Origin of the sequence: Actinomycetospora cinnamomea (assembly GCF_003096675.1) — a bacterium.
GTDB lineage: Bacteria > Actinomycetota > Actinomycetes > Mycobacteriales > Pseudonocardiaceae > Actinomycetospora > Actinomycetospora cinnamomea.
This window is the reverse complement of sequence record NZ_QEKW01000003.1, coordinates 341,384-397,565: the sequence shown is the minus strand read 5'-3', so window position 1 is coordinate 397,565 and position 56,182 is coordinate 341,384. Positions and strand designations below refer to the sequence as shown.

Here is a 56,182-nt window from a genome sequence, read left to right as displayed (position 1 = left end):
ACTCGCCGGCGAGCTGGGCGCTGTCGGCGGCCCGGCGCAGCAGCACCCCCGCGTCGCGGTCGGCGGGGGGCAGGGCCCGGGGCACGTGGCCGGGCAGCAGGGACGCGGTGGGGGAGCCCCGGTCGGTCGCGAGGTCGAGGGCGGCCATCCAGTGCCGGTGCGCGGTACCGAACTCGTGCATCCGCTCGGCGAGGTCGGCGGCGTGCACCACCGCGGGCAGCGCGCGCTCGGGGTCGTCGGCGCGCGCCCAGTGGTGGGCCCGCCGCAGCGTCACCGCCGGGTCCGGGTCGCCGCCGTCGGTCGCCTCCTCCAGCGCCAGCGCGTACCGGCGGTGCAGGCTGCGGCGCTCGCCGGGCATCAGCTCGGCGGCGACCACGTCGCGCAGGAGCCCGTGGCGCAACGCGTACGCCTCGCCGTGGTCGACGACGACCATCGCCGCCTCCGCGGCCTCGCGCAGCGCGGCGAGCAGGTCGTCCTCCGGTAACGCCACGACGGCGGCCAGCAGGCGGTGGGCCACCGGCTCCTCGCCGAGCGAGAGCGCGGCCACGACCGTCTGCGCGGGGCGGGACAACCCCGCGAGCCTGCCGAGCACCAGCCCGCGCAGGCCGGGGGACAGGCCGTCGGCGGCGCCCTCGGACACCGCGGCCATCGTCTCGGCGACGATGAACGCGTTGCCCCCGGAGCGGTGCCACACCAGGGCGGCGAGGTCGTCGTCGCCGCCCTCGTCGCGCACGATCTCCTCGACGGCGTCGCGGGGCAGCGGGGCGAGCTCGAGCATCCGCACGGCGCGGTCGCGGGCGAGCTCGGGCAGCATCCGGCGCAGCGGGTGGGCGGGGTCGAGGGCGTCGGAGCGCGCGGTGGCCACGACGAGGACGGGCTCGTCGGCGAGGTGGGCGACCAGGGAGACCAGCAGCTCGCGGGTGGTGCGGTCGGCCCAGTGCAGGTCGTCGACCACGAGCAGGACCGGTGCGGCGGCGGCGAGGTCGACCAGCACGCGCCGTACGAGCTCGAGCAGGTGGCCGCCGGACACCGCCGTCGCCGGCCCGGGCTCGAGCAGCGCGGCCAGCTCCTCGCGCGACTGCTCCAGCGCGGCGCCGGCGGCGCGGACGGCGGGCGGCGCGTCGTCGGGCGCGCGCAGCAGGCGGCGCAGGCCTGTCGCGACGGGCCAGAGCGGCAGCTGCTCGCCGACGTCGACGGCCGCGCCGCTGACGACGACGCCCCCGTCGTCCTCGACACGTGCGGCCAGCCCCCGCACGAGCCTGCTCTTGCCGGCGCCGGCGTCGCCGGTGACCACCACGGTCAGCGCGCCCGCACCGCGGGCGCGGTCCCAGGCGCGGGCCAGCACCGCGGCGTCGGCGGCGCGCCAGGCGGCACCGACCGCCGCGTCCGCTCCGCCCGCCGTCACCGTGGTCCCCCCGGCCCGTCGCGGCGGCAGGCCGGGTCCCGGGGCCGCCGACGTGGCACCTCGGCGACGCTAGAGCGGTCCGCGCCACCCCGTCCAGACGTCTACGCACGGGCCGCGGGGCCTAGTCATTTCTGCTGATGTGGCGTCGCCGGGCGATGGGCGAGGGTGGGCCGCGAGGGCGGGACGACGGTTGTCGGGGCTGGAGAAGTGTCCGTCGCTCCGGCGTCCTCGCTCGCCCAGGGCTGCGGCCGGGCGCGCGACGGGAGGGGGAGGCGGGGCTTCGAGCCCGGCTCCGGGGGGATGTCGGCTCGCCCCGTCTCCCCTTTCCCCGCGCGAGCGTCAGCTCCAGAGGCGTCCGGTGGCGATGGCCGCGCCGGCCGACAGCGCCCGGAACTTCTCCCACACCACGCTCGGGTGCACCTCGGGGGAGTAGCTCGCGCGCGAGGAGAACCCGCAGTCCGCGCCGGCGATGACGTTCTCCCGGCCGACGCACGAGGCGTACCAGCCGATCATGTCGGCGATCAGCTCCGGGTGCTCCACGTAGTTCTGCGCGTGGCCCAGCAGCCCGGGGACGAGCACCGCGCCCTCGGGCAGCGGGATGTCCTGCCAGATCTTCCACTCGTGCATGTGGCGGGGGTTGGCCACCTCGAACGAGTACGCGCCGGCGCGGATCGCCAGCATGTGCGGCGCGACCTCGGCCATGCCGATGTCGTGGACCCGCGGCCCGTGGTTGAGCCCGTAGCAGGTGTGCAGGCGGATGCGGTCGGTCGGGATGCCGCGCAGCGCGTGGTTGACGATCTCGGCGTGCTCGCGGGCGGTCCGCTCGCGCTCCGCGGGCTCCAGCGACGGGTCCGAGAGGATCTCGATGAGCCACGGGTCGTCGATCTGCAGCAGCAGTCCCGCGTCGACGATCGCCAGGTACTCCTCGCGCAGCGCCTCCCCGACGGCCTCGTAGTACTCGTGGTCGGACGCGTAGAACTCGTTGCGCCCGAACCCGCGCGGCGACGTCGACGGCATGAACGCCTCGACCACGCCGCTGACCCCGGCCAGGGCCTTGTGCAGGTTGGCGATGTCGGTCTGCAGCTCCTCGTGGCCGGTGTAGGACACGGGCCCGACGCACGCGACGGTCTGCATCGGGGCGACGGTCTTGGTGTACTTGCCGAGGTAGTCCGCGTAGTACTCGGGGAAGGCGTCGATCTCGACCTGCCACGACGGCGGGAGCAGCCGCTCGCCCGAGTCGGGGGAGAAGCCGTCGAGCCGGCGCTGGACGTAGGTCGCGAAACTGACCTTGCCCATCTCGCCGTCGGTGACGACGTCGATGCCGGCCTCGCGCTGGCGGGCGACGACGTCGGCGACGGCGTCGGTCACCTGGCGGGCGAAGAGGTCGGCGTCGTAGGGCCGCCCGTGCTCCTTCTCCCGCATGGTGTCCAGCAGGGGCTCGGGCCGGGCGAGGCTGCCGACGTGGGTCGTCAGGACGCGGTCGCTGCTGCGCTGCATGTCCACGGACGCTAGGAGGGCCGCGACCCGGGGGCACGGGACCGTTCCGCGAGGGCGAACGCGGGTCAGTGGTGCGGGTGGCCGAGCGCGACCGCGGCGAGGGGCAGGTTTGACGAGGAAGGCCCAGCGCCATCCCTCGGAGGGCCCGCCGAGCGCGACCAGCACGCGCTCGCGGCCCCGCCCGTCGCCGAGCCGGCCGCCGGGCACGAGCGCGAGCCCGAACGTCAGCGTGCAGCCGGCGACGATCCACGACAGGTCCGCCGGCCCGGCGCCGAGGCCCTCTCGCGGAACGCGGGGAGCGCGACGTTCGCGATGCTGACGTCGACGAAGATCATGACCCCGGCGAGCATGCAGACCGCGAGTGCCTTCCACCGGCCGAGGTCGGGGCCTCGGCGGGGTGATCGCTCGCGGGCACGAGGACGTGGCTACCCGTGCCCGCGACGCCTCATGTCCTCGTCTCGTGGCCTCGCCCCTGTCCTCGGCGTGTCGCGGCACCGAGCATGTGGCGATCCTGGCGTCCAGTGCGAGCAACGCCGCATTGCTGGTACGCCCCGCTCAGCTCCGGGCGCGCTCGAGGTCCGCGGAGACCCGCGCCGCGGCCCGGCGCACGCCCTGGACGACGGCGGGCTTGCGAGGCCCGAGCACGCGGGAGGTCACACCCACGATCGACAGGGCCGCGACCGGGTGCGGGCGTCCCCCGCGGGTCAGGGTGATCGGCGCGGCGATGGACGACCAGCCGGGCTCGAACTCCTCGCGCGAGGTGGCGTATCCCTGCTCGCGGGTCTGGGCGAGGATCTGCCGGTAGCGCTGCGGGTCGACCACCGTGAACGGCGTGTACCGCCGCAGGCCGCGCTCGAGGATCGCAGTGACCAGCGCCGGGTCCGCGGCGGCCAGCACGCGCCCGGTGCTCGACGAGTGGGCCGGGTTGCGGCGGTGCTCGCTGCGGAAGCGCACGTTCATGCCGGCGGCCTCGGTGCGCTCGACGTAGAGCACGTCGGTGCCCACGACGACCCCGAGCTGCACCGTCTCGCGCACGAGCTCGCGCAGCTCGCCCATCGCGGGCAGGGCCACGTCGCGCAGCATGAGCCGGTCGACGGCGAGCTGGCCGTACTCGAACAGGCGCAGGCCCAGCCGGTAGCGGCCCGAGCCGGTGCGCTCGAGCAGCCCGCCGGTGGCCAGCGCCGCGAGCATCCGGCACGCCGTGCTCTTGGCGATGCCGAGCCGGGCGGCCACCCGCGTGGCGCCGAGCTCGGCCTCGTCGGCGAAGCAGTCGAGCACCGCGACGGCGGTGGACACCGACCGCAGCGGGGAGTCGTCCTCACCCGTCGTCGCCGTCGCGTCGAGGTCCAGCGGGGGCAGTGACAGGACGGTCATCTCAGGCCTCCCCGGTGTCTTCCCACTGGGGGAACTCGTCGGGCGGCGGGACGTTCACCTCGGTGACCCGGTTGCGGTAGGAGACGAACGCGCTCTGCGCGCCCTCGCGCACCTTGACCCGGATCTCCTCGGTGTTCAACGGCTCGCCCGGGTCGTAGCCGTGCGCCCAGGTGGCGAACGCGCGCATCGGCCCCGAGTGGGTGGCGGCGAGGATGCGCCGGTGGGTGAGGGTGCCGTCGGCCTGCGTCGAGGAGGTGATCAGCCGGTGGAACCCGCGCCAGAACCGGCGCACGCACATGGCCGGCGGCTCGAAGTACATCATCGGGATCGTCAGCCACTCCTGGATCGGGTCCGCCCCGCCCAGCTGCGTGCGGTAGAAGCGGTCGATCTCGACGAGCCAGCGCGGGCGGTCGCCGACGGCGAGGCGCTCGAGGGTCTCGTTGGTGGCCTGGTACTGGCGGAACGCCGAGGTCACGTCGCGCAGGCCGTCCGGGGTCCAGACGCCGAAGTTGCGCAGCTCCGGGATCGGCTCGGGAAGGGTGATCTCGGCCTCGATACCCCACATCGCGAGCCCGTCGGTGACCCCGCGGTAGAGCTGGTCGGCGGTCTGGCGCGCCCGGTTCGTGTCGGCGCAGACCAGGCGCACGCGGTCGCCGTGGTCGAAGCGGCGGGCCAGCTCGTGGCCGCGGCGGTGGGCCTGCCAGCCACCCATGGGTGTCAGCCCCGCGTCGGTGGAGTAGCCCTGGGTGATCCCGTGCCTGATGATCGAGATCTCGCAGACGATCCTCTCCGACGCCCGCCGCTCGATCGGCGCCGCGATCTCCTTGCCGCGGCTCGCCTCGGCCAGGGCGGGCGTGAACTCCCGGCCCTCGTAGGTGACGGTCGTCGTCTCGACCGGCGCCGACCCGCGCTCGCGGAACCGGCGCAGGTACAGCGGCGTGCCGCCCTGGTCGGTGTTCCGGCTGCCCTCGGGCAGCGCCTCCGGGGGGCTCGGCGCCGCGGCGGCACCCGCGCGGTCCGGCTGCGACGAACCCTCGGGGGATGCCTTCCCCCCACCGCGGCGCGAGCGGTAGCGGGACAGGTAGTCCGGGGCCTCGTAGCGGTGGACCGAGCGGGCGTCGGGCCGGTTCTCCACCCCGGTCACGAGTGCACCGTGAAGAAGCGCTCGTTGACCTGGCGGTGGTAGTAGAAGATGGCGCGCCCCATCTCCTCCTCGGTCCAGGTGATCGGCTCGAAGTCGGGGTCGACCCAGTAGCCGCCGGTGAAGAGCTCGTTGCGGTTGCCGGCGGGGTCGAAGAAGTAGGTCGTGTAGCCCCGGGTCACGCCGTGGCGTGTGGGGGCCACGTCGATGGTCACGCCGTGGTAGGCCAGCGCGTCGGCGGCCTCGCGGATGCCGTTCCAGTCGTCCATCCAGAACGCGAAGTGGTGCAGCGCCCCGTTCGGCCCGGTGATGACGGCGATGTCGTGCGGGGTGTGGGAGTGCTCGAGGAACGTCGCGAGCTGGTGGCCGTCGTTGGCGAGGATCTGCTCGGTGAGCCGGAACTCGAGCAGCTCGACGAAGAACGCGGTGAAGGCCTCGACGTCCTCGGCCATGACGAACAGGTGGTCCAGGCGCGGGGGCGCGATCCCGATGAGGTCCTGCGGCCGGGGCGGCGGGTTCGTCTTCGGCAGCATGTTGCCGATGCGCTCGGTGCCGTGCGTGAGCTCGACGAGGTGGCCCGACGGCGCCTCGAACCGGATCGCCTCACCCCAGCCCGGGCCGAGCTCGCGGGCGGCGAAGCGCTTGACCGGCACGCCGGCCGCCTCGAGCTTGGACGTGAAGTGGTCGAGGTCCTCGCGCTCGTTGAGCTTGAACGACATGTGGTCGAGGCCGTAGGTGGGGGCCTCGCGCAGGATCACCGAGTGGTGCTCGCGCTCGTCCCAGCACTTCAAGAAGACACGAGCAGACCCGTCCCTCTCGTCGCGTGCGGTCTCCACGAGGCCCAGGACCTCGGTGTAGTAGGCGGTCGCGAGCTCCAGGTCGGGGACGCGGACCTCGACGTGCTGGAGCCGGATGATCCGGTCGGAGGTGGTGGGCACGCGCTCTCTCCTTCGATGGTCGGACCCTGCAAGCAGGTCCTCTCGATGGTCGGACCCTGCAAGCAGGTCCTCCGTCACGTGTGCATCCGCAGGAAGCGCTGGCTGACGACGTTCTCGTAGTAGAAGAGGCCCTTGCCGAAGTTGTCCTCGGTCCACGTGAGGATCTCGGTGTCGGGGTCGACCCAGTAGCCGCCGGTGAAGACCTCGTTGCGGATGCCGAGCGGGTCGAAGAAGTAGATGGTGTTGCCGCGCGTCACGCCGTGACGCGTCGGGCCCTGGTCGATCTGCACGCCGTTGTAGGCGAGCGTGTCCGCGGCCTGGCGGATGTGGTCCCAGTCGTCGAGCCAGTACGCCCAGTGGTGCAGGGCGCCGTTGGGTCCGTTGACGATGGCGATGTCGTGCGGTGAGCGGGTGTTGCCCGCGAGCCACACGCCGAGCTGGTGGCCGTTGCCGTCGAGCACCTGCTCGGTCATCCGCATCCCGAGCACGTCGATGAAGAACGCCGCGGACTCGGCGACCTCCTCGGCGTTGACCAGCATGTGGTCCATGCGCGGCGGGGCGATACCGGGGAGGTCGGGGGGCGGGACCGGCGCCGGGTTGTGCTTGCCCAGGAGGTTGCCGGTCTTCTCGATGTCCCAGACCAGCTCCATGATCTGGCCGGACGGGACCTCGAACCGGATCGACTCGCCCTGGCCCACCGCCGCGCCGCGGCTGACCCGGCTCGTGGGGCAGCCGTAGGACTCGACCTTCTTCTCCAGCTCGTGGAGGTCGTCCTCCTCCTCGACGCGGAAGGTGAAGGAGTCCATCCCCGTGCGCGGGTGGTAGCGCATCCGCAGGGAGTGGTGGTCCTCCTCGTCCCAGCACTTGAGGTAGACGCAGTCGTCGGTGCGCGCCACCTGCTGCAGGCCCATCACCTCGGTGTAGTACGCGGCCGACAGATCGAGGTCGGGCGTGCGGACGTCGACGTGGGCCAGGCGCAGGATTCCCATGCCTCGGTTCCCTTCTGGGTCCCCTCCGGCTTCCTTGACGAGCCGACGCTAACCGCCCTAGCGTTCCGCAAGGAAGAAGCGTCGTTCCGTATATCGGAACGGCTGGGGTTGACGGGGGTGGGCACCGTGGCGGACCCGATGGCGATGCGCCGCGCGGTCGCCGGCTACGTCGAGGGCATCCACCGCGCCTACCTGACCCAGGCCGCGACGTTCCCGCCCGCCGTGCAGGGGCGCCTGCCGCTGCTGGCCGCCGGGCGCCTCACCGTTGCCGCCGTCGGCGCGCGCAACCTGCACGTCCTCGCGACCACCGAGCCGCTCGGGCCCCCGCGCGGGCAGGAGGTCGAGCTGCCCGGGTCGGTCGAGGGCCTCGAGTGGGTCGTGCGCTTCTACGACCCCGTCGTGGTGCCCGCACTGGGACTCATCGACGAGTCGGAGGGCCCGGCGTCCGAGAAGGTGCGTGCGGCGCTGGGCATCTCGACGGTCGTGTACCACGTCGTCACCCAGCCCGGCTCCGGGCTCTCGCCGCACCACGCGGGGCACGTGGGCTCGGGGCTCGCCAGCGCCCACTCGGCCGCCGCGCGCGACTTCGAGCGCCTGCGCGACCGGGCCCGGGGGCGCGAGGCGCTGGTCGACGAGATGGAGGGCGCGGCGGTCGCGGGGCTGCCGCGGGCCCAGGTGCTGCTGGCCCGAGCGATCCGCCCCTACGACGCCGCGGTCGGCGAGGCCGTCGACGCCTCGCTGCGCCCGGGCGCGACGCCCGACCCGGACGGGGTGCGCAAGGTGCTGCTGGAGTCGTTCACGCAGGAGCCGGCGTGACCGACGCACCGTTGCAGACGGTCACCAACGCCGCACGGCTCCTCAAGGCGTTCCTCACCCGGGAGGAGTCGCTGGGGGTCTCCGAGCTCTCGCGGCGCCTGGGGCTGGGCAAGAGCGCGGTGCACCGGCTGCTGACCACGCTCGCCGCCGAAGGGCTCGTCGAGCAGGACCTGCACACGGGTGGCTACCGGCTCGGCCTGGTCGTCTTCGAGCTCGGCGAGGCGGTGCGCGTGCACATGGACCTGCACGCCGCGGCCGGGTCGGTGCTCGCCCACCTGCGTGAGGAGACCGGCGAGTCCACGCAGGTCGGCATGCTCGACGGCCACGACGTCGTCTACGTCGACCGGCTCGAGTCGAGCCACGCGCTGCGGCTGTTCACCGAGACCGGCCGGCGGGTCCCGGTGCACTGCACCAGCTCGGGCAAGGTGCTCATGGCGTTCGCGCCCGAGCCGGTGCGCGAGCGCTACCTCGCGACGGCGACCCTGGCGCGGCACACCCCGCACACGCTCACCGACCCGGGCGAGCTGCGCCGGGCGCTGGCCACCGTGCGTGCCCGCGGGTGGGCCGACGCCGTCGACGAGCGCGAGATCGGCGTCGCGTCCCTCGCCGCCCCGATCCGCAACGCGCACGGGGTCGTCGTCGCCGCGATCGGCATCGGCGCCCCGGTCAGCCGGTTCCGCGCGATCCCCCGCAAGCGCCTCGCCCGCACGATCGTCGAGGCCGGCGAGGCCGTGTCCCGCCGGCTGGGCTGGTCCGAAGAGGCCCCGGTACTGGAGAAGGAGAGCTGAGTGGCCGTCACCGACGCCGCGGGAGATCCGGTCAAGGCGAAGGCGCGCGCGCTGTACGAGGCGCGGCGCACCCGCGTGCCGATCGCGCCGTTCACCGACAGCGAGCCCGACCTCGACATGGCCGACGGCTACGCGATCCAGCAGCAGCTCGTGCCGCTGCTGCTCGCCGACGGCGACCGGGTCGTCGGGCACAAGGTCGGCGTCACGTCGGCGGCGATGCAGAAGATGATCGGAATCGACACCCCGGACTACGGCCCGGTGCTGTCCTCCACGGTCTACCGCGACGGCGACGCGATCCCGCTGAGCCGCTTCATCCAGCCCAAGGTCGAGGCCGAGATCGTGTTCGTCCTCGGGTCGCGGCTGCAGGGACCGGGGGTGGCGCCCACCGACGTCGCGCCCGCGGTGGCCGGGGTCGCGGCGGCCATGGAGATCGTCGACTCCCGCATCGTCGACTGGCGCATCAAGCTCGCCGACACCGTCGCTGACATGGCCTCCAACGGCGCCGTGGCCGTGTCGTCGCGGCTCGTCCCGCTGGGCGGGCTCGACACCCGGCTGATCGGGATGACGTTCACCCGCAACGGCGAGCTCGTGGACACCGGGGCGGGCGCGGCCGCGCTCGGCGATCCGCTGGCCGTGGTCGCGTGGCTGGCCAACGTGCTCGGCGAGGTCGGCGTCGCCCTCGAGCCGGGCCACATGATCATGACGGGTGCGTTGCACGCCGCGGTGCCGCTGACCGCGGGCGACGTGTTCCGCGCCGAGTTCGACCGGCTGGGGCCGGTGACGATCCGGGTGGAGGGGTCCTGATGGCCGACGTGCACGAGCTCGCGGCGCGGCTGACCAAGGCGGTCACCGGGCGCACGGCGATCGAGCCGCTCAGCGACGACGTCGCCTTCTCCGATCCCCATCCGGCTCTCGACCTCGAGACCGGCTACGCCGTGCAGCGCGTGCTGCGCGAGCAGGCCGGGCCGCGGGTGGGCTGGAAGCTCGGCGTCACGTCGCGGGCCAAGCAGGCGCAGGTCGGGGTGTCCGACCCGGTGTACGGCTTCCTGCCCGGGTCGGCGGCCCTGGACCTCGGAGCGCCGTTGCGCACCGGCGAGCTGATCCAGCCGCGCGCCGAGCCCGAGATCGTCTTCATCCTGGGGCGCGACCTCGCGGGCGAGCACGTCACCGCCGCCGACGTGCTGTCCGCGACGTCGGGGCTCGCGGTCGGCATCGAGGTCCTCGACTCCCGGTTCCGCGACTACCGCTTCACGATGGCCGACGTCGTCGCCGACAACACCTCGGCGGGCCGCTTCGTCGTCGGCACGCCGGTGCCCGCCGCCGGCATCGACGTGCGGCTGGTGGGCGTGCTGCTGGAGAAGAACGGCGAGCTCGTGGCCACGGCCTCGGGCGCGGCGTCGCTGGGCCACCCGGCGGCGGCCGTCGCCTGGCTCGTGCGCCGCCTCGCGGCGTCGGGCGAGGGGCTCGCCACCGGCGAGGTCGTGCTGTCCGGCGGCCTCACCGCCGCCACCCCCGTCGCCGCCGGCGACGTCGTCACCGTCTCGATCGACCGCCTCGGGACGGTCGAGCTGGCCTGTACGTGAGCAATCTTCTGAGCTATAGCTCGGAAGATCACGCACATGCCGACGGAGGAGGCACACCCCATGCCGCTCGTGCAGATCACCCTCGCCCGGGGCCGCAGCCCCGAGCAGCTCGCCGCGCTGGGGGAGGAGGTCACTGCGGCGGTCTCGCGTGCGGTCGGGGCGCCCGCGGAGAACGTGCGGGTGGTCGTCACCGAGTGCGAGCCCGAGCACTGGTTCGTCGGCGGCGAGTCGCTCGCGTCGTTGCGGGCGTCCGGTCGGAGATAGGGCCGGGAAGCGGTGACCCTGATCCGGGTCGACGGGCCGGGCGTCGTCACCAGCGACGACGGCCGGCGCTTCGTCGTGCTCGCGCTCCCCGACGGCCTGCGCGTCGTCGACGCGGCGTGTCCGCACAACGGCGGGCCCCTCGAGCAGGGTTGGGTGCGCGACGGGCGGGCGCTGGTGTGCCCGTGGCACTGGTACCGCTTCGACCTCGACACCGGCGCCTGCGACACCTCGCCCCGGCACGTGCTGGGCGTATACCCGGTCCGCGAGATCGACGGCGTGCCCCACGCCGACGTCGGGGATCCGCCCCGGCCGCTGTCCTGGTCCGAACGGCTGCGCGCGCACGCCCGGGAGTAGCGCGGCCGACCGGAGCGCACGCCGCGGTCGACGATCGGGCGAGCCGGTCTCCGCATGTCTCGCGGACCGTATGCTCCCGCCCGTGTCCTCCCCCTTCGGCGGCTCCGGGTCCGGGGATCCCCACCGCTCCGAGTCGCTCGGGTCCCAGCCCACCGCCCACGGCCCGCAGGTCGATCCCTCGGCGTGGGACCCGCAGGGCCGGTACGGGCAGTCGGGGCCGCAGCCGTACTACGGGGGCCAGCCCTACGGTCAGCCCGGGCACGGCCAGTCCGGTCCCCAGCCGTACCACGGGGGCTATCAGCAGCCCTACGGCCAGCAGCCCTACGGCCCGCCGGGCTACGGGCCGCCGGCGTACGGAGCGCCCTGGGGTCAGCCGGGCTACGGGCAGCCCGGCCACGGGCCGTACGGCCAGCCCGGCCACGGCCCGCAGCCGCCGAGGAGGAACAAGCCGCTGCCCTGGATCCTCGGCGGCGCCGGGGTCCTCGTCGTCCTCGTCGCGGTGATCGTGCTCCTCGTGGCCCTCGGCGGCGGCACGCTCACCGGCGCGTCGTCGCGGTCGCTGCCGATCCCCGACGACGACCCGGCCGGCGCCACCGACACGATCACCCTCGACGGCTCGGGCTCGGTGTCCGCGCTCCGGGTCGGGGTGTCGGTCACCCACCCCTACACCTGCGACCTCACGGTGACCCTGCGCTCCCCCCAGGGCGCGTCGGCGACGCTCGCCGACGTGCCCACCTGCACCCGCGCGCAGCCGAACCTCGAGATCCGGGTCGACAGCCGCCAGGACCCGCGGCTCGCCGCCCTGGTCGGCCAGCCCGTCGAGGGTCCGTGGACGATCCAGGTCGTCGACGACCTCGCCGTCGACCGCGGCACGCTGAACAGTTGGGACCTCACCGTCGAGCGGTGACGCGCTAGTCCTGCGGCTCGTGGCCCCGGGCCGTCTCGCCGGTGGTCGTGATCTCGCCGGTCCAGCCGCAGGTGGCACACCAGCAGTAGAACCGGCGCTCGTCGCCCTCCCAGAACTCGGTGGCGAGGCCGAGGTCGCGGGCGCACGCCGGGCAGAACCGGGGCGCGTCGCGGCGGTGGGCCTCGACGTCGGCGGCGAAGCGGCGGTCGATGCGCGCGCCCGCCGATCCGTCGGGAGGTGTCGATGGCGGGCGGGTCACCGCGGGATCCGGCCCGAGTCCACCTGCGCGGACGTGTCGGGGGCGAGGGTCGCCGTGCCGATGCCGCCCGCCGGGAGGAACGACGTCCGCCCGGCCTCGTGGTCGGCCGCCACCCGGTCCGCGGCGGAGAGGTGGACCTGGCGGATGGTCTCGATGGCGGGGGAGTAGCGGGTCGAGCCCATCGCGCAGAAGTCGAGCGCGAACTGGGCGCCGCCGGCGTGGAACTTGTCCTTCTCGCACGGCAGGTCGATGCGCTCGTGCGGCTCGCGGATGGTGCCCAGCGGGTCCTCGCCCTTGGCCACGGCGGCCATCTGCTGGCGGAACATCTTGCGCAGCATCGCGACGCCGATGTCGGAGCGGCCCAGGTGCTCGGTGGTGCGGTCGGTGATCGGGCCCTGCGTCACCCAGGCCATGATGTCCTGGCCCTCGACGTAGTCGACGACGTGGTGGCCGCGCTCGTCGAACACCGGGATCTCGTAGTCCGGGACCGTCTGCTGCGCGACCGGCTCGTAGCCCTCGGGCGCGTGGACGGTGTAGAGCATGAACCGCGTGGTCGTACGGTTGATCGGCACGCGGATCTGCATCTGGTGGATGCCGCCGCCGCCGACGCGCATGTTGTAGGGGAAGACGAGCGGGTGCCCGACCTTCCAGTCGTCGTTGTCCTCCGACGCCCCGGCGAGCACCCGCCGCTTGATGATGCCCCACTGGAACGCGTCGAACCCGATGCGCTGGTGCTTCTTCCCGAACGACGCCGGCGCGGTGAAGCCCTCGTGACGCCCGATGAACTCGAAGTAGCGGCCGTGCAGGTGCTCGACGTGGTGCGGGTCGACCGCGTTCTCCATCACCTGCACGTAGTTGCAGGGGATGTCCGCCCAGCCGATGTCGCGGAACCCGTCCATCACGTAGACGTCGAAGCGCGGCAGCAGGGGTGCGGGGTCCGGGCCGACGTAGGCCCACACCAGCCCGCCGAGCTCCTCGACCTTCCCGGCGGTCGCGCGCACCCGCTCCTGGAAGTTGGTGTTGTCCTTCTCCGCGGGCTGGTCGGTGCACGCGCCGTCGACGTCGAACTTCCAGCCGTGGTACGGGCAGCGCAGCCCGTCGCCCTCGACGACGCCGTAGGCCATCGACGCCTTCCGGTGCGGGCAGGGCTCGGGGATGATCCCGTAGCGCCCGGACGGCGAGCGCCACAGCGCGAAGAAGTCGCCGAGCAGCTCCACACGCTTGACGGGGAACTCCTCGAGCTCGCGGGTGAAGGCGACCGGGTACCAGTAGCGGCGCAGGACCTCGCCCATCGGCGTGCCGGCCTCGACGGCGGTGAGTTCCTCGTTCTGCTCGGCGGTCAGCACGGTGCCCTCCCGGGTGTGTGGCGGTGCCCCGACGCTAGGGAGCCGCCTGAGCCCGGGAGAAGGGCGATGTCCCGCTATGCGGGATGGCTCGCCCCGCGGAACCGGCGCCGGTAGGCCAGCGGCGACAGGCCGACCTCCTCGGCGAGGTGGGCGCGCAGCGACGCCGCGGTGCCCAGCCCCGCGGCGGCGGCCACGCGCTCGACCGGCAGGTCGCTCTGCTCGAGCAGGCGGCGCGCGCGGGCGACGCGCTGGGCGACGACCCACGCGTGCGGGGACGTCCCGGTCTCGGCGCGGAAGCGGCGGGTGAAGGTGCGCACGCTCATCGACGCGCGTGCCGCGAGGGTCGCGACGTCGAGGTCGGCGTCGAGGTGCTCCACCGCCCAGGCCCGCACCGCCCCCGTCGCGCCCGCGCCCGCGGGCGGCACCGGGTGGTCGATGAACTGCGCCTGCCCGCCGTCGCGCCACGGCGCCACGACGAGGTGACGGGCGACGGCGTTGGCGACCTCCGCGCCGTGGTCGGCGCGCAGCACGTGCAGGCAGAGGTCCAGGCCCGCGGCGAGGCCCGCGGAGGTGGCGACGTCGCCGTCGTCGACGAAGAGCACCGACTCGTCGACGTCGAGATCGGGGTGCAGGCGGCGCAGGTCCGCGGCGTACGCCCAGTGCGTCGTCGCCCGCCGCCCGGCCAGGCGGCCGGCCGCGGCGAGCACGAACGCTCCCGTGCAGATCGACATCCAGCGGGCACCGGCCGGCACGGCCGCCAGCGCCTCGTGCACCTCGGGGGGCAGGACGCCGTCGCGCCGTGCCGGCGCGAACCGCGTGCCCGGCACGACGACGGTGTCCGCCGCCGCGAGCGCCTCCGGCCCGTGTTCGAGAGCCAGGGCGAAGCCCGCGGTGGTCGACACGCGCTCGGCGAGCCCGCACACGCGCACGTCGTAGAGCGGGCGGCCGGCCTGCTCGGCCGTGCCGAACACCAGCGGCGGGATCTGCAGGTCGAAGCCGATGACCTCGGGCAGCGCGAGCACCGCGACGACGTGGCGGTCGGTTCCGGGCATGGCCGGATTCTTGCACGAGTTGGCGTTCCGGCCACTGGCTCCGTCGTCGACGGCGATCCATGCTGGCTCCCCGTGACCGAAGCGCGGCCCGACACCCCGCCCGCCGCGAGCCCGCCCGCCCGTCCCTCGGCGTGGCCCTGGGCGGTGGCGGCGACGGCGTTCGTGACCCTGCTCGGGGCGTCGGGCTTCCGCTCGGCGCCCGGGGTGTTCGTCGACCCGTTGCACGCGGAGTTCGGGTGGTCCACGGCGGCGATCTCGTCGGCGGTATCGCTGAACCTGCTGCTCTACGGCGTCGTCTCCCCGTTCGCCGCGGCGCTGATGGAGCGCTTCGGGATGCGCCGGGTCGTCGCGGTCGCGCTCGTCGTCGTCGCCGCGGGCAGCTCGCTGACGGTGTTCATGGAGGAGGTCTGGCAGCTCGTCCTGCTCTGGGGCGTGCTCATCGGGGCGGGCACCGGGTCGATGGCGCTGGCCTTCGTCGCCGTCGTCACCGGCCGGTGGTTCGTGCGCCGCCGCGGCCTCGTCTCGGGCGTGCTCACCGCCGCGCAGGCCGCGGGCGGGCTGGTGTTCCTCCCGCTGATGGCCTCGCTCGCGGGGTCGGTGGGCTGGCGGGCGGCGTCGCTGGTGATCGCGGCGGGCGCCCTGCTCGTCGTGCCGCTGGTGCTGCTGTTCCTGCGCGACCGGCCCGCCGACGTCGGCACGGTGGCCCACGGCGCGGACCCCGGCGACGAGCAGCACGAGGAGGTCGTCACGGCCGGCGCGGCCCGGCGCACGCTCACGGTGCTGCGCGACGCGGCCCGCACCAGCACCTTCTGGCTCCTCGCGGGCGGGTTCGCGATCTGCGGCGCGACCACGGTCGGGCTGCTCAACACCCACTTCGTGCCCGCCGCCCACGACCACGGCATGCCCGCCACCACGGCGGCCGGGCTGCTCGCCGTCGTCGGGGTGTTCGACGTGCTGGGCACGATCGCCTCGGGCTACCTGACCGACCGCGTCGACCCGCGCAAGCTGCTCGCCGTCTACTACGTGCTGCGCGGCGCCTCCCTGGCGGTCCTGCCCTTCCTGCTGGCGCCCACCGCCGCCCCGCCGCTGTGGGCGTTCATCATCTTCTACGGCCTGGACTGGGTGGCCACGGTGCCGCCGACCGTCGCGCTGTGCCGGGAGCACTTCGGACCCCGGGCGCCGATCGTGTTCGGCTGGGTGTTCGCGTCCCACCAGGTCGGCTCGGCGCTGGCGGCCGTGGGTGCCGGCCTGGTCCGCGACCTGACCGGGGACTACGACGGCGCGTGGTGGGGCGCCGGCGCGCTGTGCGTCGTCGCCGCCGGGCTCTCGCTGGCCGTGCGCCGGCGCACGGCCGCGACCGTGTCCTGAGGACGCGGTCCGTCGTGCCGCCCTACCCTTTCCCGCATGACGGGACGTCCGAGCTGGGAGATCGGCTCGGTGCGCAACGCGGCGCGGCTGCTCAAGGAGTTCTCGGTCGCCGACCGCGAGCTGGGCGTGGCCGAGCTCGCGCGCCGGCTGGGCCTGGGCACGAGCACCGTGCACCGGCTGCTCGCGACGCTGGCCGACGAACGCCTGCTCGAACGTGCCCCCGGCGGGGTCTACCGCCTCGGGCTGGCCGTGCACGAGCTCGGCGCCAGCGTCGCGCCGCACGTCGGGCTGCACGAGGCCGCGATGCCCGCCATGGCGGGCCTGCGCCACGCCACCGGCGAGACCGTGCAGCTCGCGGTGCTCGACGGGCTCGACTCGGTGTACGTCGAGCGGCTGGAGAGCCCGCACACGGTGCGGATCTTCGCCCGGGTCGGGACACGGCTGCCGGCGACGACGACGAGCACCGGCAAGGTGCTGCTCGCCGCGCTGCCGCCCGGGGAGCTCGACGCCCGGCTGGACGGGTGGGTGCCCGAGCGCCCGACGCCGCACTCGATCGCCGACGAGGCGCTGCTGCGCCGCCGGCTCGCCGAGATCGCGGCGCGGGGCTGGGCGGAGAACCGCGAGGAGAGCCGCCTCGGCGTCGTCTCGGTCGGCGCGGTGATCCGCGACGGCGCGGGCGCGCCCGTCGCCGCGGTGAGCGTCGCGGTGCCGGTCTCCCGCGCCCCGGCGGCGACCATGCGCCGCTACACGACCCTCGTCACCGACACCGCCGACGTCATCACCCGCCGCCTGGCCCTGTCCTGACCCTACGTGCGTGATCTTCTGGGCTATAGCTCAGAAGATCACGCACATGGCTACCGGCCCGGGATCGGCTTGCCGGAGAAGAGGTACTTCTGGGCCAGGGCGACGGGGTCGTAGGCGGCCGGTGCGGCCTCCTCGGGCGCGGCGGTCACCGTCACCGGGCGGGTCTGGACGATGCAGACCGGGTCGCCCGGGCGCCGGTGCCGGCTGATCACCCACTCCACGTCCACCGGGTGCCCGTAGTGCTCCTCGATGGCCGTGACCGCCGACGCGATCGCGCCGATCTGCTCGGGGTCGAGCACCTGGCGGTCGGCCAGCTTGGCCGGCATGTCGATCTCGGTCACCGCGCCGACCGCGAAGTCGAACGCCGACACGACCCGCTTGTGCGCCACGTCGTAGCGCAGCACCCGACCGTCGGCCTTGCCGATCTCCACGTGGTCGGGGTCGACGAGGCCCTGGACGACGGCCTCGCCCCAGCCCCAGTTGGTCTCGATCACGATCCGGTCGGGCTTGCCCGTCACCGGGTGCACCGAGAACGCCACGCCCGAGCTGCGGGCGTGGATCAGCTCGATGACGCCCACCGCGATCGGCATGTCGTGGTGGCTGATGCCCTTGCGCAGCCGGTAGGCCAGCGCGCGGGTGGTGAAGAGCGAGCCCCAGCAGTTGCGCACCGCGTCCAGGACCCGGTCGATCCCCGAGACACCGAGGTAGGTGTCGAAGATGCCGGCGAACGAGGCGTCGGCGGCGTCCTCCCCGGTGGCCGACGAGCGCACCGCCACCGGGACGTTGACGTCGACCGCGCGCAGGCACAGTTCCTCGTAGGCCTCGGTGAGCCGCTCGGTGAGGTGGGCCCCGATCGGCGTCTCGCAGAACAGCCCGCGGATCGCCGCCGAGGCCGCCTCCACCTCCACGTCGCTCGGGGACGACCCGAGCCGCGCGATGACCGCGTCGATCCGGTCGTCGAGACCCGACTCGCGGCAGTGCCGCGCGTAGGCGTCGACGGTGACCGCGAAGCCCCGCGGGACCTCCACCCCCGACTGCTGGAGCTCGGCGAGCCGGCCCATCTTGGCGCCCCCCGTCGCGACGGCGCGCGCGGGATCGACCTCGTCGATCCAGACCACGGCCTCGCAGCTGTGGACGGCGGTGGTGCCGGCGGTCGTGGACGCGGCGGTGGTGGTCTCGTCGGGCTCGGCGAGCGTCACGGTTACCTCCGGGGCGGCGGTCACCCGGCGACCCCGACGGGGGCGTCGGCGGCGGTGTCCGCGGTGGTGTCGGCGGTGGTGCCGGCGGTGGTGGCCTTCTGCAGCACGGTGACGGTGCCGGTGGTCCCGTCGACCTCGATCTCGTCGCCGTCGCCGATGGAGAGGGTCGCGACACCGACCGCGGTCACCGTCGGGACGCCGTACTCCCGGCCGACGATGGCCGCGTGCGAGAGCATGCCGCCACCGTCGCACACGGCGCCCGCGATCTTGCCGAACGCGGGCGTCCAGTTCGGCGAGGTCGACTCGCAGACCAGGATCGAGCCGGGCTCGAGGCGGTGCAGTTCGTCGGAGGACTGGAGCACCCGGGCGGTGCCGCGGGCGGTGCCCTTGGCGGCGGCGACGCCCTTCATCACCGTCTGCTTCGCCGCGTCCGGGTTCTGCACGGCCTTGATCGACGCGGGGTTGAGCCCGAAGATCTCGATGAGGACCGGATCCTCGACGGCCTCGGGAATGGTGCCGAGCACCTTGGGCATCTCGCCGCGCCTGGCGTGCCAGTGGTCGAAGTACTGGCGGCGCTGCCCGACGAGGCTGCGCAGCTCGCCCGCGTAGGGGCGACGCCCGGACGCCACGTCCATCAGCTCGGGCCAGAACAGGTAGAGCATGTCGTCCTGGTGGTCCGCGCCCTCGCGTCGCGCCAGCTCCTGGCAGCCCCAGCGCAGCGGCAGCATGACCTTGAGGTCGATGTAGTAGTTGTGGTCGTCCTGCCACCACGGGAAGTTCGCCGCCTGGTTGGAGGCGAGGCCGGCGTCGAAGACGGCCTGCTCCTCCCGGGTCAGCCCGGCGCGGGCGTTCTCGATGGCCGCCTCGCGCTCGGCCACCGCGTTGCGGGCGGCGGCCTCGAAGTCGTGCGCGTCGTCCTTCTTGAGGAACGTCTTCACCAGCCCCAGCGGGATCGTGTTGTCCTCGATCCAGCTCGGGACGCCGACGTCGCACGTGGCCTCGGCACGCCAGCCGTAGATCTGCAGGAAGTCGTCGAACTCGGTGAGCCACACCGACGCCGCGCCGCCGTGACGGCCCAGCGCGGCGCGCATCTCGTGCGGCTCGTGGGTCTCGAAGACCTCCGCGAGACCGGCCGCGCGCGCCCGCATCGCGAGCTTGTACAGCTCGCGGTCGGTCTCCATGATCTTGGTGTCCTCGCCCTGGAGGAACTTGCCGATCTCGGCCGGGTCGATCCCCATGTCGGCGCAGGCTCCGTAGAAGCCGAGGAAGTTCGCCAGCATCGGGTACATGACGTCGAAGTGGATCTCCATCGACCGCTTGTGGTACCGGCGGCCCTGGGTGAGCAGACCGGTGAGGTCGGGAGTGCCGGCGAAGTCGACGCCGCGGAAGTACTGCCAGGTGGCCTCGAGCTCGTCGCGCCCGGCCTCCCAGATCGAGCGGTAGTTCTCGAGGAAACGGGGGAGGTTGCGGGCGATGCGGTTGGCACGTGCGCCGATCTCGCGCGGGTCGGTCTCGGGCAGGGCGCACCCGTAGAGGTGCGTGCCCGCGAAGCGCGCGGTGATCCCGCGGCCGGGCGGCAGGGGCAGCTCCTCGGCCGCGTGCTGGGTGCCCCAGCAGTAGCCGTCGGCGCTCCACAACGTCGCGGCCAGGGGGGTCAGACCTCGCGACCAGTGGAAGTCCAGGAACCAGAAGCCCTGCTCGTCACCCGGCTTGAACGGGCTCGCCGGGTCGACGATGTAGGGCGCGGCAAAGTGCTCCGGCTGGTACCCGGGGTACCACTCGCCCGTGGCGAACTCGTCCACCGGCACCACGTTGGCCATCTGATCCTCCTCGACGATGAGCGCACGATCACCGTTCATCCGACCGGCACTGTGAGGCAACCGACACGTTCCACCCCCGGGAACGTTGCCCGCCGCCGAACGGGGCCCTGGGGGCGGTCGATCGCCGCCCCTAGGGTGACGCTGCGTGGGTCGTGTGCTGCTGCTCGACATCGGCGGGGTCGTGCCCTGCTCCCGGTACCGGACGACGGCGCCGGGGGGGACGCCGTGACGGAGGGCCCCGCGGGCGAGCCCCTCGCCGTCGTCGTCGGCGCCACCGGGGCCCTGGGCGGTGCGATCGTCCGCCGCCTGCGCGGGCGCGGTGTGCCCGTGCTGGCCGTGGCCCGGGCGGCCGACGCGCTCGGCGCGCTGACCGCGGACGACGGGGGTGTGGCGGCGTGCGCCGGGGACATCGGCGAGGACATCGGCGACGACGCCGCGGGACCGGCGATCGCCGACGCGGTGGCGGCGTGGGGCGCACCGGTGCGGATGGTGGTGCAGGCCGCCGGGCTGCCGGCGCTCGGCGGGCTGGACACCGTCGACCCGGCGGCGCTGGGCGCGGCCGTCGCGCTGAAGGTGGGCGGCATGCTGCGCCTGGTCCGGGCCGTCGATCCGTGGCTCACCGAGGGGTCCCGGCTGGTCGCCCTGGGCGGGCACTACGGCGCCGAGCCCTCCCCGCACGTGCCGGGCGCGGGCGTCACCAACGCGGCGCTCGCGAACCTCGTCCGCCAGCTCGCCGACGCCTACGGCCCGCGCGGGATCACCGCGCACCTCGTGGCCCCGGGCCCCGCCGACACCGACCGGCTGCGCCGCCTGTCGGCCGAGCGCGCGGCCGCACGCGGGGTCGACGTCGAGGAGATCCTCGCCGAGCGCCGCGCCGAGTCGCCGCTGGGCGCCCTCGTCACCCCCGATCAGGTCGGGTGGGCCGTCGCGACGCTGCTGGACCCGGAGGCGACGGCGCTGACCGGCTCGACGCTGGCGCTGGACATGGGGGCGCGGCGCGGACTTTGACCTTCGGTCTCGTGCGCGCCTGCCCGTGCTGGGGCACGGACAAGCGCGCACACCCTCATCCGAGCGCCTCGGCCTGCCGCGTCACCGCCTCGACGAGGGCCGGCCCGTGCCCGAGCACGGCGTCGTTGTGCTCCGCCCCGGGCACGGCGACGACCCGGCCGTCGGCCGCCGCGGCCACCGCCCGGCTCTGCACCGGGGGGATGAGGGAGTCGGCCTCGCCCAGGACGACGGTCGTGGGCACCCGGGCGCGGGCGATCGGCTCCACGACCGGGAAGCGGTCGACGAGCAGCAGGCGCACCGGCAGGAACGGGTAGACGCGCTCGCCGACCGAGGGCAGGTCGACGAACGGCGAACGCAGGACCACGCCGCCGACCGGTCCCTCCGCGGCGAGCCGGGCGACGACCGCCCCGCCGAGGCTCTCGCCGAGGTAGAGCAGGCGGGACGGCGCGACGCCGCGCTCCCGCACGAGGTGGTCGCGGGCGGCGCGGGCGTCGGCGACCAGCCCATCCTCGGTCGGTCGCCCCGGGTTGCCGCCGAAGCCGCGGTAGTCGAACAGCAGGACGTCCAGGCCCTCCGCGCGCAGGGCGGCCGCCAGGGGCGCGCGCAGCGAGCGGTCGCCCGCGTTGCCGTTCGCCACCAGCACCGTGACGTCGCGGCGCGGCCCCTGCGCGGGGACGTACCAGGCGCCGAGGCGCAGCCCGTCGCCCGTGCTGAGCACGACGTCCTCCGCGCCCGGCAGGACGGTCGCCGCCGGCGGGACCGGGCCGGGCGAGGGCAGGTAGACGAGGTGGCGCTGGAACAGCCACAGGCCCGCGACCAGCACGACCACCGCCACGAGGACCACGCCCGCGGCGACGGCGAGGCGTCCGCTCACCGGGGCAGTGTGCCGACGGTGGGCGATCCGTGCCCGTTCCGCGCGGGCTGGTAGAGATGCGCCGTGGACATCGCACTCGTCGCCGAGGAGGCCGCCGGGGTCCGTGCCCTGCAGCGCGTCGCCCGCAGCGGGCACCGGCTGTCCGTCGTACTCACGGCGAGCGCGCCGACGGGGGCCGGGGCGACGGTGGCGTCGGCGGCCGCGGAGCTCGGCGTGCCGACCCTGCCCGCCGAGCGCGTCCGCGACCCCGCCCTGGCCGACGAGCTGCGGGAGAGGGGTGTCGACGTGCTGCTCAACGTCCACTCGCTGCACCTCGTGCGGCCAGAGATCCTCGGCGCGCCCCGGGTCGGGGCGTTCAACCTGCACCCCGGGCCGCTGCCCGAGGTCGCGGGCCTCAACTCCCCCAGCTGGGCGGTGGCGAAGGGGCACGCCGAGCACGGGGTGACGCTGCACTGGATGGAGGCCGGGATCGACACCGGCGACGTCGTCGACCAGGTCCGCTTCCCGATCACCTCAGACGACACCGCGCTGACGGTCTCGGTGCGTTGCATCAAGCACGGCCAGGAGCTCGTCGACCGGCTCCTGGCGTTCCTCGACGCCGGGCCGGACGCCGTGCCGCGGCACCCGCAGGACCGCGCCGCGCGGCGCTACTACGGGCGGGGCGTGCCGCACGACGGCCGCGTGCCCTGGACCGCACCCGCGCGCGAGGTGCTCGACTTCGTGCGGGCGTGCGACTACGGGCCCTACCCCTCGCCGTGGGGCGTCCCGCGCACGCGCCGGGGCGGCGACGAGATCGGCCTGCTCCGCGCGTCGGCCACCGGGCGGTCCTCCGCGGGCCACGACGCCGGTGTGGTGGACGAGGACGAGGAGGGGCCGCTGGTCGCCACGGGCGACGCGTGGATCCGGCCGCGGCGCCTGCTCGTGGGCGAGCGTGCCGTCGACCCCGCCGAGGTTCTGCGCCCCGGCCACCGGCTGGGCTGACCTCACACCACCTGCAGGCCCAGGGCGCGGCAGAGGTCGGCGGCCTGCGCCGGGGAGATGATCGCGCCGCGCAGCACCGCGGGGGTGTCGGGGGTGAGCTCGCCGAGGTCGGCGCCGCGGAGGTCGGCGCCGTCGAGGCGGGCACGGGTGAGGTCGGTGCCGCGGAGCTTGGTGTCGGTGGCGACGACGTCGCGCAGGTCGGCACCCGAGAGGTCGGCGTCGGAGAGGTCGACGCGGTCGAGGCGCCAGCCGCGCAGGTGGCCGTCGGTGAGCCGGGCCAGCGCGAGCGAGGAGCCGTCGACGGTGAACGTCACCGCCAGGCTGCGCAGCTCTGTGAGGTCCACGCCGATCATGCGGCAGTCGCGGAACGTCGTGTCGACGAGCCGGGCGCCGACGAGCCGGGCGTGCGAGAGGTCGACGCCGTCGAGGACGGCGTCGGTGAGGTCGGCGTCGGTGAGGTCGGCGCCCGCGAGCGAGCCGCCCGTGACCTGCACCCCGTCGAGCACCGCGCCGCGCAGGCACACGCCCGGGGCGCGGACCTGCTCGAGCACGGCGCCCGACAGGTCGACCCCGGCGAGGTCGGCCTCGTCGAGCACGCAGCGGCGCAGGACCCACGGCCGGGCGTGGCCGCGGTCGAGGCGCTCGCGCAGGCGGACGGGGTCGGCGCCGGTCAGGTCGGCGTCGGCGATCTCGGGACCGGCGTCGAGCGCCGCGAGCGGATCGGTCACGACCGCAGTGTGGCGCGGCTCCCCGTCAGCCCGGGATCGGCGCTCCCGAGGGGACCCCGGCGGCGACGTAGGCCTCGTAGACCTGCTCCCAGTCCGGGGTGCGTCCGCCCTCCGGGGCCGCGGGGGTGCCCTCGACCGTGGCGTCGAGCGCGTCGAGGCAGAGGTCCCAGCCGGCGGCGTTGCGCGCGGCGGCGTCGCGCTCGTCGAGGAGGTGGGTGAACGTGAGGCGGGTGTGGCCGCTGCGCAGGGTCTCGACCTCGAAGTGCAGCTCCTCGCCCTCCCACGTGAACGCGACGCGTCGGGGCGGGTCGTGGGCGAGGACCGTGCCCGTGCCGCCGTCGCCGTCGGTCTCGAAGGTGTAGGTGAGGGTCGCGCCCGGGCTCCAGTCCGGGGCGACGACCGTGGCCGGGAACCAGTGGGCGAGCTCGGCGGGGTCGGTGAGCAGGCCGAACACCCGCTCGGCGGGGTGGGCGTACTCGCGGACGAAGCGCAGGGCGGGGCGGCCGTCGATCTCGAGGTAGCTGCCGGTGGGGCTCACGGGGTGTCCTCCGAGGGTTCGTGGGCCGGGTCCTCGACGGCGGTCCCGTCGAGGCGTCGGCCGAGGGCGTCGAGGCTGTCGGACCACAGCCGCCGGTACGGCGCGAGCCACGCGTCGAGCGCGACGAGCGGCTCCGGGTCGACCTCGTAGACCCGGCGCTGGGCCTGCGCGCGCACGCGCACCAGGCCCGCCTCGCGCAGCACCCGCAGGTGCTTGGACGTGCTGGGCTGGCTGAGCTCCAGGGCGTCGACGAGCTCCCCGACGGCCCGGGGCCGCTGCCGCAGCAGCCCGAGCATCGCGCGCCGGTGCGGGTCGGCCAACGCCGTCCACGTCGCGGCGTCCGGCGGGGTGGTCACCCGAGAAGTATGCCGGAACAGGAATATGCCAGGCAAGGCATGGACAGCGACCGGCCCCAGCGGTCACCAGGTGACGTCGAGCGTCTCCAGGCCACGGAAGAAGTAGCTCGCGATGTAGCTCGGCGTGTACCCGTCGGCCAGGCGCATCTCGGGGAGGCGCCGCACGAGGGTCTCGAGGGCGACACGGATCTCGGCGCGGGCCATCGGCGCGCCGGGACAGACGTGGAGCCCGCGACCGAACGCCAGGTGCTGGCGCACGTTCGGTCGGTCGATGTCGACGGTGTCCGGGAGGGGGAAGCGGGTCTCGTCCCGGTTCCCCGAGCCGAACAGCAGGAGCACCATCGTCCCGGCGGGCAGCTCCGTGCCGCCCAGCACGGTGTCGCGGGTTGTCACGCGGAACAGGCCGCGGTGCGGCGCGTCGCGGCGCAGAACCTCCTCGGTGACCTTCGGGATCGTCCTCGCCGGGTCGGCGAGGACGCGGTCGTGGACGTCCGGGTTCTGCAGGATCGCCAGCATCGTCGCCGTGATCGCGTCGCGGGTGGTGTCGAACCCCGCCACGCGCGCGGCCCCGCGGGTGATGTTGTGGACGAGGGCGTCGGACAGCCCCGGGTAACCGTTGGCGCCGTGGACGAGATCGGAGATGAGGTCCTCGCGCGGGTGGGCGCGACGCTCGTCGATGAGGGCCTGGAGGTAGACGGTGTAGTCGCCCATCCGCCCGGCGGACGCGATCCGGTCCTCCAGGGGCGCCAGTGGGTTCCAGAGGGTGGCGACGTCGTCGGTCCAGATCTGGATCTGTGCGGTGTCCTGGGGTGGGTAGCCGATGATCGCGCTGATCACCGATTGCACGAACGGGACGGCGTACTGCGCGACGAGGTCGGCGCGCCCGCGGGCCGGGATGGCGCTCGGCTCTCCTGCGGGGGTGCTGTGCTCGATGCCTCCCGTGGCGAAGGCGTCGACCAGCGAGTCCGCGGTCGCGCGCATCGTCGGCATCATCGCCCGCACCCGCGCGCCGGTGAAGCCGGCGTCGAAGACCCGGCGGATCGGGGTGTGCTCCGGCTCGTCCTCGTTCACGACCGCGCCGGTCTCGGGGACGTTCCCGGCGCGCAGGACCTCGACGACCTCCGGCGGATTGCTGTACATGAGCGGCACTGCGGGCTTCGACGAGTACGTCTCCGGGTCGTCGATCACGGTGACGAGGTCGTCGTACCGAGTGACCATGTAGGCGCCGAGGGTGGGGCTCAGCGCCGGCGGCTGCTCACGGGCGGCCCGGTAGAACAGGTGGGGGTCCTCCCGGTGCGGGCTGACCATGGGGTTGAAGTCCAGGAGGCCGTGGTCGACCGGGCAGGTGATGGCGGGTTCCTCGGCGGTGGTCACGGCGCTGTGCCTCCCCTGCGGTGGACGGTGCCGCGACGGTAGGTGTGATCCACGTCATCGGTCGATCCGCGGAGCGCGGTCCGCGGTGTCGGTTCCGGCAGTGCCCGCGCGGCGCGCTGTGACGGCGGGTGCCTCGCCGAACGCCTCCCGGTGCGCGCGGGCGAAGCGGCCGAGGTGGGTGAAGCCCCAACGCGCCGCGACCGCGGCGACGCCGCCGCCGTGCTCGCGCAGCTCGTCGTGGGCCCGCCGGAGGCGGACCTCGCGGACGTGGGCCATCGGCGAGGTGCCGTGGTGGCGGCGGAAACCGTCCTGCAGGCCACGCGCACTGACCCCCGCTGCCGCGGCGAGCTCGGCGACGGTCCACGGGTGCTCGGGGCACGCGGCCACCGCCTCGACGGCACGACGGACCGAACGCGGTCCCACCGCCGTCGGGGTACGAGCCAGCGCCTCGCGCTCGGGGTGCCCGACGGTGTGGAGCAGCCCCCCGACCACCGCATCGAGGAGCGGGCGCATGACTCGCGGGTCGGTGGCGAAGCCCCGCGGGTCGCTCGCGAGCCCGGCGAGCGCCGCGACCAGGGACCACCATCGGCGCCCCTCCGGCGCCGCGAGATCGATCGTCGGCGCCAGCGCGACCGGCCCGCGGACCGGCCGGTCGAGCAGCACGGCCAGGTGCGCCTCGAGCGCCCGCCGTTCGACCTTGAGTCCGAAGAGCCGTCCACCGTCCGCCCAGCCGTGCAGGCGGGAGGCGCCGTCCGGGCGGTAGACCGCGGCGGTGTGCGTGCTGGCACAGACGTCGACGCTGCCCGACCGGGTCCGCAGGACGCCGTCGAGCGCGACGTTGACCTCGTAGGCGGTGGCGAGCTCACCGGTCTCGATGAGGACCTCGCCGCCGTAGGAGAGCACGCCGGCAGCGACCGGTCCGAGGTCGATCGCGTCCAGCGACATCGCGAAGTCGCGCCGGTCGTGCAGCACCGTCATCCGGTGCGGGAAGAACACCTCGCCGCAGGCCGCCCGCGCGTGCTCCGGGTCCGTCGTGGTCGTCGCGACGGTCCGCGGCACGGCAGGCCCGGTCACCGCGGCCCGGCCGCCCGCGCGGCGATCTCCTCGCGGCGGACCCCGGACGCCGGGACGCCGCCGATGGCCCAGTCGTCGGGCGGGACCTGGATGAGCCGACCGCGCACGCGCGAGCGCGTCACCCCGAGGACGTCGACGACGAGTTCGGTCAACTCCGCCAGGAGCCGGTGGCGCTGCTCGGTGGGCCGGCCCCCCAGGACGACGGCGGTGAAGTACGGCGCCGGTGCGGTGTGCGTCTCCCCGCCGACGGCCCAGTGCTCCCGGGGGTGCAGCGTGGCGTAGGCCCGGACACGCTCCGGCGGGGACTCGAGCACGTCCGCGTAGCGCCGGCTCGTCTCGCGCAGGAGGCGGGCGACGACGTCGGGGGAGTGGTCACCCTCGACGAGGTGGATCTCGAGGATCGGCATCACGCGTCCCCGGGTCGGATGGCCATCACCACCGCCTGGGGCTCGGTGAAGAACTCCCGGCTGAAGTCACCGCCCTCGCGTCCGACGCCGGAGTCGCCCATCCCGCCGAACGGGGCGCGCAGGTCGCGGACGAAGAAGCAGTTCACCCACACCGTGCCCGCCCGCAGCGCGGCGCCGACGCGGTGGGCGCGCGAGAGGTTCTCGGTGAACACCATGGCGTTGAGGCCGAAGGGCGTGTCGTTGGCGGCACGCACGGCCTCGGCCTCGGTGTCGAACGGGGTGACCGACACGACGGGCCCGAAGATCTCCTCGCGCTGCACGGGCGCGTCGGCCGGCGCGTCGACGAGCACCGTCGGGGTCACCGTCCAGCCCTCGCCGCCGCCACCGGTGAGGATCTTCCCGCCGTGGTGTTCCAGCCCGTCGAGGTACGAGCGGACCTTGCGGAAGTGCGTCTCGGACGCGAGCGGGCCGATCTGCGTGCCCGAGCGCTTCGGGTCGCCCACGACCAGCGCCTCGGCCGCCGCGGCGAAGCGCTCGACGAACTCGTCGTACACCCCGCGCTGGACGTAGAGCCGCGACCCGGCGAGGCACACCTGACCGGCGTTGGTGAAGATCGCCTTGATCGACCAGTCGACCGCGCCGGCCAGCTCGGCGTCGTCGAACACCAGGTTGGCGCCCTTGCCCCCGAGCTCGAGGCTGACCGGCACGAGGTTCCGCGCCGCCGCCGCGGAGATGACCCGCCCGGTGCCCGACTCGCCGGTGAAGGTGATGCGGTCGACCCGGGGGTCGGCGGTGAGCGCCGCGCCCGCGGAGTCGGGACCGTAGCCGTGCAGGACGTTGAGCACGCCCGGCGGCATCCCGGCCTCGAGGGCGAGGCGCGCGAGGATCGTCGCCGAGGTCGGCGTGTCCTCCGCGGGCTTGAGCACGACCGTGTTGCCCCAGGCTAGAGCGGGCGCGATCTTCCAGCTCTCGAGCATCAGCGGGAAGTTCCACGGCGCGATGGCCGCGACCACCCCGGCCGGGGGGAAGCGGGTGTAGGCGTGGTGCCCGGAACCCGACGCGTCAGGGTCCATCGGCAGGGCGTCGCCGTGGGCGAGCCGGGCGTGGTCGGCGAAGAACCGCAGGTTCTGGGCGGTGCGCGGCACGTCCTTGCCGCGTGCGTCGTCGATCGGCTTGCCCATGTCGGTGGTGTCGGCGAGCGCGAGCTCCTCGGCGTGCTCGCCGACGAGGTCGGCCAGCCGGTGCAGGATCGCGCCGCGCTCGGTGAACCCCATGCGGGGCCACGGGCCCTCGTCGAACGCCCGCCGCGCCGCGGTGACCGCGCGCTCGGCGTCCGCCGCCGACCCGAGCGCCACGTCGGCGTGGGCCTCTCGCGTCGCGGGGTCGACGGTCGGGAAGGTGGCGCCGTCGAGGGACTCGGTGTCGGCGCCGTCGATGACGTGGGGGACGAACATCAGCCCTGCTCACGCTCGCGGGCCAGCTCCAGCGCCACGTCGATGATCATGTCCTCCTGGCCGCCGACCAGCCCGAGCTCGCCGCAGCGGCGCAGGATGTCGGGGACGGGGACCTTGTAGCGCTCGCCGGCGTGCTCGGCGTGGAGCAGGAAGCTCGAGTACACGCCCGCCCAGCCCTGCGTGATGGCGTTGCGGTCCATCTTCGGCCAGCGGTGCAGGTAGGGGCGCACGACGTCCTCGGCCGCGTCGAGCAGCGCGGTGACGTCCAGCCCGGTGGTGACGCCGAGGCGGTCGAACACCGCGGCGAGCACCTCGGTGGGCGAGTTGCCCGACCCGGCGCCCAGCGCACAGAGCGAGCCGTCGATCTCCTTGACGCCCACCTCGGCCGCGATCACCGAGTTGGCGACGCCGAGGGAGAGGTTCTGGTGGCCGTGGTAGCCGACCCAGGCCTCGTCGCCGACCTCGGCGAGCAGCGCCTCGAACCGCGCCCGCGCCTCGTGCATCAGCAGCGCGCCCGCGGAGTCGGTGACGTACGGGCACTGGCACCCGGCGTCGACCATGATCCGGGCCTGCTTCGCCAGGTCCTCGGGCGGCGTGCGGTGGGCCATCATGAGGAACCCGACGGTCTCCATGCCCAGGTCGCGGGCGACCCCGAAGTGCTGCGGCGAGACGTCGGCCTCGGTGCAGTGGGTGGCGACCCGGACGATGTCGGCGCCGGCGTCGCGGGCGCGGCGCAGGTCGTCGACGGTGCCGATGCCGGGGACGAGCAGCACCGCGATCCGCGCCTGCGTCGCCTCCTCGCGCGCGGCGGCGATCAGCTCGAGCTCGCTGGTGTGCGAGAAGCCGTAGTTGAAGCTCGAGCCGCCGAGGCCGTCGCCGTGGGTCACCTCGATGACCTCGACGCCGGCGCGGTCGAGCGCGCGGACGGTGTCGCGCACCTGCTCGGAGGTGAACTGGTGGCCCTGCGCGTGGCTGCCGTCCCGCAGGGTGGTGTCGGTGATGCGGACGTCGTAGCGAATTGGGGGTCGGGCACTGCTCTCGGGCCGGCTCATGCCGCCACCTCCGTCATGTCGGCGGCGACCAGCTCGCCGACCTGCGCCGCGGCGGCGGTCATGATGTCGAGGTTGCCGGCGTAGGGCGGCAGGTAGTCGCCGTTGCCCTTGACCTCGAGGAACACCGCCACGCGCCCGCGCCCACCCCACGTCTGCCTCGGCGGGTCGAACTGGGGCTCCGCGCGCATCGTGTAGCCCGGGACGTACTGCTGGACGCGCTCGACCATCGCGTGCACCGAGGCCGCCACGGCGTCGTGGTCGGCCTCCGGCGGCAGGGAGCAGAACACCGTGTCGCGCATGATCATCGGTGGCTCGACGGGGTTGAGGATGATGATCGCCTTGCCCCGCTCGGCACCGCCGACCTCCTCGACGGCGCGGGCGGTGGTCTGGGTGAACTCGTCGATGTTGGCCCGGGTCCCGGGTCCCGCCGACCGCGAGGCCGTCGACGCGACGATCTCCGCGTAGGCCACCGGGACGACACGGGACACCGCGGCCACGATCGGGATGGTCGCCTGCCCGCCGCAGGTGATCATGTTGACGTTCGGGGCGTCGAGGTGCTCGGGCATGTTGACCGGCGGGCACACCATCGGCCCCAGGTGCGCCGGCGTCAGGTCGATCGCCCGGATGCCGGCCTCGGCGTAGCGGGGTGCGTTGGCGGCGTGCGCCTTGGCCGACGTGGCCTCGAAGACCATGCGCGGCAGCGGGTCCTGCGCGAGCAGCCAGTCGAGGCCCTCGGCGGAGGCCCGCACGCCCATCGCCCGCGCGCGATCGAGCCCCTCGGACTCGACGACCCCGACCATCGCGGTGACCTCGATCCGCGCGCTGCGCGCGAGCTTCGCCAGCAGGTCGGTGCCGATGTTGCCCGGGCCGACGATGGCGGCCGGGACCTTCGCGGGCTCACTCATGCCCGGCAGCGTGGCACCGCTCACCGTGGAGGTGGAACCACCACGTTCCGCTCCGCGGGACCGCGGGGCGCCGGCACGGTGGCGGGGCGCGGTGCCGGCGCCGCTGTGGCGGGGACGACGGGGAGGGCGCCGCGGGCTCGTGCGGCGGCGGTGACGACGTCGTCGGCGGTGCGCGCCAGGACCGCGCGGGTGAACAGCGCCGAGGGGCCGGCGACCGAGAGCCCGCCGACCGGCCGGTCGTCGGCGTCGACGACCGCGGCGGCCACCGAGGTCCGTCCGGCCTGGAAGGAGGAGGACACGACGTAGCCGGTGCGGCGTGCGGCCGCGAGCTCGTCGGCCAACCGGGCGCGGTCCGGCGCGGGCACGCCCTCGTCGCGGCACAGCCGCGCGATGCGCTCGTCGACGTCGGCCGGGTCGAGCCGCGACAGCGCGGCCTTGCCGCACCCGCCGCGCCAGGCCGGCGCGCGCAGCCCGACCCGGTTGTCCATCGGCGCGCGGATCGGACCCGCGGCCCGGTGCAGGTAGACGACCCAGCCGCCGACCAGCTGGCCCACGTGCACCTCCTGGCCGGCCACGCGCAGCAGACCCGGCAGGGCGCCCTCGACGGCGGCGACGAGCCCGGTCCGCTCGATGATCTGCCCCGCCAGCCCCACCAGCAGCGGTCCCAGGCGCCAGCCCCGGCCGGGCACGGTCTCCAGGAGGCCCTCGCCGGCCAGGGTCGTGGCGAGCACGTGCACGGTGCTGCGCGGGATGCCGGTGCGGGCCGCCAGCGCCCGGGTGGAGAGCACGTCGACCCCCGGATCGAAGGCGCGCAGCAGGGCGGCCGCCTTGCTCACCGCCTGACTCCTCGGGCCGGCCGACACCATCTGCCGGAGTCTGGGCAGCTCCCGGCACGGTGTCCAGCCCTGCGGGACACGACGCTGGGGCGGCCGCCGCGCCCGCCCCTAGCGTCGCGAACCGTGTCCCGCGTCTTCCACCTCCCCGCCGGCAGCACCCGGTCCGGGGCGCGCCGCGCGGCCGCTTCCCCGTCGGGACCGGGCCCGGCGGCGGCGCCCGGGCCGGGGCCGCGCCGCGGCGGGATCGTCGCGGGCTACCTGGCGCCGCACCCGCCCCACCTTGTGTACGCGGAGAACCCGCCCCAGAACGAGCCGCGCTCGACCGGGGGCTGGGAGGTGCTGCGCTGGGGCTACGAGGAGCTGCGCCGCCGGCTGCGCGCCCACCGCCCCGACGTCCTCGTGGTGCACGCGCCGCACTGGATCACGATGGTCGGCCACCACGTCAACTGCGTGCCGAACCCGCGCGGCGTCAGCGTCGAGCCGATCTTCCCGCACCTTTTCCGCTACCACTACGACTTCCGCACCGACGTCGAGCTGGCCGAGGCCGTCGTCGAGGAGGGCGAGCGCGCCGGCCTCGTCACCAGCGCGCTGCGCGAGGAGGGCGTGCGGGTCGACTACGCGACGATCGGCGCGCTGCACCTGGCCAACCCCGACTGGGACCTGCCCGTCGTGTCGCTCTCGGCCAACAACAACCCGTACTACTACTCCGACGCGTCGCTGGGCGAGATGGAGACCCTGGGCGCGGCCACCCGGCGGGCGATCGAGCGCACGGGACGCCGCGCGGTGCTGCTGGCGTCGAACTCGCTGTCGCACATGCACTGGGACACCGAGCCCGACCTGCCCGAGGACATGGCCGCCGAGCACCCGTTCTCCCACGAGCAGTACGCCGGCGACATGGAGCTCCTGCAGATCGTCCGGGAGGGCCCGACGTCGCGGCTGAAGGACGCGATCCCGCGCCACATCGGCGCGACGGCGTCGGAGACCAAGGCCGGCAGCCTCACCTGGTTGCTCGCGGCCATGGGTTGGCCGGAGGTCGCGGGTGACGTGCTGGCCTACGGGACGGTCATCGCCACCGGCAACGCCGTCGTCGAGTGGGTGGCGCCGTGAACGCACTCCCGGCGGCCCTCGTCCCCGCCATGCCCCACCTGCTCGCCGGCGACCCGACCTCGAGCTGGGCCGAGCTCGCCACGGCGACGCGCACGGTCGGGGACCGGCTGCGCGCCGCGGGCGTCGAGACGGTGCTGCTGCTGTCCACGCACTGGTTCACCGTGCTCGGCCACCAGGTCCAGTGCGACGACCGGCTCCGGGGACGGCGCACCGACGAGAACTGGTACCGCTACGACTACGGCCACCTCGCCTACGACGTCACCGTCGACACCGAGCTCGCGCACCGCTGGGCGGACGCGATCGACGCGGACGGGATGCAGGCCCGGCGCACCCGCTACGACGGCTTCCCCGTCGACACCGGCACGGTCGTCGCCTCGCAGCTGCTCGACCCCCGCGGGCAGGGCCGCTGGGCGATGGTGTCGTGCAACCTCTACGCCGACCCCTCGGCGATGGCCGCCGTCGCGGCCGCCGGGATGCGGGCCGCCGGGCAGCTGGGGCGCCGGCTCGGCGTCGTCGCGGTGACCGGCCTGTCCTCGGGCCTGACCGGGCGCTGGATCGACCCGGGGGAGGACCGCGTCGAGGACACCCACGACCGCTGGAACCGCAAGATGCTCGACGCGATCCGCGCCGGCGACCGGGAGGCGGTTCTGGCGATGAGCCCGCAGTACGCCGCGGCGGCCCAGGCCGACAGCCAGTTCCGGGCCTTCGCGTTCCTCGACGGTGCGGGCGCGGTCGACCGGCCCGGGGAGGTCCTCGCCTACGGCCCGGTGTGGGGCACGGGCGCGGCGGTCGTGTGGTGGGGCGAGCCAACCGAGAGCAGGGAGACCTGATGGCACGGGCAGTGGGGTTCATCGAGGCCGAGGGGTTCGTGCCGGTCTTCGACGCGGTCGACGCCATGGTCAAGGCGACGGAGGTGGAGGTCCGCGGGGCGGTCCGCCTGGGCGGCGGGCTGGTGGCCGTGGCGGTCACCGGCGACCTCGCGACCGTCGAGGAGGCCGTCGAGGTCGGCGAGGAGGTGGCCCGCGCGGTGTCCGGGCGGGCGGTGAAGTCGATCGTGTTCGCGAGCCCGTGCACGCCGGTCCAGGCCCTGGCCGGCGACATGGCGATGGTGGGGAGCTGACCGATGGCGGAACGCGGTGCCGGAGCGATCGGGATCCTGGAGACGCGCGGCGTGGTGGCGCTGGCGGCCGGGATCGAGGCGATGATGAAGACCGCCGACGTCGAGACCGTGACCGTCGAGCGGGTCAGCAGCGGCTACCTCGCCGCGGCGGTCCGCGGCTCGCTCGCCGCCGTGCGCCAGGCCGTCAACGCCGGATCGGCCGCGGTCGAGCAGTACGGCGAGCTGCGGGCAGCCCAGGTCTACCCGAAGCCCCACGGGGTGTCGGTCGGGCTGCTGGAGAACGGCAGCGCCGATCGGCTCGCGCGGGCCATCGAGGCCCGGGGGTCGACGCCGTGATCCTCGGCGAGGTGGTCGGGCGGGTCTGGTCCGAGCGCGAGGTCGACGGGCTCGGTGGCGCCCGCATGGTGCTGGTGCGCGAGCCCGCCTCCGGCGCCCAACGGGTGGCGGTCGACCTGCTCGACGCGGGGACGGGGACGACGGTGCTGGTCGCGACCGACGAGGCCGCGGCGGCCGCGACCGGGCGCGGGTGCGTCGACGCGGCGGTGGTCGCGCTCGTCGCCGGGTGGGACGGCTCGTGAGCAGGGCGGGTGGGCCGGCGTGGGTCATCGGTCTCGACGACCCGGCCGCCGCGGACGCCGCCGTGGTCGGCGGCAAGGGCGCCGGGCTGCACCGGCTGGTCGCGCTCGGGGCCCGCGTCCCCGCCGGTTTCGTCGTGACGACCGAGGCCTTCCGGGCGGCCCTCGGCGACCGGACCGGGGATCTGGAGCGACCCCTGCGGGCGCTGCGGCCGGACGCCGCGATCGACGAGGTCGAGCGGGCCGCGGCGGCGGTGCGCGCGCGCCTGCTGGAGACGGCCGCGGCGGGCCCGGTGCTCGACGCCGTCCGTGCGGCCCACGACCGGCTCGCCGGGGACGCGGTGCGCGTCGCGGTGCGCTCCTCGGCGGTCGGGGAGGATGCCGTCGGCGCCTCCTACGCCGGCGAGCACGACACCTACCTCGAGATCCGGGGCGCCGAGGCGGTGGCCGACGCGGTCTGCCGCTGCTGGGCGAGCCTCTACACCGCGCGCGCCGTCTCCTACCGGGGGCACGCCGGTGTCGGGACGGCGGGCGCGATGGCGGTGGTCGTGCAGGAGATGGTGCCCGCGCGGGCGGCCGGGGTGTTCATGACGCTCAACCCGGCCAACGGCGACCGCTCCACCGTCGTGTGCGAGGCCGTGTGGGGGCTGGGGGAGCCGCTGGTCTCCGGCGCGGTGACCCCCGACCGCTTCGTCCTCGACAAGATCAGCGGCGAGGTGCTGCGCCGCGAGGTCGTCGCCAAGCCGCGGCGGCTCGTGCGCTCCTCCGACGGCGCGGCGTCCGGCCCGACGGAGGTACCGGTGCCGCCGGACGCCCGCGAGCGTCCCTGCCTCGACGACGCCGAGCTCGCCGAGCTGCTCGCCGTCGCGCGGCGGGTCGAGCGCGCGGCCGGGGTGCCCCAGGACGGCGAGTTCGCCGTCGCCGAGCCGGGCGGCCCCGAGCACGTCCACCTGCTCCAGACCCGTCCCGAGACGGTGTGGAGCGCCCGTGCCCCCCGCGCGGCCACCGCCGGCCCCGGCACCCGCTCGGCCCTGTCCGCCGTGCTGGCCACCCTCACCCGCGGGGCCGCCACCCCCGTCGCGAGCCCCACCCCGACCCCCGCCCCGCACGAAGGGAAGCCCGACCATGGCGGCTGACCGGTTCCCCAGCCCGTTCGACATCGAGACCCCGCCCGGCGCCGAGGGCTGGGAGTCGATGTACGACTGGTACCACCTCTTCGGTCCCGAGCGCCGCGAGCTGGACGAGGGCCGGTTCTGGTTCGCCGACCGCCTGCACCACCCCGACGTGCTGCACCCCTACGACGAGATCCAGTGCGAGTGCTGGTGGCAGGCGCTCGGCGCGTTCAACACCCGCATCTTCGCGATGCCGCCGTCGTTCGGGGTCGACCAGCGCATCGTCAACGGGCGGCTCTACGTGACGCCCGTGGCGGCGCCGGCAGAGCAGATCGCGGCCCGCGCCGAGGAGTTCGGCCGCCGCGCCGGGCACTACTACGAGCGCTGGGACGCGATCTACGCGGAGTGGAAGGAGAAGGTGACCGCCAAGCTCGAGGAGATCCGGGGCCTGCGCTTCGACCCCCTGCCCGAGCTCGAGCCCGAGTCCACCGTCTACGAGCACGTCGGGCACTCGGCCGGCTTCCGGATGATCCGGGACTTCGACCGGCTCGTGCTCACGATGTACGAGACCTACCAGTACCACTTCGAGCTGCTCAACATCGGCTACGCGGCGTACCTGACGTTCTTCGCGATGTGCCGCCAGGCCTTCCCGGACATCTCCGACCAGTCGATCTCGCGCATGGTCGGCGGGCTGCGCGTCGAGCTCTACCGGCCCGACGACGAGCTCAAGCGGCTGGCCAAGGAGGCCCAGCGGCTCGGCCTGGCCGGGCGGCTCGGCGGCACCGAGGACGCCGCGACGCTCTTCGCGGCCCTGCGTTCGGACACCGCGGGCGCCGAGTGGGTCGCCGACTGGGAGCGCACCGCCGACCCGTGGTTCCTCATCAACACCGACCCCGGGCACCCCGGTGGGTACCACACCTACCCCACCTGGGCCGACGAGCCGGAGATCCCGCTGGCGTCGGTGCGCGAGTACCTGCGCCGCCTCGAGGCGGGCGAGTCGATCGACCGCCCCACCGACGAGGTGCTCTCCGAGCGCGACCGGATCACCGCGGGCTACCGCGAGCTGCTCGCCGACGAGGAGCGCGCCACGTTCGACGAGACCCTGGCCCTGGCCCGCCAGGTGTTCGCCTACATCGAGGAGCACGTGCTGTACATCGAGCACTGGATGTGGGCGACGTTCTGGGCCAAGTCCAAGGAGCTCTCCCGCGCGCTCGCGGCGATGGGCGAGTTCGACGAGCCCGAGGACATGTTCTTCCTGCGGCGCTACGAGGTCGCGGAGGCGATCTACGACTGTGTCGCGGGCTGGTCGGTGGGCTCGCGTCCCCGCGGGGCCGACCACTGGCGCCCGATCATCACGCGCCGCCGGGAGATCTACGAGGCCCTGCGGGCGTGGGAGCCGCCGCCGGCGCTCGGCCCGCCGCCGACCCAGATCGACGAGCCGTTCACGGTCATGCTCTGGGGTATCACCACCTCCACGGTGTCCGAGTGGCTGCGCGCCGACGGTGACGCCGGCACCCTGCGCGGCACCGCCGGCTCACCCGGCGTCGTCGAGGGGCCGGTGCGCGTGGTCACCCACCCGTCCGAGCTCACCGAGGTCCAGCCCGGCGAGGTGCTGGTGTGCCCGGCGACGTCGCCGTCGTGGGCGCCGGTGTTCGCCCGCGTGGCCGCCACCATCTCCGACGTCGGCGGGATCATGAGCCACACCGCCATCGTGTGCCGCGAGTACGGCATGCCGTCGGTCGTCGGCACCGGCAACGCCGTCGCGACCCTGCGCACCGGCCAGCGGGTGCGGGTGGACGGCAGCGAGGGCGTCGTCACGGTGCTCGCGCCCGCGGACGCGGAGCCCGACGGAGCCGGACGGTCGGGGAGCCCGTGACGTCCTGCGCGCCGCGCCCGCCCGGCGGGCCCGAGCCCGTGCCACCCGACCCCGTGCGGGCCGCGCGGCGCCGGGCCCTGCGCCGGACGCGGGGAGCCGGGGGCACGCTGCTGCTCGACATGGGCGGCGTGGTGATCCCTACGCTGTTCGAGTCCACCGACGTCCCCGGGTTCCCGGCGGGGCCGACGGGGCCCGACGACGACTACCGCGCCGTCGAGGTGGGCGAGTCGCAGGAGCGTGACTACTGGGCCCGCCTCGCCCGGCGCCGCCCCGACCTGGACATCGGCGCGCTGTGGCGCGACTGCTCCTACGTGCGCGGGGAGATCCTCGGGCTCATCGGCCGGCTCGCGGGGCGGGTGCGCGTCGTCGCGTTCACCAACGACATGGCCCACTGGTTCGGCGACGACTGGCCGCAGCGCTTCCCCGCCGTCGCCCGCTTCGACGGGGTGCTCGAGGCGGCGAAGCTCGGCGTCCTCAAGCCCGACCCGGCGGCGTTCCGCGCCGCGGCCGCCGCGCTCGGGGAGGACCCGCGCCGGTGCCTGTTCGTCGACGACCTCGCCGCGAACCTCGACGGTGCGCGCCGGGCGGGCATGGCCGCGGAGCTGTTCGAGGTGACCGACCCGGCGGGGTCGGTGGCCCGGGTGGCGCGGGCGCTCGGCCTGCCCGCCGACGAACCCCGGCGGCGGCGGGTGTGGTCGCCGTGACCGGCCCCGAGCAGCGGCTGGGCGAGCTGGGCCTGACCCTGCCGCCACTGCGCCGCCCGGCCGGGAACTACCGCGGGTGGACGACGGCCGGCGACGTCCTGCACCTGGCCGGGCAGGGCGCCGACGGGCACACCGGCCGCCTCGGCGCCGACCTCGGCGTGGCCGAGGGCTACGCCGCAGCGCGGGCGTGCGCGCTCAACCTGCTCGCCCAGGCACGCGACGCGCTGGGCTCGCTGGACCGCGTCGCCCAGGTGCTCGTGCTGCGGGGCTACGTGGCGTGCACCGACGACTTCACCGACCAGCCCGGGGTCGTCGACGGGGCGTCGGACCTGCTGGCCGAGGTGTTCGGGGCCCGCGGGGAGCACGCGCGCACGGCGATCGGGGTGCGCGCCCTGCCGCGGGGCTTCGCGGTGGAGCTGGACGCGATGCTGCGTGTGCGCTGAGCGGCTCGCCTACGGGCCGGGGGCCCACCAGTTCGTCGACGTGACCCCGGGTCGTCGGCGCGGCACGGTGGTGCTGCTGCACGGCGGCTTCTGGCGCGCCCGGGTCGGGCTCGACCACATCGCCCCGGTCGCCGAGGACCTGCACGCCCGCGGGCCCACCGTGTGGAACGTGGAGTACCGCCGCGTCGGCCAGGCGGCGTTCCCCGCGACCCTCGACGACGTCGAGGCCGCGGTCGGCCGCGCCGTCGCGGCGGCGGACCCGCCGGTCGTGGTGGTCGGCCACTCGGCGGGCGGGCACCTCGCGGCCTGGGTCGCGGCGCGTGTCCCGGTGGCGGGCATCGTGTCGCTGGCGGGTGTCCTCACGCTCGCCGACGCGGCGCGTGACGGGGTCGGCGGGACCGCGGTGCCCGACCTCGTCGGGGGCATGCCCGACGAGGTCCCGGAGCGCTACGCCGCGGCCGACCCGATGGCGCTGCTGCCGATCGGCGTGCCGGTGCGGTGCGTGCACGCGCCCGGCGACGACCGCGTCCCGCCGGCGATCAGCCGCCGCTACGTCGCCGCGGCCCGCGCGTCCGGCGACGACGCCACGCTGATCGAGGTCCCGGGCGACCACTTCACGATCGTCGACCCAGCCCACGAGACCTGGCCGACCGTTCTCGCCCCGATCACCGACCTCCTCGACCACTAGCCGGTGGCACACGGGGTGTGCCAGCAATGCGGCTTTCCTGGCGTTCAACGCCAGGATCGCCACATCCTCGCGGCTGCGACACGCCGTGCCGCGCGAGGCGCCCGGCTACGCGTGCGGGTAGCCCCGTCCCGCGTAGTCGAAGCCGCCGAGTTCGAGGCGGGCGAGGTCGGGGGCCTGGGGCGAGGCGTAGTAGGCGCGGATCTCGGTGATGAACCCGTCCCCGTCGAACTCGTACCACTCCGCGCCGCGCAGGATCACCCCGAGCGAACCCTTGTGGTGGGTCCACTCGCACACGGCCTGCCGGCGCGGCTCGTCGACGACGATCGCGTCGACGGTCCACGACGAGCCGCGCTCGCGCACCGCGGTGGCCCAGCGCTGCGCGATCGTCCGGGCGCCACGCCACGGGCCGTCGTACATGTCGGGCGGGAAGTAGTGCACCGCCTCGGGGGCGAGGTGGGCGGCCACCGTGTCGGCGTCGCCGGCGGTGCAGGCGTCCATGTAGCCGCGCACGGTGGCCTCCAGATCCGCCGCCGTCGTCCCCCGGACCGCCCCTGCCGCTGTGCCCACCGACGCCTCCCTCGAGATCGTTGCCGAGCGAGAATGCGGAGTTCCTGGCGTTGGACGCAAGCAAAGCCGCATTGCTCGCACCGGGACGGTGCGCCCACGCGAGGATGGGACACGTGAGCCAGAGCGGGCGGGCGCGGCAGGACGAGGTGTACCGGGGCGGGATTGCGGGGCGACGGCCGGTGGTGCCGACGGCGTTCCCCGCGTTGGAACGGCGGGCGCGCCGAGCGATGACGCGGCGTGCCTGGGCCTACGTCGCCGGCGGCGCGGGCAGCGAGGAGACCGTCCGCGCCAACCGCGCGGCTTTCGACCGGCACCGGATCGTGCCGCGCGTCCTGCGCGGGGTGGGGGAGCGCGACACCTCGGTCGAGCTGTTCGGCCGCCGACTGGACGCCCCGGTCCTGCTCGCGCCGATCGGTGCGCTCGACCTCGTCTCCCGCCAGGCCGACCTCGCCGTCGCCCACGGCGCCGGGGAGGCCGGCGTGCCGATGATCGTCTCCAACCAGGCCGGCCACGCCATGGAGGACATCGCGCCGTACGCGACGGCCGGCTGGTGGTTCCAGCTCTACTGGTCGACCTCCGACGACCTCGTCGACAGCTTCCTCGCCCGTGCCGAGGCGGCCGGGGCGGGCGCGGTCGTCGTCACCCTCGACACGACCGTGCTCGGGTGGCGTCCCCGCGACCTCGACCTCGGGCACCTCCCGTTCGCCCGCGGGCTGGGCATCGCCCAGTACACCTCCGACCCGGTGTTCGCCCGGCTGACGCGCGAGACCGCCGAGGGCCCCGCCCGCCCGGCACCGCGCCCGACGCCGACGGCCGTGCGCACCCTGCTGGAGATCAGCCGCCACCACCCCGGGCGTTTCGTCGACAACCTGCGCTCCCCGCTGCCGCGCGCCGCGGTGGAGACGTTCCTGCGTGTCTACTCCCGACCCACGCTGAGCTGGGACGACATCGCCACCCTGCGCTCGCGCACGCGGCTGCCGGTGGTGCTCAAGGGCGTCCTGCACCCCGACGACGCCCGCCGCGCGCTCGACGCGGGGGTCGACGGGGTGCTCGTCAGCAACCACGGCGGCCGTCAGGTCGACGGGTCGGTCGCGACGCTCGACCTGCTGCCCGGCGTCGTCGACGCGGTCGGCGACCGGGTCCCGGTGCTGCTCGACTCCGGCGTGCGCAGCGGTGCCGACGTCGCCCGGGCGCTCGCCCTCGGCGCCACCGCGGTCTGCCTCGGCCGGCCCTTCGCCTACGGCCTCGCGCTGGCCGGGGCGGCGGGGGTCGCGCAGGTGACCCGGGACGTCCTCGCCGAGCTCGACCTCACCCTCGCCCTCGCCGGCGCCCGCAGCCCGGGCGATCTCGAGCTCGCGTCGTTCGGCGCTGCGGAACCCGCCGCGCGGACCGCCCGATGATCGCGCCAGGGTGGGCGGCATGAGTCGGGTACTCCTGATCCGCCACGGCGAGACCCACGGCTACTTCGACGACGTCGGGCTCACCGAGCACGGCGAGGAGCAGTGCCGGGCGAAGGCCACCGAGCTCGCGGGCGACCTGCCCACCGGCGCTCGGGTGGCGATGGTGCACGCCCCCACCGCGCGGGCCACCGCGACGGCGCGGACGTTGCGGGAGGTCCTCGCCGCCCGCCGTGACGACCTCGACCTCGGCGACCTGCGCCCCGACGTGCGCTTCGACAGCCTGCAGTTCCTGCACGGCGGCGCCGCCCGGGAGTCGTCGGGGGTCGCGGCGCACCGCCTGCGGTTCAGCGCGAACGGGACGCCGGCCCCGGACTGGGTGCGGGCCTATGACCAGTTCGACACCGACTACGGCGCGGGCTCCCGTCTCGGCGGGCCCATCGACCGCTGGATGACGCTGGTCGGCCTGCACTTCGAGCCGCCTCAGGTGATCGCCTACCGGGCCTGGGCCGGGATCCGTGCGCAGGACCCGGACATGATCACCCTGGTCGCCTCGCACTCCGCGCTGCTCCGGGGCTTCGCCGCCGCCGCACTCGGCCACGACCCCGGCGAGCCCCGCAACCTCGAGCACGTGGACGTCGTGGTCGACGGCGATCACGCCCGCGTTGCCTTCCGCGGCGAGCACGTCGACGTCGAGGTGCCCACCGAGCTGCCGCCGTGGCTCGACCCGTCCTACCTGGACGCGGAGGAGCGCGCCGCCCGTCCCTGGTAGCCGGGAGCGGTCAGGACGGCTGGGTCTGGGCAGCGGCGGGGGTGTCGACGCGTCGGCGGTGCCACCGCGGGAGCATCAGCGACACGATCGCCACGATCGGGCTGGCGATGGCGGCGTGCAGTGCGCCGGACATGCGGTCGACATATTGCAGGGAGCTCCGCCCGCACCGCCCTGACCAGCACCGTTCGCGGTCGAGCGCTCACCGCCGGTTCGGGCGAGGTGCCGCAGCATCACGACCCTCCGTCCGCCGCACGGGGCGCAGGCCGGTGGTGGTGCGCGGGTCCGCGACCCGGACGTGACGTTTCGGGCGTCCGGGGTCCGCACATCCCGAGGGGGTCTCCACCACGTCGAGACCACGCCCGGGAGCCTGCAGCATGTCCCTCTCCGACACCCTCGCCCACTGGCGAGCCCGCCTGACCGGTGAGCGGGGTCCCGTCGGTCCCTCGCCCACCGACGACCCCTCCGAGTCCGATGCCGGCCACGACCCGCGCACCGCCGCGTCGCGCACCACGGGTGGGGCACATCCCGAGAACCGCGGCGACCAGGGCGCCAGCACCGGCACCGGCGACTCCGAGACGTTCGTCGGCCGCACCGCCGGCCGCGATCTCGGCGACGCCGGCGAGACCGGCGCCGAGGCCCGCCACGACGCCGAGCGGGGTGTGCGATGAGCACGCCGGGTGCGGAGCGCAGCAGTTCCCTCCGCCCCGATCACCGCGTCATCTGGATCCATCGTGCGGGCGCGCTCGTCGTCGCGGCCATCATCGCCACGTTCGGTGTGCTCGGCTTCGTCGGCGGGCTCGGCTTCTTCGACACCGAGGGTGAACCGATCCTCGGGATGTCCACCAACGGCGCGCTGTCGACCGTCTCGATCGTCACCGCCGTCGTGCTGGTCGCCGCCGCGATCCGCGGGGGACGGCTCTCCTCGACCGTCATGGTCGTGATCGGGACGCTCTTCCTCGTCTCGGCGTTCGTCAACCTCGCGCTGATCGGCACGGCCTACAACCTGCTGGCGTTCCGCCTGCCCAACGTCTTCTTCTCGATCGGCGCCGGCATGGTGCTCCTGTTCACCGGGGCCTACGGGCGGTTCTCGGCGAAGCTGCCGCCCGACAACCCGTACAAACTCGAACGGCACCCCGAGGACCCCGAGGACCACGCCGACGCCGCCGAGGCCCCGGAGGACGCCCATCGCCAGCCGCGACCCTCGTCGGCGGCCGAGGCGGAGGCGGACATCGCCATGGCCGAGGCTGCCCGCGCGCGCGCCCAGGGCGCCGCGGACGAGGACCAGCGTCGGCGCCTCGACGCCATGGCCGGGGCGCGGACCCATGAGGAGCGCCGCGCGATCTGGATGCGCTTCGACCGGGACGACGCCGAGGGCGACGGCACGGGCCCGGACGGCCCGACGCGCGGCCGCGCGATGGCCTGACCGAGGGCACGTCCGGGTCGACCCGTCCGTTCGGCGGGGCCGGTCCGGCCCGTCACGGCCTGGCCCGTGGCCGTCGTGACTGATAGACGTGGACGCATGACCGTGAGTGCGCCCTCCACCCCCACCCACGAGCAGCCGGCGGATCCGCCCGCCGTGCGGGTCGAGGTCGAGGGGGCGACCGCCGTCCTGACGCTCGCCAACCCGCGACGGCGCAACGCCCTCTCCGTGGCCACGATGCGCGAGCTCACCGCCGCGCTCACCGACGTCGCCGCCCGGGACGGCGTGCGCGCGATCGTGCTGCGGGCCGAGGGTCCCGCGTTCTCCGCCGGGCACGACCTCTCCGAGATGATCGACCGGACGCTCGAGGAGGAACGCGAGGTCTTCGCGGTCTGCACCGAGCTCATGACCACGGTGCACCGCGTGCCTCAGCCCGTGATCGCCGCGGTGCAGGGCGTCGCCGTCGCCGCCGGGTGCCAGCTCGTCGCCACCTGCGACCTCGCCGTCGCCGCCGAGGGTGCCGTGTTCGGCACGCCCGGGGTGAAGATCGGGCTGTTCTGCTCGACGCCCATGGTGGCGGTCACCCGGGCGATCGGCCGCAAGCGTGCGATGCAGCTGCTGCTCACGGGCGAGACGATCGACGCGGCGACGGCAGCCGAGTGGGGCCTGGTCAACCAGGTCGTCGCGGCCGACGAGCTCGACGCCGCGGTGCGGGCGCTCGCCGACAAGGTCGCCGACGCGAGCGCGGTGACGCTGCGCATCGGCAAGGAGGCGTTCTACCGCCAGGTCGACCTGCCCGAGGACGCGGCCTACGAGCAGATGAGCGAGACCATGGCGACGAACGCGATGACGTGCGACGCCCAGGAGGGCATGTCGGCGTTCCTGGCCAAGCGCGCCCCGACCTGGTCGCACCACGACTGATCGTCCGCCCGCCAGACACGAGGCAAAGGAGCCCGTCCCATGGCCTTCCCCGGCCTGCAGCACGTCGCGATCACGGTCTCGGACCTCGAGCGCAGCACCCGGTGGTACAGCCGGCTCTTCGGCGCCGACCCGGTGCTCGACGAGGACGAGGAGGGCGGCGAGTACCACCACACCGTCTTCGCCCTCGACGGCGGCACGCTCTTCGGCCTGCACACGCACCTGGGCCGCGAGTCCGGCGACCGCGCCGACGAGCACCGCACCGGCCTGGACCACATCAGCTTCGGGCTGTCGGGCACCGCCGAGCTCGAGCAGTGGCGCGACCGCCTCGACCAGCTCGGCATCGCCCACGGCGGGGTCAAGAAGGCGCACTACGGCACGGGCATCTCGTTCCGCGACCCCGACAACATCGCCCTCGAGTTCTTCATCGCGCCCGGCACCTGAGGCGCGTCCCGGGAGCGACGAACGCGCCGTTCGCTGCTGTAGAAGCAGCGAACGGCGCGTTCGTTCCGTGTCGGGGTGGGTCGCCCGGGCACGGACCGCCGTAGTCCTAAGATGCTACTTCGCAGGTCGGTAGACGTATCCGGTGGTAGGGTGCCGGTATGGCTGCACGACGGGACTACTTCGACGGCTGCGGTGCCGCCCACGCGCTCGACCTCGTGGGGGAGCGGTGGGCGCTGCTGGTGGTGCGGGAGCTGATGCTCGGCCCCAAGCGGTTCACCGACCTGCGCACCGGCCTCCCGCACGCCAGCCCGAACGTCCTGTCCCAGCGGCTGCGCGAGCTGGAGGACGCCGGGGTGCTGCGCCGGCGCCGGCTGCCGCCGCCCGCCGCCTCCGCGGTGTACGAGCTCACCGAATGGGGCCTGGAGCTCGAGCCGGTGCTGCAGGCGCTCGGGCGCTGGGCCGCCCGCTCGCTGCCCGAATCGGACAGCATCAAGGTCGACTCGTTCATCCTCTCGCTGCGGACGATGTTCCACCCCGAGCTGGCCGCCGACGCCGACGTCACGCTGCAGCTCGTCCTCGACGACCAGCCGTTCCGCGCCCGCATCGCGCACGGCACCCTGGAGATCGAGCGGGGTGAGGTGCCCGGGGCCGACGCCACGGTCCGCTGCTCGCCGACGGTCCTCGCCGGCATCGTCTACCAGGGCCTGCCGGTGGCCGACGCGCAGGCCGACGGCCTGCTGGAGCTCACCGGCGACCCCGCGGCGCTCGGCGCCCTGGTCGACGCGGTGACGCTCCCGGAGCCGCTGCCCGCCTGATCAGGGCCACTCCGGCACCAGGTCGGTGTGGTCACGTGTGCGGCGCAGCGGGAAGGCCGGGGCCCGCTTCTCGAGGAACGCCGTGACGCCCTCGGCCGCGTCGCCGTCGCGGCCGAGCAGGGCGATCGCCCGAGAGTCGAGGGCGTGCGCCTCCCAGGGAGAGGCGGCCGACAGCATCGACCACATCATCCGCCGCGTGACCGCCACCGACACCGACGAGGTGTTCTCGGCGACCTCGCGTGCCAGGGCGTAGGCCGCGTCGAGGAGGTCCTCGTCGGGGACCACCCGCGAGACCAGCCCGCCCTCGAGCGCCTCCCGGGCGTCGAACACCCGGCCCGTCATCGCCCACTCCATCGCGCGCGAGATGCCCACGACCCGCGGGAGGAACCAGCTCGACGCCGCCTCGGGCACGATGCCGCGACGCGCGAAGACGAACCCGAAGCGCGCCGACGCGCCCGCCAGCCGCACGTCCATGGGCAGCGTCATCGTCGCGCCGACGCCGACCGCGGGGCCGTTGATCGCCCCGATCACGGGCACCTGCAGCGCCGCGAAGCGCATGGCCACGACCCCGCCGCGGTCGCGGCCGACGCCGTTCACCTCGCCGTAGCGGGCGGCCTTCGTCTCGGCGGGGTCGCGCGCCCGGTCGTCGAACGTGCTCCCGCCCTCGCCGAGGTCGGCGCCCGCGCAGAACGCGCGTCCCCGGCCCGTCACCACCAGCGCGCGGACGGCGTCGTCGGCGTCGATGGCGTCGCAGGCGGCCACGAGCTCGTCGCACATCCGCCCGGTGAAGGCGTTCATCCGCGCCTCCCGGTCGAGCACCAGCGTGGCGATCCCGTCGCGGACCGCATAGTCGATCTCGGTGAACGCGTCCTGCACGCCGGCCTCCTCGCCCTCGCCCGTCCCGCGGCACCCTCTCGGGCGACACGGGAACGGTCAACCGTGACCGGTCGCGGGGCAGGCAACGAGCCGGTCTCGGGGTGTCGGAGAGCGTGGACTTCGTCCGGTCCGGGTAGGAAGGTCGGATGTCCGGGTCGACGGTGTCGTCAGCCCGCTGCCACACCCGGCGCCTCCGGCGCCCGAGGAGGACCCGTGACCGCCGTGCGTCCCGACCCCGCCATCCTTCCGTCCGCCTCGCCGACCGAGCCCGGCGAGATCCTGGTCGCGGTGCCCGACGGGCCGGGGCGCGACGCCGCGGCCACCCTGAGCTGCCGGCTGCACGGGATCATCGCGGGCGCGGGCGACGCGGCGCCGGTCACGATCGTCGTCGCGGCGGGCGAGCACGCGACCGACCCCCACCTCGCGCGGGTGCTGGAGTGCGCCCGCGAGTGCGCCACCAGCCGCGGCCTCGGGTTCGTCGTGCGCTGACCGGGGACGCGGGGCGTGGTTTCCTGGACCCATGGCGTTCGTCCACGGCCACGCGCGCGAGACGGGGTGGGTGGTCAGTCACTACCGCCGTCCCCAGCGCGCCGGGGACGACCAGCTCGACCTGATCGACCCGGTCCTACCCCGCCCGCGGCGGCGCGAGGACGGCAGCGAGGACGGTGACGATCAGGTCTGCGACAGCAGCCCCGACGACCCCGACGAACCCGCCTGCGTCCGCTCCATCCCGCGGCGCACCGCGTCGACGAGGTAGGGCCGCAGCCGCGCGGGCTGCACCACCTCGTGCACCGAGCCCATCTCTTGGGCACGCCGGACGGAGTGGTGGGTGTCGAACTCGTCGGCGATCTCGCCGAGCTTCTCCGAGCGCACCGCCGGGCGCACCACCGCGAGCCGGTCGCGCAGCTCGGCGACGTCCTCGCCGCGCTCGAGCCCCTCGCTGATGCGGCTCTCGAGGTCGGCGACACGGGGGTCGGCCGCGGTGCGCTTGGCGACCTCGCCGGCGAACACCACCGCCGCGGCCGGGGCGCCGCCGATCACCGAGGCGTAGGACCCCTCCACCGCCGCGATCTCCATCTCGTCGTTGAGCGTCCCGGAGAACACGACGAACGCGCCGCCGTGGTAGCGCGAGACCACGCAGAACACGATCGGTCCGCGGAAGTTGACCACCGCCCGGCCGATCTCCGCGCCGTACTCGAGCTGCAGCCCGCGCAGCGACTCCGGCGAGCCGTCGAAGCCCGACAGGTTGGCCAGCACCACCACGGGCCGGTTCCCGCTGGCCGCGTTGATCGCCCGCGCGGTCTTCTTCGACGAGCGCGGGAACAGCGTGCCCGCGGTCCACTGCGCCGGGCCGTCGACCGGCGGCGGGCCGTGGCGCGGCAGCGGCTTCGACTCGATGCCGATGAGCTCGACGGGGTGCCCGCCGAGATGGGCGTCGAGCACGACCACCGACTCGGCGGCCTGCATGTCGGCCCACCGCTCGAGGGTGGGGTGGTCGTGGTCGGCGACGCCGCTCATCAGCGAGCGGATGTCGAAGGGCTTCTTGCGCTCGGCGTTGACGGCCGGGTCGAAGATCTCTCCGAGGTGGGTGAAGCCGTCGCCGTGGTGCGGGGCGTCCCGCACGTCGCGGTCGTCGGGGTCGGTGGTCGCCGCCGGGCGGGGAAAGCGCTCGCCGGGCACGACGTAGGTGTGCGCGTAGTGGCGCAGCAGCACGTCGACCGCGCCCGACAGGTCCGGCGCCCAGTACTGGGCCTCGCCGTTCGGGCCCATGATCCGGTCGTAGCCGCCGATGCCGTAGTTGTCCTCGGCCGAGACGCCGCCAGAGTAGTCCAGCGACTGCTTGCCAGTGAGGACCATCGCCGAGTCCGGGGTCATCACGAGGATGCCGCGGGTGTGCATGAGCATCGTCGCCTCGGCGTTCCAGTACGGCTGGGCGCCGACGTTGATGCCGGTGACGACGACGTTGATCTCGCCGCCCTCCTGGGTGAACGTGATGATCGCCCGCAGGACCCGGGAGATCCAGTCCATGTTCTCGGTGCCGGAGTCCATCGCGATCTTGGCGCCGGCGGAGACCGCGTACCACTCGATCGGCACGCCGTGCGCCCGCGCCAGGTCGATCGCGGCGAGCACCCGGCGGCACTCCGGCTCGGCGATCGCCCCGAGCGCCCGGGTGGGGTCGCCCATGAGCACCACGCGGGTCAGGCCCTCCGGCTGGCGTCGGGTCGGGGTGGTGACCATGCCGAGCACGAAGTTCGCGGTGTTCGCCCCGTAGGCGCGGTGCACCGGCACCGGGCGCCCGTCCCCGCCGTCGGAGCTGTCGAGGTCGTACTCCGTGAACGTGCCCGGCTCGCCCTCCGGGTCGGGGTTGCGGGTGATGAGCGGGATCAGCTCGTACGGGTAGAGCGCGCCCCGACGGGCGGCCTTGATGACCTTCTGGGTGTAGGCGTCGAGCTCGCCCATCGGGTGGCTGGGCGGCTCGGTGACGCGCAGCGTGAGCCCCGCCCCCGGCGGGCGGCTCATCCGCAGCACGAGCTCGCGCTCGGGGGTGCGGAAGCGCACCATCACCTGCTCGATCCCCAGCGACTCGGTGCGCGGGGCGAGCGTGCGCACGATCCCGTCGAGCTCGCCGAGGGGCACGTCGACCACGGGCCAGACGTAGAGCAGCACGCGGTTCCAGGTCAGCCGGCCGAGCGCGGCGTCGGCGGCCCGCGCCGAGCGCAGGCTGTCCAGCGCCGCGTCGAGCACCGCCTCGACCTGGGGCAGCGCCCGGACCCGCCCGGCGTCGTCGCGCAGGACGGTGAGGTCGCGGACGTCGCCGGTGACGATGAGGCGCCGGTCCTCGGGCACGTGGCGCCCGCGGGCGTCGAACAGGTGGACGTCGGTGGCCGAGGGCAGGCGGGTGAGCTCGAAGTCGCGCAGGCGCCAGAGCCCGAGCCGCTCCGCGACCATGGGGTGCAGGCCGCGCAGGGTCCGGTCCTCCACCCCGAACCCGTCGTCGGCACGGCGGAAGGTGAACCAGCTCGTCGTGCCGCTGCCGTCGCTGCCGTCGCGGTCGGTGCCGCGCACGCCGACGGTCACGCGCTCGACGGACGCCGGCACGACGCCGATCTTGTCCCGGATGCGCGCCGCGCGGTCGTCCGGGCTGTCGGCGCCCTCCGCGCCGCGCGGGGAGGTGACGTACAGGTCGATGAGCACCCGGTCGTCGGAGGGCATGGACTCGACCAGCCGGTGCAGGTCCGTCGAGACCGTGTCCGGAGCGGTGGCGCCCTCGGGCTCGTCGACCTCGGACACCGTGGCGACGACGACGTAGGAGCGCCCCTCGTGCGGGTAGCGCGCGGTGAGCAGCGGGCGCCCGTCGTGCCGGTCGACCCGCACCTCGCCGAGGTCGCGGATGAGCCCGTAGTAGCGCCGGGTCATCACCTCGAGCATCACGGCGTGGTGGCGCTCGGCGAACACCCCGAGGATCGGCTCACCGGACGCGACGATCTCGTCGATCTGCGCGGCGCGGGCGGCGGGGTCGTCGGACAGCTGGTCCAGCTCGGTGCGCACCCGGTCCTGGACCCGCGCGCGCTCGGACTCGATCAGCGGCGCGTCGAAGCAGCGGAAGCGCACCTGCCGCGCGAGGTCGCCGATCTGCGGGTGGCGCACCTGGGTGGCGGCGACGAGGTGGTCGAGCACGGCGCGGTACGCCTCGCCCTCGCGGTCTGGCAGGCCGGGGCGGCGCAGCCGGGCGCGCAGCAGCGCCGCGACCACCGGCTGGTGGGCGCCGGCGCGGCGGTGGGCCAGGAACATCCGGTAGAGCGCGGGGCCGAGCACCTCGGGGCTGCCGGTCAGGTCGGTCACGCCGTAGTGCGCGAGCGCGCGGCGCAGCTTGAGGCGGAACGACTCCGGCAGCACCTCGGCGTCCGGGTCGCGGGAGCGCAGGTAGGCGTAGAGGTACTCCTGCGGGTTGCGCACCGCCTCCTCGTCGACCGCGGTGTCGTCCGCCTCGACCCCGCCCTCGAGGCGGCGGTTGCGGGAGAGCGCGGAGAGGTCGGCGACGATGCGCAGGATGCCGGTCTCGTCGGCGAGCAGATCCGGGTCGTCGGCCGGCAGCTCCTCGCGGGCACGGTCCAGCGCCTCGATCAGCGGCTGGGCCTCGCGCTCGTCCACGTCGTAGCCGAGCACCAGCGCGCGCAGCGCGGCGAGCGCGTCACGGGCCCGGGTGCGGGCGTCGGTCGCCTCGGCCGGGCCGTCGTCGACCAGCGGCGCGAGGCTCGCGCGCGCGTCGCCACCGCCGCCGGCGACGTCGTCGGCGTCGGGCTCGAGACGCACCAGCCGCGTCCCGCCCTCGACCTGGGTGTTGGCGTCGACGAGCACCTCGGCGACCCGCCCCGAGACGGGGGCGCGCAGCGCGGTCTCGAGCTTCATGCTCTCGACGACGGCCACGGTGTCGCCCTCGGCCACGGTGTCGCCGGGGGAGACGGGAACGGCGACGACCATCGCCGGCGCCGGGGCGCGGACCAGCCCGGCCTCGCCGCCGGCGATGCGGTGCACGGCGCCGTCGACCTCGACGAGGTAGTCCGACCCCTGGGTCACCGACAGCACGCCGAAGGTCCGGCCGCCGACGGTGAGGCGGCGCTCGAAGCGCCCGGAGCGCTCGACCACGACGTCCACCCCGGTGTCGCCGTCGACCACGACGCGGTAGTGCGACGGGCGGGTGCGGGCCACGCGCAGGCGGTAGGACTCGCCGACGACGCGGACGTCCGCCTGGTGCCACACCTCGTGGCCGACCTCGGGCCGCCCGCGCTCGGCGGAGAGGAACAGCCGACCCTGCTGGCGGAACTCGTGTGCCTCGTGCGCCTCGACCGCCGCGGCCAGCAGCGCCACGTCGACCCGCCGGGGCGGGGTGTAGCCCCGCGCCATCATCGTGTCGAGCCACGTGGTGTCGGCGCGGCCCTCGGCGACCTCGGGCCGGGCGAGCAGGTCGAGCAGGAACGCCTTGTTGGTCGTGCCGCCCTCGACCACCACCGCGGTCTGGCGGATCGCGCGAACCAGGCGGGCGCGGGCCTCCTCGCGCGTGCGGCCCCACGCGATCACCTTGGCGATCATCGAGTCGTACTGCGGCGGGATGACGTCGCCGGTGGCCACGCCGGTGTCGACCCGGATGCCCGGGCCGGCGGGCAGCACGAGGTGGCGGATCGCGCCGGGGGCGGGGGCGAAGCCGCGCTCGGGGTCCTCGGCGGTGAGACGGGCCTCGATGGCGTGGCCCGAGGCCGGCGGTGCAAGGGGGTCTGCCATGACCCGGTCGCCGAGGACCTCGCCCAGCGTGCCGCCCATCGCCACGTGCAGCTGCAGCTTGACGACGTCCACGCCGGTGACGGCCTCGGTGACCGGGTGCTCGACCTGCAGGCGGGTGTTGACCTCCATGAACGACAGCACGTCGTGCGCCGGGTCGTAGAGGAACTCGACGGTGCCGGCGTTGACGTAGCCGGCGGCGCGCGCGAGGTCGGCCGCGCTGCGGCGCAGCAGCCGGTCGCGCTCGGCGTCGAGGGCAATGGACGCGGACTCCTCGATGACCTTCTGGTTGCGCCGCTGCACGCTGCAGTCGCGCACCCCGAGCGTGACCACCCCGCCGTGCGCGTCGGCGACGACCTGCACCTCGACGTGGCGCCCGCCGCGCACCGCGCCCTCGAGGAACACGGTGCCGTCGCCCGCAGCACGCGCGCCCTCGGCCGACGCGCGGGCCACGGCGTCGTCGAGGTCCTCCGGACGCGCCACGAAGCGGATGCCTCGCCCCCCGCCGCCCGCGGTCGCCTTGACCATGAGCGGGAAGCCGACCTTCTCGGCGGCCGTGCGGGCCGCCTCGGCGTCGGCGACCGGCCCGCCGCTCCACGGCGCCATGGGCACGCCGACGCCCTCGGCGATGCGCTTGGACTCGATCTTGTCGCCGAGCCGGCGCATGGTCTCCGAGCCCGGGCCGACGAAGGTGATGCCGAGGCGCTCGCACAGCTCGGCGAACTCGGCGCGCTCCGAGACGAAGCCCCAGCCCGGCCAGACGGCGTCGGCGCGGCGCTCGACCAGGACACGCTCGAGCTCGGCGAGGTCCAGGTAGGGCACCGGACCCATGTCGTCGGGGTCGTCGGGCCCGATGAGCACGGCCTCGTCGGCCTCGCGCACCGCCATCGCGTGGCGGTCGACCGCGGTGTGCACCGCGATCGTGCGGATCGGTGGCAGCGCCCCGTCGTGCTCGGCGTTCCACTCCCGGACGGCGTTGAGCAAGCGCATCGCGGGCTCGCCACGGTTGACGACGGCGAGGCGCTGGAACGGACGAGGGGGCACGCTCACGATCGCCGACCCTAACCGCGACGGGCCGTCACGCGGATCCTCCGCAGGCCCCGCTACGCCGGCAGGCGGAAGGTCAGCAGGCCCGGCACGCAGCCGACCGGCACCCGCTCGTCCCCCCGGTCGGCGCACGCCGGGTCCGGGTCCTCGCGCTCCGCCCGCAACGCCCGCAGGAGCTCGGCGACCGAGCGCCCGTCGGCCCGGTCGTCGCCGTGCGCGCCGGGCTCCACGAGGGCGGCGAAGATCGGCGTCGGCTCCACCGACGCGACGTTAGCCGCGGGGACCGTCACCCGACCGGAGGCGCCCACGATCGGGCGTCGTCGCGTCGCCCGCCGGGGGAGCGCGCAGGACCCGGACCAGGCGCACCACGGCGCCGACGGCCCCGAGGCCGCCGAGGGCGAGGAGCACGGGTGTGCCCCACCCGTCGAGCGCGCCCTGGATGATCACGGCGTGCCCGACGCCGAGCACGACGACGAGCACGGCCAGGCTGCCGTGCACGAACCGCCACGTCGCCGGCGACCACCGCAGCCGCCGGCGCAGGACGCCGAGCAGCGTGACGACCGCGAGCAGCACCGTGGCGATGAGCGCCATCCGCGCCCGCGTCGGACCGTCGAGCGACATCGAGTACAGGGCGTCGTCGGGATCCTCGACCAGCAGGGCGACGACGTGCACCGTGACGAGCACCGCGACGATCCCGCCGACGCGCAGGTGCCAGCCGACGCGACGGCGGGTCAGCCAGGGCTGCACCGCCAGCGCGGCGACGGCGACGCAGGCGGCCAGCGTGGAGACGACCACGAGCGGCGGCGCGCCCGCGAGGTGGGGGCCGGCGAGGGCCAGGCCGACGAGGACCGCGCCGCCGAGCGCGGCGACGCCGATCAGGATCCTCACGAGGCCGGCACCAGGACGAGGTCGACGACGGCGAGGGTGTCGTCGGTGTCGACGACGTGGCGCTGGAACACGTCGCGCCAGGGTCCCTCGGCGTCGTGGGCGACGTGGACGTTGGGCTCGCCGAACTGGGACACCGCCGGGTCGGTCTCGACCCGGTAGCGCCCGTCGGCGTCGGTGAGCACCGTGGTCCGGTTCTCGCGCTCGCTGCCCGACGCCGTCTGCAGCCACACCTGCACCGGCACTCCGGGCAGCGGTCGGCAGAGGGTGTCGCGCACGACGCCGGTGATCTCCAGGCCGCGGCCGAGGGGCACGTCGCGGGGTGCGTCGGGACGGTAGTTGTTGCGTCCACCGGGGTTCGTGAGGGTGGGAGTGCACGTGCTGCCGGGTCCCACGGTGGCCGCCGCCGCCGGGCCGGCAGCGCCGGCCCCGCCGGTGCTGCCCTCGTCGCGGGCGCCGGTCCCGGACTCGTCGGAGCGCCACAGCGCGGCGGCGATCATCGCGACCAGCAGCAGCACGGCGCCCACCGCGGCGGGGTGGGGACGGGTGCGGGTGGCTGGCACGGCACCAGGGTGCCCCACCGGGCCGCCGGGTTCAGGCGGGGACGCGGGCGAGCACGACCGAGTTGACGACGTCGGTGTGCGGGTGCAGCACGGCGACGGGGTCGAGCCCGCCCAGACCGCCGTCGGCGACGTCGAGCACCGGGTAGAGCAGCGTGCGCAGCGAGTGCGCGCTGCGGGCGAGCACCATCGCGCCCGGGCGCATCCCGGAGCGCACGTGGGCCAGCGCGGCCGCCTTCTCCTCGGGGGCGAGACCGACGAGGGCGGCGAGGCACACGAGGTCGTACCCGCCGAGGTCCCCGAGGGTCAGGACGTCGCCCTCGCGCACCGCGACGTCGTCGCCGAGCGCCCGGGCCAGCGCGGCGCCGAGGGCCACCGCGTCCCGGTCGACGTCCACCGCGTCCACGGCCACGCCGTGACGCGCCAGCAGCAGCGCCGAGAGCGGGAGCGGCCCCGAGCCGACGAACAGTGCCCGGCGCGGCGGGGCCGGCGCGTGCCCGGCGACGGCGTGGAACTCCATGCGCGTGAGGTCGCGGTAGTTCTGCAGGTAGGGGAACTCCTCGAGCGCGGCCGCGGGGTCCGGCGCGGCGAGCACCCGGCGGGCCCAGGACCGCTCGAGCGCGTACTCGCCGGCGGCGCAGCGGGCGCGCAGATCGGGCAGGCGGGCGCGGAGGCGGGGGTCGTCGAGCACCGCGTCCACCACGGCCGCCGGGCGTCGGGCCACGGCCAGGCCCACCAGCCGGGTGAACAGCGCGTCGGTGCGCGGGCCGGGTTCCAGCGTGGGCTCGGCGGCCAGCGCCTCGTGCAGGCCGAGGATCTCGGTGATCAGCGCGGTGTGGTCGCGGCCCGTCTCGTCGTGGCCGCAGGCCTTCACCCCCCGCCGCGGGGCCCGGTCACGGCCGGGCCGCGCCGTCCCGCGTGCCGTGGTGCGGGACGGGGTGTGCTCGCTCGGACTGGTCATCTCGGGCGGACCTCCACCGGGGCCGGGCGTCGTCGTCCGATGGTCCATTCGGCCACGGGCACCCATGCTGGCACAATAGTTCAGCGTGTGCGCACACGAGGACGTGCGAAGGGGTGAGACCTTCGCGCGCCTGCCCCCCGCCGAGCACGTGGACGTCGCGGTCGAGGGCCTGCGGATGCTCGCGGATCCCACCCGTCTGCGGATGCTCTGGCTGCTCTGCGGTGCTGAGCTGGACGTCTCGACGCTCGCCGCGCGTCTCGGGGCGACCCGCCCCGCGGTCTCGCAGCACCTCGCGAAGCTGCGCCTCGCCGGGCTCGTCACCCAGCGCCGTGCGGGTCGTCACGTCCTCTCGCGTGCGCGGGATCACCACGTCGGCGAGCTGCTCGACGTCCTCGTCCACGATGCGGGACACCGGCGGGCGATGACCGGGCACCCGCCCGCCGACCGCCCCTAGGGTGCCGGCCGTGGAACGACCGGGCGGCCCGCTGGGCCAGGTGGTGGCGGCGCTGGCCGCCGGCCGGACCGCGGCGCAGGTGGTGGACGCGGAGGGGCGCCTGGCGTGGGTGTCCGAGCAGATGCAGCTGCTCGCCGGCCTCTCCGACGAGGCCGACATGGGCATCGGGCAGCGCCTCGACGACGTGCTCGAGCGCGAGGTCTGGAACGAGCTCCTCACCGCGGACGCCGCGGAGACCCTCCGCAGCGAGCTGCACCCGCGCCTCGACGACCCCGAGAGCACCCCGCTGTGGGTGCTCTCGCTGGACCTGCAGGTCGGGGGCCGGCACCGCGGTGTGGGCATGCTCGGGGTGACGCTGCGTCACGCCGACGGGAGCCCGCTCGGCGCTGCGCTGATCTACGCCCCGCTGCTGCCGGCCCGTGTCCTCGCGCTGGTCAGCGAGGGCGACGAGGCGATGTTCACGCGCATGGCCGACCTCTCCGAACCCGCCAAGCGGCCCGCGGCGATCGTCTTCGCCGACGTCGACGCGTCGGGCCCGCTGTCGCGCCGCCTGCCCACGGCCGTCTACTTCGAGCTCATCCGCGGCATCACCACCGCGTTCGACGAGCTCGTCGGGCGCCACGGCGGCATCGTCGGCAAGCACGCGGGCGACGGGGCGAGCGCCTATTTCCTC

Annotated in this window: 61 protein-coding genes (2 of these 61 cut by a window edge); 31 read left to right on the top strand and 30 right to left on the bottom strand. The window is 74.8% G+C overall.

The genetic code is table 11. From position 1 onward, the window contains the following. From C8D89_RS08885 to C8D89_RS08860, 6 genes are all read right to left on the bottom strand, one after another. On the bottom strand, positions 1-1,405 hold the start of the coding sequence (locus tag C8D89_RS08885) for a helix-turn-helix transcriptional regulator (RefSeq protein ID WP_116707711.1). Its footprint begins 1,733 nt before the window's first position; 1,405 of the gene's 3,138 nt are visible here — the first part of the coding sequence; it begins with the start codon at positions 1,403-1,405; its stop codon lies beyond the left edge, outside the window. A gap of 339 nt (positions 1,406-1,744) precedes the next feature. Further along, positions 1,745-2,902: a cobalamin-independent methionine synthase II family protein gene (locus C8D89_RS08880; RefSeq protein ID WP_116707710.1), complete on the bottom strand. Its 1,158-nt coding sequence runs from the start codon at positions 2,900-2,902 to the stop codon at positions 1,745-1,747. A 555-nt stretch (positions 2,903-3,457) separates the two neighbouring features. Then, positions 3,458-4,276, bottom strand: coding sequence for an IclR family transcriptional regulator (locus C8D89_RS08875; RefSeq protein ID WP_116707709.1), 819 nt, complete (start codon positions 4,274-4,276; stop codon positions 3,458-3,460). Position 4,277: 1 nt separating this feature from the next. Beyond that, positions 4,278-5,420 carry a histidine phosphatase family protein gene (locus C8D89_RS08870; protein WP_243417956.1) on the bottom strand — a complete coding sequence of 381 codons (1,143 nt, stop codon included), beginning with the start codon at positions 5,418-5,420 and terminating at the stop codon, positions 4,278-4,280. Beyond that, positions 5,417-6,355 (bottom strand): catechol 2,3-dioxygenase, encoded by a 939-nt coding sequence (locus tag C8D89_RS08865; RefSeq protein ID WP_116707708.1) that lies wholly within the window; start codon positions 6,353-6,355, stop codon positions 5,417-5,419. Before C8D89_RS08865 ends, C8D89_RS08870 begins: the two co-directional genes overlap by 4 nt. Positions 6,356-6,429: 74 nt before the next feature. Further along, complete coding sequence (locus tag C8D89_RS08860) at positions 6,430-7,344, bottom strand: catechol 2,3-dioxygenase (RefSeq protein WP_116707707.1); 915 nt, start codon at positions 7,342-7,344, stop codon at positions 6,430-6,432. 126 nt (positions 7,345-7,470) lie between these two features. On the opposite strand from C8D89_RS08860, the gene C8D89_RS08855 reads away from it, so the two are divergent. The 7 genes from C8D89_RS08855 (at position 7,471) to C8D89_RS08825 (ending at position 12,056) form a co-directional block, all read left to right on the top strand. Further along, positions 7,471-8,160, top strand: a complete 690-nt coding sequence (locus tag C8D89_RS08855) for a hypothetical protein (protein ID WP_116707834.1) — start codon at positions 7,471-7,473, stop codon at positions 8,158-8,160. Next, positions 8,157-8,948, top strand: a complete 792-nt coding sequence (locus tag C8D89_RS08850) for an IclR family transcriptional regulator (protein ID WP_116707706.1) — start codon at positions 8,157-8,159, stop codon at positions 8,946-8,948. The genes C8D89_RS08855 and C8D89_RS08850 overlap by 4 nt, the downstream gene beginning before the upstream one ends. Next, on the top strand, positions 8,949-9,752 hold the full coding sequence (locus C8D89_RS08845; protein ID WP_116707705.1) for a 2-keto-4-pentenoate hydratase: 804 nt from the start codon (positions 8,949-8,951) through the stop codon (positions 9,750-9,752). Then, positions 9,752-10,531, top strand: a complete 780-nt coding sequence (locus C8D89_RS08840; RefSeq protein WP_116707704.1) for a 2-keto-4-pentenoate hydratase — start codon at positions 9,752-9,754, stop codon at positions 10,529-10,531. Before C8D89_RS08845 ends, C8D89_RS08840 begins: the two co-directional genes overlap by 1 nt. A gap of 60 nt (positions 10,532-10,591) precedes the next feature. Beyond that, positions 10,592-10,795, top strand: a complete 204-nt coding sequence (locus C8D89_RS08835) for a 2-hydroxymuconate tautomerase (RefSeq protein ID WP_116707703.1) — start codon at positions 10,592-10,594, stop codon at positions 10,793-10,795. Positions 10,796-10,807: 12 nt separating this feature from the next. Next, the gene (locus C8D89_RS08830; protein WP_116707702.1) at positions 10,808-11,149 is read left to right on the top strand and encodes a Rieske (2Fe-2S) protein; all 342 of its coding nucleotides are present in this window, start codon (positions 10,808-10,810) and stop codon (positions 11,147-11,149) included. Between the two features lie 82 nt (positions 11,150-11,231). Continuing rightward, entirely contained in the window at positions 11,232-12,056 is an 825-nt protein-coding gene (locus C8D89_RS08825) for a proprotein convertase P-domain-containing protein (RefSeq protein ID WP_133251851.1), read from the top strand. A 4-nt stretch (positions 12,057-12,060) separates the two neighbouring features. Here C8D89_RS08825 and C8D89_RS08820 read toward each other — a convergent pair whose 3' ends face one another. The 3 genes from C8D89_RS08820 to C8D89_RS08810 form a co-directional block, all read right to left on the bottom strand. After that, positions 12,061-12,315, bottom strand: a complete 255-nt coding sequence (locus C8D89_RS08820; protein WP_243417955.1) for a hypothetical protein — start codon at positions 12,313-12,315, stop codon at positions 12,061-12,063. After that, on the bottom strand, positions 12,312-13,661 hold the full coding sequence (locus C8D89_RS08815) for a Rieske 2Fe-2S domain-containing protein (RefSeq protein WP_116707700.1): 1,350 nt from the start codon (positions 13,659-13,661) through the stop codon (positions 12,312-12,314). Before C8D89_RS08815 ends, C8D89_RS08820 begins: the two co-directional genes overlap by 4 nt. Before the next feature lie 74 nt (positions 13,662-13,735). Further along, positions 13,736-14,713: a GlxA family transcriptional regulator gene (locus C8D89_RS08810; protein WP_116707699.1), complete on the bottom strand. Its 978-nt coding sequence runs from the start codon at positions 14,711-14,713 to the stop codon at positions 13,736-13,738. Positions 14,714-14,785: 72 nt separating this feature from the next. On the opposite strand from C8D89_RS08810, the gene C8D89_RS08805 reads away from it, so the two are divergent. Further along, the gene (locus C8D89_RS08805) at positions 14,786-16,081 is read left to right on the top strand and encodes an MFS transporter (RefSeq protein ID WP_116707698.1); all 1,296 of its coding nucleotides are present in this window, start codon (positions 14,786-14,788) and stop codon (positions 16,079-16,081) included. Between the two features lie 36 nt (positions 16,082-16,117). Further along, complete coding sequence (locus C8D89_RS08800; protein WP_116707697.1) at positions 16,118-16,885, top strand: IclR family transcriptional regulator; 768 nt, start codon at positions 16,118-16,120, stop codon at positions 16,883-16,885. A gap of 50 nt (positions 16,886-16,935) precedes the next feature. Here the strand turns inward: C8D89_RS08800 and C8D89_RS08795 are convergent, their stop codons facing one another. After that, complete coding sequence (locus C8D89_RS08795; protein WP_243417954.1) at positions 16,936-18,108, bottom strand: PEP/pyruvate-binding domain-containing protein; 1,173 nt, start codon at positions 18,106-18,108, stop codon at positions 16,936-16,938. After that, on the bottom strand, positions 18,105-19,943 hold the full coding sequence (locus C8D89_RS08790) for a PEP-utilizing enzyme (protein ID WP_243417953.1): 1,839 nt from the start codon (positions 19,941-19,943) through the stop codon (positions 18,105-18,107). The genes C8D89_RS08795 and C8D89_RS08790 overlap by 4 nt, the downstream gene beginning before the upstream one ends. 186 nt (positions 19,944-20,129) lie before the next feature. Between C8D89_RS08790 and C8D89_RS08785 the strand changes: the two genes are divergently transcribed. Then, positions 20,130-20,912, top strand: coding sequence for an SDR family oxidoreductase (locus C8D89_RS08785; RefSeq protein WP_116707695.1), 783 nt, complete (start codon positions 20,130-20,132; stop codon positions 20,910-20,912). Between the two features lie 55 nt (positions 20,913-20,967). Here the strand turns inward: C8D89_RS08785 and C8D89_RS08780 are convergent, their stop codons facing one another. Next, positions 20,968-21,786 carry an alpha/beta hydrolase gene (locus C8D89_RS08780; RefSeq protein WP_116707694.1) on the bottom strand — a complete coding sequence of 273 codons (819 nt, stop codon included), beginning with the start codon at positions 21,784-21,786 and terminating at the stop codon, positions 20,968-20,970. 63 nt (positions 21,787-21,849) lie between these two features. Here C8D89_RS08780 and C8D89_RS08775 point away from each other — a divergent pair, with 63 nt between their 5' ends. Continuing rightward, positions 21,850-22,767, top strand: coding sequence for a methionyl-tRNA formyltransferase (locus C8D89_RS08775; RefSeq protein ID WP_116707693.1), 918 nt, complete (start codon positions 21,850-21,852; stop codon positions 22,765-22,767). Positions 22,768-22,769: 2 nt separating this feature from the next. Here the strand turns inward: C8D89_RS08775 and C8D89_RS08770 are convergent, their stop codons facing one another. From C8D89_RS08770 to C8D89_RS08725, 10 genes are all read right to left on the bottom strand, one after another. Next, positions 22,770-23,495: a pentapeptide repeat-containing protein gene (locus tag C8D89_RS08770; RefSeq protein WP_207787129.1), complete on the bottom strand. Its 726-nt coding sequence runs from the start codon at positions 23,493-23,495 to the stop codon at positions 22,770-22,772. Between the two features lie 25 nt (positions 23,496-23,520). After that, positions 23,521-24,033, bottom strand: a complete 513-nt coding sequence (locus C8D89_RS08765) for an SRPBCC family protein (RefSeq protein WP_116707692.1) — start codon at positions 24,031-24,033, stop codon at positions 23,521-23,523. Next, positions 24,030-24,389, bottom strand: coding sequence for an ArsR/SmtB family transcription factor (locus tag C8D89_RS08760; RefSeq protein WP_279323363.1), 360 nt, complete (start codon positions 24,387-24,389; stop codon positions 24,030-24,032). Before C8D89_RS08760 ends, C8D89_RS08765 begins: the two co-directional genes overlap by 4 nt. A 63-nt stretch (positions 24,390-24,452) precedes the next feature. After that, positions 24,453-25,763 carry a cytochrome P450 gene (locus C8D89_RS08755; protein WP_243417952.1) on the bottom strand — a complete coding sequence of 437 codons (1,311 nt, stop codon included), beginning with the start codon at positions 25,761-25,763 and terminating at the stop codon, positions 24,453-24,455. Between the two features lie 54 nt (positions 25,764-25,817). Then, the gene (locus C8D89_RS08750) at positions 25,818-26,822 is read right to left on the bottom strand and encodes an AraC family transcriptional regulator (protein WP_133251850.1); all 1,005 of its coding nucleotides are present in this window, start codon (positions 26,820-26,822) and stop codon (positions 25,818-25,820) included. Positions 26,823-26,833: 11 nt separating this feature from the next. Further along, positions 26,834-27,244, bottom strand: coding sequence for a tautomerase family protein (locus C8D89_RS08745; RefSeq protein WP_116707828.1), 411 nt, complete (start codon positions 27,242-27,244; stop codon positions 26,834-26,836). Then, positions 27,244-28,698 carry an aldehyde dehydrogenase gene (locus C8D89_RS08740; protein ID WP_207787128.1) on the bottom strand — a complete coding sequence of 485 codons (1,455 nt, stop codon included), beginning with the start codon at positions 28,696-28,698 and terminating at the stop codon, positions 27,244-27,246. The genes C8D89_RS08745 and C8D89_RS08740 overlap by 1 nt, the downstream gene beginning before the upstream one ends. Next, positions 28,698-29,750 carry a 4-hydroxy-2-oxovalerate aldolase gene (gene dmpG / locus C8D89_RS08735; RefSeq protein WP_116707689.1) on the bottom strand — a complete coding sequence of 351 codons (1,053 nt, stop codon included), beginning with the start codon at positions 29,748-29,750 and terminating at the stop codon, positions 28,698-28,700. Before dmpG ends, C8D89_RS08740 begins: the two co-directional genes overlap by 1 nt. Continuing rightward, positions 29,747-30,655 carry an acetaldehyde dehydrogenase (acetylating) gene (locus tag C8D89_RS08730; protein WP_116707827.1) on the bottom strand — a complete coding sequence of 303 codons (909 nt, stop codon included), beginning with the start codon at positions 30,653-30,655 and terminating at the stop codon, positions 29,747-29,749. Before C8D89_RS08730 ends, dmpG begins: the two co-directional genes overlap by 4 nt. 20 nt (positions 30,656-30,675) lie before the next feature. Next, positions 30,676-31,491, bottom strand: coding sequence for an IclR family transcriptional regulator (locus C8D89_RS08725; protein ID WP_165825605.1), 816 nt, complete (start codon positions 31,489-31,491; stop codon positions 30,676-30,678). A 123-nt stretch (positions 31,492-31,614) separates the two neighbouring features. Here C8D89_RS08725 and C8D89_RS08720 point away from each other — a divergent pair, with 123 nt between their 5' ends. Genes C8D89_RS08720 through C8D89_RS08675 form a run of 10 tightly spaced genes read left to right on the top strand, consistent with a single transcriptional unit; the run spans position 31,615 to position 39,116 of the window. Then, the gene (locus C8D89_RS08720) at positions 31,615-32,598 is read left to right on the top strand and encodes a DODA-type extradiol aromatic ring-opening family dioxygenase (protein WP_116707687.1); all 984 of its coding nucleotides are present in this window, start codon (positions 31,615-31,617) and stop codon (positions 32,596-32,598) included. Further along, complete coding sequence (locus tag C8D89_RS08715) at positions 32,595-33,428, top strand: DODA-type extradiol aromatic ring-opening family dioxygenase (RefSeq protein WP_207787127.1); 834 nt, start codon at positions 32,595-32,597, stop codon at positions 33,426-33,428. Before C8D89_RS08720 ends, C8D89_RS08715 begins: the two co-directional genes overlap by 4 nt. Beyond that, complete coding sequence (locus C8D89_RS08710) at positions 33,428-33,718, top strand: BMC domain-containing protein (RefSeq protein ID WP_207787126.1); 291 nt, start codon at positions 33,428-33,430, stop codon at positions 33,716-33,718. Before C8D89_RS08715 ends, C8D89_RS08710 begins: the two co-directional genes overlap by 1 nt. Before the next feature lie 3 nt (positions 33,719-33,721). Then, the gene (locus C8D89_RS08705; protein WP_116707686.1) at positions 33,722-34,054 is read left to right on the top strand and encodes a BMC domain-containing protein; all 333 of its coding nucleotides are present in this window, start codon (positions 33,722-33,724) and stop codon (positions 34,052-34,054) included. Continuing rightward, positions 34,051-34,296: a EutN/CcmL family microcompartment protein gene (locus C8D89_RS08700; RefSeq protein ID WP_116707685.1), complete on the top strand. Its 246-nt coding sequence runs from the start codon at positions 34,051-34,053 to the stop codon at positions 34,294-34,296. Before C8D89_RS08705 ends, C8D89_RS08700 begins: the two co-directional genes overlap by 4 nt. Then, entirely contained in the window at positions 34,293-35,429 is a 1,137-nt protein-coding gene (locus C8D89_RS08695; RefSeq protein ID WP_165825604.1) for a PEP/pyruvate-binding domain-containing protein, read from the top strand. The genes C8D89_RS08700 and C8D89_RS08695 overlap by 4 nt, the downstream gene beginning before the upstream one ends. Continuing rightward, a complete protein-coding gene (locus C8D89_RS08690; RefSeq protein WP_116707683.1) occupies positions 35,419-37,281 on the top strand; it encodes a PEP-utilizing enzyme in 1,863 nt (620 codons plus the stop codon). The genes C8D89_RS08695 and C8D89_RS08690 overlap by 11 nt, the downstream gene beginning before the upstream one ends. Then, a complete protein-coding gene (locus C8D89_RS08685) occupies positions 37,278-37,985 on the top strand; it encodes an HAD-IA family hydrolase (protein ID WP_116707682.1) in 708 nt (235 codons plus the stop codon). The genes C8D89_RS08690 and C8D89_RS08685 overlap by 4 nt, the downstream gene beginning before the upstream one ends. Next, entirely contained in the window at positions 37,982-38,428 is a 447-nt protein-coding gene (locus C8D89_RS08680; RefSeq protein WP_116707824.1) for a RidA family protein, read from the top strand. Before C8D89_RS08685 ends, C8D89_RS08680 begins: the two co-directional genes overlap by 4 nt. Further along, complete coding sequence (locus C8D89_RS08675; RefSeq protein WP_116707681.1) at positions 38,418-39,116, top strand: alpha/beta hydrolase family protein; 699 nt, start codon at positions 38,418-38,420, stop codon at positions 39,114-39,116. Before C8D89_RS08680 ends, C8D89_RS08675 begins: the two co-directional genes overlap by 11 nt. Before the next feature lie 105 nt (positions 39,117-39,221). On the opposite strand, the gene C8D89_RS08670 is transcribed toward C8D89_RS08675, so the two are convergent. Continuing rightward, positions 39,222-39,683, bottom strand: a complete 462-nt coding sequence (locus C8D89_RS08670; RefSeq protein WP_207787125.1) for a nuclear transport factor 2 family protein — start codon at positions 39,681-39,683, stop codon at positions 39,222-39,224. Positions 39,684-39,796: 113 nt separating this feature from the next. On the opposite strand from C8D89_RS08670, the gene C8D89_RS08665 reads away from it, so the two are divergent. Together C8D89_RS08665 and C8D89_RS08660 are read left to right on the top strand one after the other, a co-directional pair. Continuing rightward, entirely contained in the window at positions 39,797-41,083 is a 1,287-nt protein-coding gene (locus C8D89_RS08665) for an alpha-hydroxy-acid oxidizing protein (RefSeq protein ID WP_243417951.1), read from the top strand. A 19-nt stretch (positions 41,084-41,102) separates the two neighbouring features. Continuing rightward, complete coding sequence (locus C8D89_RS08660) at positions 41,103-41,852, top strand: histidine phosphatase family protein (protein WP_133251849.1); 750 nt, start codon at positions 41,103-41,105, stop codon at positions 41,850-41,852. A gap of 10 nt (positions 41,853-41,862) precedes the next feature. On the opposite strand, the gene C8D89_RS30725 is transcribed toward C8D89_RS08660, so the two are convergent. Next, on the bottom strand, positions 41,863-41,985 hold the full coding sequence (locus C8D89_RS30725) for a hypothetical protein (protein WP_279323362.1): 123 nt from the start codon (positions 41,983-41,985) through the stop codon (positions 41,863-41,865). A gap of 241 nt (positions 41,986-42,226) precedes the next feature. On the opposite strand from C8D89_RS30725, the gene C8D89_RS08655 reads away from it, so the two are divergent. The 5 genes from C8D89_RS08655 to C8D89_RS08635 all read left to right on the top strand — a co-directional run bounded on the left by C8D89_RS08655 (position 42,227) and on the right by C8D89_RS08635 (position 45,449). Then, a complete protein-coding gene (locus tag C8D89_RS08655) occupies positions 42,227-42,520 on the top strand; it encodes a hypothetical protein (RefSeq protein WP_116707677.1) in 294 nt (97 codons plus the stop codon). Beyond that, positions 42,517-43,275, top strand: a complete 759-nt coding sequence (locus C8D89_RS08650; RefSeq protein WP_116707676.1) for a DUF4383 domain-containing protein — start codon at positions 42,517-42,519, stop codon at positions 43,273-43,275. The genes C8D89_RS08655 and C8D89_RS08650 overlap by 4 nt, the downstream gene beginning before the upstream one ends. A gap of 96 nt (positions 43,276-43,371) precedes the next feature. Continuing rightward, entirely contained in the window at positions 43,372-44,193 is an 822-nt protein-coding gene (locus tag C8D89_RS08645) for an enoyl-CoA hydratase (RefSeq protein ID WP_116707675.1), read from the top strand. Between the two features lie 39 nt (positions 44,194-44,232). Further along, positions 44,233-44,634 (top strand): VOC family protein, encoded by a 402-nt coding sequence (locus tag C8D89_RS08640; protein ID WP_116707674.1) that lies wholly within the window; start codon positions 44,233-44,235, stop codon positions 44,632-44,634. Positions 44,635-44,792: 158 nt separating this feature from the next. Next, entirely contained in the window at positions 44,793-45,449 is a 657-nt protein-coding gene (locus C8D89_RS08635; protein WP_116707673.1) for a winged helix-turn-helix transcriptional regulator, read from the top strand. Here C8D89_RS08635 and C8D89_RS08630 read toward each other — a convergent pair whose 3' ends face one another. Further along, positions 45,450-46,325: an enoyl-CoA hydratase-related protein gene (locus C8D89_RS08630; protein WP_116707672.1), complete on the bottom strand. Its 876-nt coding sequence runs from the start codon at positions 46,323-46,325 to the stop codon at positions 45,450-45,452. A 213-nt stretch (positions 46,326-46,538) separates the two neighbouring features. On the opposite strand from C8D89_RS08630, the gene C8D89_RS08625 reads away from it, so the two are divergent. Then, positions 46,539-46,814 carry a hypothetical protein gene (locus tag C8D89_RS08625; RefSeq protein WP_116707671.1) on the top strand — a complete coding sequence of 92 codons (276 nt, stop codon included), beginning with the start codon at positions 46,539-46,541 and terminating at the stop codon, positions 46,812-46,814. Between the two features lie 183 nt (positions 46,815-46,997). Here C8D89_RS08625 and C8D89_RS08615 read toward each other — a convergent pair whose 3' ends face one another. Genes C8D89_RS08615 through C8D89_RS08595 form a run of 5 tightly spaced genes read right to left on the bottom strand, consistent with a single transcriptional unit; the run spans position 46,998 to position 55,055 of the window. Further along, a complete protein-coding gene (locus C8D89_RS08615; protein WP_279323361.1) occupies positions 46,998-52,652 on the bottom strand; it encodes an ATP-binding protein in 5,655 nt (1,884 codons plus the stop codon). A gap of 53 nt (positions 52,653-52,705) precedes the next feature. After that, the gene (locus C8D89_RS08610; RefSeq protein ID WP_133251848.1) at positions 52,706-52,909 is read right to left on the bottom strand and encodes a hypothetical protein; all 204 of its coding nucleotides are present in this window, start codon (positions 52,907-52,909) and stop codon (positions 52,706-52,708) included. Positions 52,910-52,919: 10 nt separating this feature from the next. After that, positions 52,920-53,537, bottom strand: a complete 618-nt coding sequence (locus C8D89_RS08605; RefSeq protein WP_116707668.1) for a ferric reductase-like transmembrane domain-containing protein — start codon at positions 53,535-53,537, stop codon at positions 52,920-52,922. Then, the gene (locus C8D89_RS08600; protein ID WP_116707667.1) at positions 53,534-54,097 is read right to left on the bottom strand and encodes a peptidase associated/transthyretin-like domain-containing protein; all 564 of its coding nucleotides are present in this window, start codon (positions 54,095-54,097) and stop codon (positions 53,534-53,536) included. Before C8D89_RS08600 ends, C8D89_RS08605 begins: the two co-directional genes overlap by 4 nt. Before the next feature lie 31 nt (positions 54,098-54,128). Further along, positions 54,129-55,055 (bottom strand): nicotianamine synthase family protein, encoded by a 927-nt coding sequence (locus tag C8D89_RS08595; RefSeq protein WP_165825603.1) that lies wholly within the window; start codon positions 55,053-55,055, stop codon positions 54,129-54,131. 85 nt (positions 55,056-55,140) lie between these two features. On the opposite strand from C8D89_RS08595, the gene C8D89_RS08590 reads away from it, so the two are divergent. Further along, positions 55,141-55,509, top strand: coding sequence for an ArsR/SmtB family transcription factor (locus C8D89_RS08590; protein WP_116707665.1), 369 nt, complete (start codon positions 55,141-55,143; stop codon positions 55,507-55,509). A 10-nt stretch (positions 55,510-55,519) separates the two neighbouring features. After that, positions 55,520-56,182 carry the 5' portion of an adenylate/guanylate cyclase domain-containing protein gene (locus C8D89_RS08585; RefSeq protein ID WP_133251847.1) on the top strand. 450 nt of this gene lie beyond the right edge of the window, so only the first 663 of its 1,113 coding nucleotides appear in the window; its start codon is at positions 55,520-55,522; its stop codon lies beyond the right edge, outside the window.

Bases quoted from the DNA above. Each gene is read 5' to 3' on its own strand.
- C8D89_RS08880 (WP_116707710.1), bottom strand. From the start codon at position 2,902: ATGCAGCGCAGCAGCGACCGCGTCCTGACGACCCACGTCGGCAGCCTC.
- C8D89_RS08875 (WP_116707709.1), bottom strand. From the start codon at position 4,276: ATGACCGTCCTGTCACTGCCCCCGCTGGACCTCGACGCGACGGCGACG.
- C8D89_RS08860 (WP_116707707.1), bottom strand. From the start codon at position 7,344: ATGGGAATCCTGCGCCTGGCCCACGTCGACGTCCGCACGCCCGACCTC.
- C8D89_RS08840 (WP_116707704.1), top strand. From the start codon at position 9,752: ATGGCCGACGTGCACGAGCTCGCGGCGCGGCTGACCAAGGCGGTCACC.
- C8D89_RS08835 (WP_116707703.1), top strand. From the start codon at position 10,592: ATGCCGCTCGTGCAGATCACCCTCGCCCGGGGCCGCAGCCCCGAGCAG.
- C8D89_RS08810 (WP_116707699.1), bottom strand. From the start codon at position 14,713: ATGCCCGGAACCGACCGCCACGTCGTCGCGGTGCTCGCGCTGCCCGAG.
- C8D89_RS08800 (WP_116707697.1), top strand. From the start codon at position 16,118: ATGACGGGACGTCCGAGCTGGGAGATCGGCTCGGTGCGCAACGCGGCG.
- C8D89_RS08790 (WP_243417953.1), bottom strand. From the start codon at position 19,943: ATGAACGGTGATCGTGCGCTCATCGTCGAGGAGGATCAGATGGCCAAC.
- C8D89_RS08745 (WP_116707828.1), bottom strand. From the start codon at position 27,244: ATGCCGATCCTCGAGATCCACCTCGTCGAGGGTGACCACTCCCCCGAC.
- C8D89_RS08740 (WP_207787128.1), bottom strand. From the start codon at position 28,698: ATGTTCGTCCCCCACGTCATCGACGGCGCCGACACCGAGTCCCTCGAC.
- dmpG (WP_116707689.1), bottom strand. From the start codon at position 29,750: ATGAGCCGGCCCGAGAGCAGTGCCCGACCCCCAATTCGCTACGACGTC.
- C8D89_RS08730 (WP_116707827.1), bottom strand. From the start codon at position 30,655: ATGAGTGAGCCCGCGAAGGTCCCGGCCGCCATCGTCGGCCCGGGCAAC.
- C8D89_RS08710 (WP_207787126.1), top strand. From the start codon at position 33,428: ATGGCACGGGCAGTGGGGTTCATCGAGGCCGAGGGGTTCGTGCCGGTC.
- C8D89_RS08705 (WP_116707686.1), top strand. From the start codon at position 33,722: ATGGCGGAACGCGGTGCCGGAGCGATCGGGATCCTGGAGACGCGCGGC.
- C8D89_RS08690 (WP_116707683.1), top strand. From the start codon at position 35,419: ATGGCGGCTGACCGGTTCCCCAGCCCGTTCGACATCGAGACCCCGCCC.
- C8D89_RS08660 (WP_133251849.1), top strand. From the start codon at position 41,103: ATGAGTCGGGTACTCCTGATCCGCCACGGCGAGACCCACGGCTACTTC.
- C8D89_RS30725 (WP_279323362.1), bottom strand. From the start codon at position 41,985: ATGTCCGGCGCACTGCACGCCGCCATCGCCAGCCCGATCGTGGCGATC.
- C8D89_RS08655 (WP_116707677.1), top strand. From the start codon at position 42,227: ATGTCCCTCTCCGACACCCTCGCCCACTGGCGAGCCCGCCTGACCGGT.
- C8D89_RS08650 (WP_116707676.1), top strand. From the start codon at position 42,517: ATGAGCACGCCGGGTGCGGAGCGCAGCAGTTCCCTCCGCCCCGATCAC.
- C8D89_RS08645 (WP_116707675.1), top strand. From the start codon at position 43,372: ATGACCGTGAGTGCGCCCTCCACCCCCACCCACGAGCAGCCGGCGGAT.
- C8D89_RS08640 (WP_116707674.1), top strand. From the start codon at position 44,233: ATGGCCTTCCCCGGCCTGCAGCACGTCGCGATCACGGTCTCGGACCTC.
- C8D89_RS08635 (WP_116707673.1), top strand. From the start codon at position 44,793: ATGGCTGCACGACGGGACTACTTCGACGGCTGCGGTGCCGCCCACGCG.
- C8D89_RS08595 (WP_165825603.1), bottom strand. From the start codon at position 55,055: ATGACCAGTCCGAGCGAGCACACCCCGTCCCGCACCACGGCACGCGGG.